53 protein-coding genes, 1 pseudogene and 1 riboswitch (2 of these 55 cut by a window edge) are annotated in these 57473 nt (G+C 63.2%); of the genes and pseudogenes, 26 read left to right on the top strand and 28 right to left on the bottom strand.

Annotation, left to right across the window (positions count from 1 at the left end):
- The 8 genes and pseudogenes from F4827_RS11895 to F4827_RS11925 all read right to left on the bottom strand — a co-directional run.
- On the bottom strand, window positions 1-1925 hold the 5' portion of the coding sequence (locus F4827_RS11895; protein WP_183724138.1) for a phosphocholine-specific phospholipase C. Its footprint begins 235 nt before the window's first position; only the first 1925 of its 2160 coding nucleotides appear in the window; the start codon lies at window positions 1923-1925; its stop codon lies beyond the left edge, outside the window.
- 57 nt (window positions 1926-1982) lie between these two features.
- Window positions 1983-2381 carry a hypothetical protein gene (locus F4827_RS11900; protein ID WP_183724139.1) on the bottom strand — a complete coding sequence of 133 codons (399 nt, stop codon included), beginning with the start codon at window positions 2379-2381 and terminating at the stop codon, window positions 1983-1985.
- A 382-nt stretch (window positions 2382-2763) separates the two neighbouring features.
- Window positions 2764-2904, bottom strand: a pseudogene (locus F4827_RS11905) (transposase); the annotation flags it as partial.
- A gap of 42 nt (window positions 2905-2946) precedes the next feature.
- On the bottom strand, window positions 2947-3201 hold the full coding sequence (locus tag F4827_RS35820) for a hypothetical protein (RefSeq protein ID WP_311735591.1): 255 nt from the start codon (window positions 3199-3201) through the stop codon (window positions 2947-2949).
- Between the two features lie 102 nt (window positions 3202-3303).
- Complete coding sequence (locus tag F4827_RS11910; RefSeq protein ID WP_311673213.1) at window positions 3304-4101, bottom strand: hypothetical protein; 798 nt, start codon at window positions 4099-4101, stop codon at window positions 3304-3306.
- Window positions 4098-4301: a hypothetical protein gene (locus tag F4827_RS11915; RefSeq protein ID WP_183724140.1), complete on the bottom strand. Its 204-nt coding sequence runs from the start codon at window positions 4299-4301 to the stop codon at window positions 4098-4100. Before F4827_RS11915 ends, F4827_RS11910 begins: the two co-directional genes overlap by 4 nt.
- A 506-nt stretch (window positions 4302-4807) precedes the next feature.
- The gene (locus F4827_RS11920; protein ID WP_183724141.1) at window positions 4808-5080 is read right to left on the bottom strand and encodes a hypothetical protein; all 273 of its coding nucleotides are present in this window, start codon (window positions 5078-5080) and stop codon (window positions 4808-4810) included.
- Between the two features lie 140 nt (window positions 5081-5220).
- Entirely contained in the window at window positions 5221-5499 is a 279-nt protein-coding gene (locus F4827_RS11925) for a hypothetical protein (protein WP_183724142.1), read from the bottom strand.
- A 147-nt stretch (window positions 5500-5646) separates the two neighbouring features.
- Here F4827_RS11925 and F4827_RS11930 point away from each other — a divergent pair, with 147 nt between their 5' ends.
- Complete coding sequence (locus F4827_RS11930; protein WP_260175140.1) at window positions 5647-6000, top strand: hypothetical protein; 354 nt, start codon at window positions 5647-5649, stop codon at window positions 5998-6000.
- A gap of 95 nt (window positions 6001-6095) precedes the next feature.
- A complete protein-coding gene (locus F4827_RS11935; RefSeq protein ID WP_183724143.1) occupies window positions 6096-6560 on the top strand; it encodes an RbsD/FucU domain-containing protein in 465 nt (154 codons plus the stop codon).
- A 22-nt stretch (window positions 6561-6582) separates the two neighbouring features.
- Here the strand turns inward: F4827_RS11935 and F4827_RS11940 are convergent, their stop codons facing one another.
- Complete coding sequence (locus tag F4827_RS11940) at window positions 6583-6912, bottom strand: DUF1330 domain-containing protein (protein WP_183724144.1); 330 nt, start codon at window positions 6910-6912, stop codon at window positions 6583-6585.
- Window positions 6913-7343: 431 nt separating this feature from the next.
- Here F4827_RS11940 and F4827_RS11945 point away from each other — a divergent pair, with 431 nt between their 5' ends.
- Window positions 7344-7586 carry a hypothetical protein gene (locus F4827_RS11945; protein WP_183724366.1) on the top strand — a complete coding sequence of 81 codons (243 nt, stop codon included), beginning with the start codon at window positions 7344-7346 and terminating at the stop codon, window positions 7584-7586.
- Window positions 7587-7631: 45 nt separating this feature from the next.
- Here F4827_RS11945 and F4827_RS11950 read toward each other — a convergent pair whose 3' ends face one another.
- Window positions 7632-9785 (bottom strand): tetratricopeptide repeat protein, encoded by a 2154-nt coding sequence (locus F4827_RS11950; RefSeq protein WP_311673218.1) that lies wholly within the window; start codon window positions 9783-9785, stop codon window positions 7632-7634.
- Between the two features lie 285 nt (window positions 9786-10070).
- On the opposite strand from F4827_RS11950, the gene F4827_RS11955 reads away from it, so the two are divergent.
- The gene (locus F4827_RS11955) at window positions 10071-11066 is read left to right on the top strand and encodes an aldo/keto reductase (RefSeq protein ID WP_183724145.1); all 996 of its coding nucleotides are present in this window, start codon (window positions 10071-10073) and stop codon (window positions 11064-11066) included.
- A 70-nt stretch (window positions 11067-11136) separates the two neighbouring features.
- Here the strand turns inward: F4827_RS11955 and F4827_RS11960 are convergent, their stop codons facing one another.
- A complete protein-coding gene (locus tag F4827_RS11960; protein ID WP_183724348.1) occupies window positions 11137-12189 on the bottom strand; it encodes an alcohol dehydrogenase in 1053 nt (350 codons plus the stop codon).
- A 344-nt stretch (window positions 12190-12533) separates the two neighbouring features.
- Here F4827_RS11960 and F4827_RS11965 point away from each other — a divergent pair, with 344 nt between their 5' ends.
- Window positions 12534-12950 carry a MarR family winged helix-turn-helix transcriptional regulator gene (locus tag F4827_RS11965; RefSeq protein ID WP_183724146.1) on the top strand — a complete coding sequence of 139 codons (417 nt, stop codon included), beginning with the start codon at window positions 12534-12536 and terminating at the stop codon, window positions 12948-12950.
- Between the two features lie 45 nt (window positions 12951-12995).
- Window positions 12996-13160, top strand: coding sequence for a hypothetical protein (locus tag F4827_RS11970; protein ID WP_183724147.1), 165 nt, complete (start codon window positions 12996-12998; stop codon window positions 13158-13160).
- Between the two features lie 97 nt (window positions 13161-13257).
- On the opposite strand, the gene zwf is transcribed toward F4827_RS11970, so the two are convergent.
- Window positions 13258-14733 (bottom strand): glucose-6-phosphate dehydrogenase, encoded by a 1476-nt coding sequence (gene zwf / locus F4827_RS11975; RefSeq protein ID WP_183724148.1) that lies wholly within the window; start codon window positions 14731-14733, stop codon window positions 13258-13260.
- A 267-nt stretch (window positions 14734-15000) separates the two neighbouring features.
- Window positions 15001-16326 carry an Nramp family divalent metal transporter gene (locus F4827_RS11980; protein ID WP_183724149.1) on the bottom strand — a complete coding sequence of 442 codons (1326 nt, stop codon included), beginning with the start codon at window positions 16324-16326 and terminating at the stop codon, window positions 15001-15003.
- 359 nt (window positions 16327-16685) lie between these two features.
- Between F4827_RS11980 and F4827_RS11985 the strand changes: the two genes are divergently transcribed.
- The 3 genes from F4827_RS11985 to F4827_RS11995 all read left to right on the top strand — a co-directional run bounded on the left by F4827_RS11985 (window position 16686) and on the right by F4827_RS11995 (window position 20064).
- A complete protein-coding gene (locus F4827_RS11985; RefSeq protein WP_183724150.1) occupies window positions 16686-17708 on the top strand; it encodes a beta-propeller fold lactonase family protein in 1023 nt (340 codons plus the stop codon).
- 15 nt (window positions 17709-17723) lie between these two features.
- A complete protein-coding gene (locus tag F4827_RS11990) occupies window positions 17724-18731 on the top strand; it encodes a sterol desaturase family protein (RefSeq protein ID WP_183724151.1) in 1008 nt (335 codons plus the stop codon).
- 205 nt (window positions 18732-18936) lie between these two features.
- On the top strand, window positions 18937-20064 hold the full coding sequence (locus tag F4827_RS11995; protein WP_183724152.1) for a 3-deoxy-7-phosphoheptulonate synthase: 1128 nt from the start codon (window positions 18937-18939) through the stop codon (window positions 20062-20064).
- Between the two features lie 109 nt (window positions 20065-20173).
- On the opposite strand, the gene F4827_RS12000 is transcribed toward F4827_RS11995, so the two are convergent.
- The 6 genes from F4827_RS12000 to F4827_RS12025 form a co-directional block, all read right to left on the bottom strand.
- Window positions 20174-21442 carry an MFS transporter gene (locus tag F4827_RS12000; RefSeq protein ID WP_183724153.1) on the bottom strand — a complete coding sequence of 423 codons (1269 nt, stop codon included), beginning with the start codon at window positions 21440-21442 and terminating at the stop codon, window positions 20174-20176.
- Between the two features lie 32 nt (window positions 21443-21474).
- Window positions 21475-22296, bottom strand: coding sequence for a siderophore-interacting protein (locus tag F4827_RS12005; protein ID WP_183724154.1), 822 nt, complete (start codon window positions 22294-22296; stop codon window positions 21475-21477).
- Between the two features lie 51 nt (window positions 22297-22347).
- A complete protein-coding gene (locus F4827_RS12010; RefSeq protein WP_183724155.1) occupies window positions 22348-23175 on the bottom strand; it encodes a PadR family transcriptional regulator in 828 nt (275 codons plus the stop codon).
- A 528-nt stretch (window positions 23176-23703) separates the two neighbouring features.
- On the bottom strand, window positions 23704-24618 hold the full coding sequence (locus tag F4827_RS12015) for a glutaminase (RefSeq protein WP_183724156.1): 915 nt from the start codon (window positions 24616-24618) through the stop codon (window positions 23704-23706).
- 143 nt (window positions 24619-24761) lie between these two features.
- Window positions 24762-25430, bottom strand: coding sequence for a transcriptional regulator (locus F4827_RS12020; RefSeq protein ID WP_183724157.1), 669 nt, complete (start codon window positions 25428-25430; stop codon window positions 24762-24764).
- Between the two features lie 49 nt (window positions 25431-25479).
- Window positions 25480-26475 (bottom strand): ornithine cyclodeaminase family protein, encoded by a 996-nt coding sequence (locus tag F4827_RS12025; RefSeq protein ID WP_183724158.1) that lies wholly within the window; start codon window positions 26473-26475, stop codon window positions 25480-25482.
- Between the two features lie 227 nt (window positions 26476-26702).
- Here F4827_RS12025 and F4827_RS12030 point away from each other — a divergent pair, with 227 nt between their 5' ends.
- Both F4827_RS12030 and F4827_RS12035 read left to right on the top strand, forming a co-directional pair.
- Window positions 26703-27443, top strand: coding sequence for an ABC transporter substrate-binding protein (locus F4827_RS12030; protein ID WP_183724349.1), 741 nt, complete (start codon window positions 26703-26705; stop codon window positions 27441-27443).
- Window positions 27444-27506: 63 nt separating this feature from the next.
- Entirely contained in the window at window positions 27507-28751 is a 1245-nt protein-coding gene (locus F4827_RS12035) for an FAD-binding oxidoreductase (RefSeq protein WP_183724159.1), read from the top strand.
- A gap of 10 nt (window positions 28752-28761) precedes the next feature.
- Here the strand turns inward: F4827_RS12035 and F4827_RS12040 are convergent, their stop codons facing one another.
- Window positions 28762-30339 (bottom strand): DHA2 family efflux MFS transporter permease subunit, encoded by a 1578-nt coding sequence (locus tag F4827_RS12040; protein ID WP_260175141.1) that lies wholly within the window; start codon window positions 30337-30339, stop codon window positions 28762-28764.
- A gap of 345 nt (window positions 30340-30684) precedes the next feature.
- Here F4827_RS12040 and F4827_RS12045 point away from each other — a divergent pair, with 345 nt between their 5' ends.
- The 3 genes from F4827_RS12045 (at window position 30685) to F4827_RS12055 (ending at window position 33896) form a co-directional block, all read left to right on the top strand.
- The gene (locus F4827_RS12045) at window positions 30685-31329 is read left to right on the top strand and encodes an alpha/beta hydrolase (RefSeq protein WP_183724160.1); all 645 of its coding nucleotides are present in this window, start codon (window positions 30685-30687) and stop codon (window positions 31327-31329) included.
- A gap of 442 nt (window positions 31330-31771) precedes the next feature.
- Window positions 31772-32872 (top strand): rod shape-determining protein, encoded by a 1101-nt coding sequence (locus F4827_RS12050; RefSeq protein ID WP_183724161.1) that lies wholly within the window; start codon window positions 31772-31774, stop codon window positions 32870-32872.
- Window positions 32873-33110: 238 nt separating this feature from the next.
- Window positions 33111-33896, top strand: a complete 786-nt coding sequence (locus F4827_RS12055; RefSeq protein ID WP_183724351.1) for an alpha/beta fold hydrolase — start codon at window positions 33111-33113, stop codon at window positions 33894-33896.
- A 249-nt stretch (window positions 33897-34145) separates the two neighbouring features.
- Here F4827_RS12055 and F4827_RS12060 read toward each other — a convergent pair whose 3' ends face one another.
- The gene (locus tag F4827_RS12060) at window positions 34146-34547 is read right to left on the bottom strand and encodes a hypothetical protein (RefSeq protein ID WP_183724162.1); all 402 of its coding nucleotides are present in this window, start codon (window positions 34545-34547) and stop codon (window positions 34146-34148) included.
- A 396-nt stretch (window positions 34548-34943) separates the two neighbouring features.
- Here F4827_RS12060 and gltA point away from each other — a divergent pair, with 396 nt between their 5' ends.
- Window positions 34944-36245 (top strand): citrate synthase, encoded by a 1302-nt coding sequence (gene gltA, locus F4827_RS12065; RefSeq protein WP_183724163.1) that lies wholly within the window; start codon window positions 34944-34946, stop codon window positions 36243-36245.
- Window positions 36246-36517: 272 nt separating this feature from the next.
- Window positions 36518-38791, top strand: a complete 2274-nt coding sequence (locus F4827_RS12070; RefSeq protein WP_183724164.1) for an amylo-alpha-1,6-glucosidase — start codon at window positions 36518-36520, stop codon at window positions 38789-38791.
- Between the two features lie 33 nt (window positions 38792-38824).
- Here the strand turns inward: F4827_RS12070 and F4827_RS12075 are convergent, their stop codons facing one another.
- Window positions 38825-39877 (bottom strand): asparaginase, encoded by a 1053-nt coding sequence (locus F4827_RS12075; protein WP_183724165.1) that lies wholly within the window; start codon window positions 39875-39877, stop codon window positions 38825-38827.
- Window positions 39878-40540: 663 nt separating this feature from the next.
- On the opposite strand from F4827_RS12075, the gene F4827_RS12080 reads away from it, so the two are divergent.
- Window positions 40541-41698: a porin gene (locus F4827_RS12080; protein ID WP_183724166.1), complete on the top strand. Its 1158-nt coding sequence runs from the start codon at window positions 40541-40543 to the stop codon at window positions 41696-41698.
- Window positions 41699-41810: 112 nt separating this feature from the next.
- On the opposite strand, the gene F4827_RS12085 is transcribed toward F4827_RS12080, so the two are convergent.
- Window positions 41811-43370 carry an MFS transporter gene (locus tag F4827_RS12085; protein WP_183724167.1) on the bottom strand — a complete coding sequence of 520 codons (1560 nt, stop codon included), beginning with the start codon at window positions 43368-43370 and terminating at the stop codon, window positions 41811-41813.
- A gap of 110 nt (window positions 43371-43480) precedes the next feature.
- Here F4827_RS12085 and F4827_RS12090 point away from each other — a divergent pair, with 110 nt between their 5' ends.
- Window positions 43481-44359 carry a LysR family transcriptional regulator gene (locus tag F4827_RS12090; RefSeq protein ID WP_183724168.1) on the top strand — a complete coding sequence of 293 codons (879 nt, stop codon included), beginning with the start codon at window positions 43481-43483 and terminating at the stop codon, window positions 44357-44359.
- Between the two features lie 45 nt (window positions 44360-44404).
- Here F4827_RS12090 and F4827_RS12095 read toward each other — a convergent pair whose 3' ends face one another.
- From F4827_RS12095 to F4827_RS12105, 3 genes are all read right to left on the bottom strand, one after another.
- Complete coding sequence (locus tag F4827_RS12095) at window positions 44405-44752, bottom strand: FxLYD domain-containing protein (RefSeq protein WP_183724169.1); 348 nt, start codon at window positions 44750-44752, stop codon at window positions 44405-44407.
- Between the two features lie 82 nt (window positions 44753-44834).
- Window positions 44835-45578: a cation transporter gene (locus tag F4827_RS12100; protein ID WP_183724170.1), complete on the bottom strand. Its 744-nt coding sequence runs from the start codon at window positions 45576-45578 to the stop codon at window positions 44835-44837.
- Window positions 45579-45755: 177 nt separating this feature from the next.
- Window positions 45756-47669, bottom strand: a complete 1914-nt coding sequence (locus F4827_RS12105; protein ID WP_260175143.1) for a potassium transporter Kup — start codon at window positions 47667-47669, stop codon at window positions 45756-45758.
- A gap of 364 nt (window positions 47670-48033) precedes the next feature.
- A riboswitch (SAM-I-IV-variant riboswitch) is annotated at window positions 48034-48137 on the top strand.
- Between the two features lie 43 nt (window positions 48138-48180).
- On the opposite strand from F4827_RS12105, the gene F4827_RS12110 reads away from it, so the two are divergent.
- The 4 genes from F4827_RS12110 to F4827_RS12125 all read left to right on the top strand — a co-directional run bounded on the left by F4827_RS12110 (window position 48181) and on the right by F4827_RS12125 (window position 51943).
- On the top strand, window positions 48181-48501 hold the full coding sequence (locus tag F4827_RS12110; protein ID WP_183724171.1) for a hypothetical protein: 321 nt from the start codon (window positions 48181-48183) through the stop codon (window positions 48499-48501).
- A 363-nt stretch (window positions 48502-48864) separates the two neighbouring features.
- A complete protein-coding gene (locus tag F4827_RS12115; protein WP_260175144.1) occupies window positions 48865-50196 on the top strand; it encodes a hypothetical protein in 1332 nt (443 codons plus the stop codon).
- A gap of 1 nt (window position 50197) precedes the next feature.
- On the top strand, window positions 50198-50479 hold the full coding sequence (locus F4827_RS12120) for a PAAR domain-containing protein (protein WP_183724173.1): 282 nt from the start codon (window positions 50198-50200) through the stop codon (window positions 50477-50479).
- A gap of 15 nt (window positions 50480-50494) precedes the next feature.
- Window positions 50495-51943: a hypothetical protein gene (locus F4827_RS12125; protein WP_183724174.1), complete on the top strand. Its 1449-nt coding sequence runs from the start codon at window positions 50495-50497 to the stop codon at window positions 51941-51943.
- A gap of 94 nt (window positions 51944-52037) precedes the next feature.
- Here F4827_RS12125 and F4827_RS12130 read toward each other — a convergent pair whose 3' ends face one another.
- Window positions 52038-52643, bottom strand: coding sequence for a rhomboid family intramembrane serine protease (locus F4827_RS12130; protein WP_183724175.1), 606 nt, complete (start codon window positions 52641-52643; stop codon window positions 52038-52040).
- A gap of 159 nt (window positions 52644-52802) precedes the next feature.
- Window positions 52803-53738, bottom strand: coding sequence for a catechol 1,2-dioxygenase (gene catA / locus F4827_RS12135; protein ID WP_183724176.1), 936 nt, complete (start codon window positions 53736-53738; stop codon window positions 52803-52805).
- A 319-nt stretch (window positions 53739-54057) separates the two neighbouring features.
- On the opposite strand from catA, the gene antA reads away from it, so the two are divergent.
- The 4 genes from antA to F4827_RS12155 form a co-directional block, all read left to right on the top strand.
- Window positions 54058-55470 (top strand): anthranilate 1,2-dioxygenase large subunit, encoded by a 1413-nt coding sequence (gene antA, locus F4827_RS12140; protein WP_183724177.1) that lies wholly within the window; start codon window positions 54058-54060, stop codon window positions 55468-55470.
- Between the two features lie 3 nt (window positions 55471-55473).
- Window positions 55474-55971, top strand: a complete 498-nt coding sequence (gene antB, locus F4827_RS12145) for an anthranilate 1,2-dioxygenase small subunit (RefSeq protein WP_183724178.1) — start codon at window positions 55474-55476, stop codon at window positions 55969-55971.
- Between the two features lie 17 nt (window positions 55972-55988).
- Entirely contained in the window at window positions 55989-57110 is a 1122-nt protein-coding gene (gene antC / locus F4827_RS12150; protein ID WP_183724179.1) for an anthranilate 1,2-dioxygenase electron transfer component AntC, read from the top strand.
- Between the two features lie 77 nt (window positions 57111-57187).
- Window positions 57188-57473, top strand: the 5' end (the start) of a protein-coding gene (locus F4827_RS12155; protein ID WP_260175145.1) for an AraC family transcriptional regulator. Its footprint extends 746 nt past the window's final position; only the first 286 of its 1032 coding nucleotides appear in the window; it begins with the start codon at window positions 57188-57190; its stop codon lies off the right edge, out of view.

Consider the following 57473-nt stretch of genomic DNA (forward strand, 5'->3'; position numbering starts at 1 on the left):
GCGATGCCGCCGCCGTTGTTGGTGAACTTGAGGAACAGATTGCCGTTCGCCACGTCGTATTGCGCCAATACTTCGGGCTGCGGTGTGCCGTTGTGCTTGCCGAAGAAACCCTGTACCGACGAAGCCGCCGATGACGACGAACTGGCCGCCGTGCCGGAGAAGCGGCGCACGAAGCCATTCGGACCATGCACCTCGAACGCGTAGACGCCGTTCGTCACGCGCAGATCCCACGTGTCGTCGAGCGACTTGCCGGCTTCGACCGTATAGCGCCACGGACCGTCGCTGCGATTCGTGCCATAGACGTAGAAGTGCGCGCCCTGGCGGCCCTTGTTTGCGAAGGTGATCGAGAGCGTCTGCTTCGACGGATCGACGTGCGCGTTCACGTGCAACTCGTAGGGCAGTGCGCGGGCATAGCGCACGCCCGGTTCCTGCGCGTCGATCGGACCCGGCGTGGCGGGCACGGTCGGCGCCTTGTTGGCCGAGCACTGGTTGTCGGCCTGTGCCATATAGTTGCTCGTGTCGGGCAGCGCGGGCATCGACGAATCGGGCGTGCGGAAATCGAACGCCGTGGTGAGGTCGCCGCACACCGCGCGACGCCATGCCGTGATATTCGGCTCAAGCACGCCAAAGCGCTCTTCGATGAAGCGGATCACCGAGGTGTGATCGAACACCTGCGAGCACACGAAGCCGCCCTTGCTCCACGGCGAGACGATCGTCATCGGCACGCGCGGACCGAGGCCGTAGGGCAGGCCGTCGGCGGTGCACTTGCCGCCGCGTCCCGGATTGACGACGTTGTGAATTTCGCCCTCCACGCTGACCGTCGATTTGCCCTGCGTCGACGTGGTGGGCGGTTGCGGCGGCACGATGTGGTCGAAGAAGCCGTCGTTCTCGTCATACATGATGAAGAGCACGGTCTTGCTCCACACTTCGGGGTTCGAAGTCAGGGCGTCGAGGATCTGCGAGGTGTATTCCGCGCCGTAAGCCGGCGTGTATTTCGGATGCTCGGAAAACGCAGCGGGCGGCAGCAGCCAGGACACTTGCGGCAGCTTGTTCGCGATCACGTCGCTCTTGAGATCGGCAATCGTGCGCGCGGTCTGTGCGCGCTGATAAAGCTCGGAACCCGGTTGCGCGTTGATGAAGTTGGCGAAGTTCTGCAGGATGTTAGTCCCGTAGTTGCCGTTCATCGGATCGCTGCCGTTGATGCCTTGCTGATAGATCTGCCAGCTGATGCCGGCGGCCTGCAGGCGCTCGGGGTAGGTGGTCCACGAAAGCAGTTGATAAGCGGGCGGCGCGTCGCCGTCCACATAGTCGTTGTTGTCGAGCAGCGGGCCGCCCATCGTGCCGGTCGGATCGACCATGCCCGTCATCAGATACGAGCGGTTCGGGTGCGTCGGCCCCGGCAGCGAGCAGAAATAGTTATCGCAGACGGTGAACGCATCGGCCAGCGCGTAGTGGAACGGAATGTCCGCGCGCAGGTAATAGCCCATCGTCATGTCGGTCTTGTACTGCGGCCACTGGTTGTACAGACCGTTGTTGATGGCGTAGTGCGTCGGATACCACGAGTGATCGAGATCGCCCACGCATTGCGCGCTGGTCGTCTGCGTATCCAGATGGAACGGCAGAACCGGTTTGGTGGCGTCTTCTTTTGACGGCTGATACCAGACCGGCTGGCCGCCGGGCAGCGGGATCGGCAGACGGTCGTTATAGCCGCGCACGCCGCGCAAGTGGCCAAAATAATGATCGAAGGAGCGGTTCTCCTGCATGAACACGACGATGTGCTCCACATCGCGGATCGAGCCCGTGCGCGAGAACGCCGGGATGGCGAGCGCGTTGCGGATGGACTCGGGCAGGACGGTCATCGCTGCTGCGGCGGCGCCGGAGGAAGCGACGGTCTGCAGGAAACGGCGACGGCTGTTTGACGTCATTCTTATTCACCTTTCTGCTTGTTGGATGAGTGTGCGCATAAGCACACGAACGGTGTATTACTGACGCGTCGTTGCGGTACTGCGGGAATCGGTGCCGCTGGCGCTGGTGCCGGTGCCCGATCGAGGCGGTTCGTCGCCGGGCGCGTAGCTCATGACGGGGGCGACCTGCTGGCTGTCGGCGGCGAGGCTCGCCTCTACGCTCTGCACGGGGTCGTTTGCGTAGGTGTAGCTGGCGGGGTTTGCGGCGTCGGCAGGCGCGGCGCCGCTTGAACCGTTGGGACCGGCCACGGGCGCGGCGGGTTGAAGTGCGGCGTTGATCTGTTGCTGGCCCGGTGCGCTGGTCGTGTCAGGCGCAGCCGAAGAACCCACTCCCGGCCCGCACGCAGCGAGCGAGATGGTTGCCAGCACAACGGAAATCACGATTGCTGGTGACGGCTTGAACAGGCGACTTTGCATGTGCGCTTGCACTCCGATGATCGGGTCGGCGCACAGTTTCTACGGTATCGGAGAAAGAATTGTGAAACGCGCGTAAACGTTTGCGGACGATATTTTTTCTTATGCAAACGTTATTAAAGCGAGCGAAACAGGATAAATGGTTGATGTCGAACCCGTGTCAATTACAAATTGTTTCCACTATGAAAGACATCTGGAATTCACATACACCAACGTCGCCGCATCAAGCTTACGGTCAGGTAAGTTCCAGTTCCCGTTGCATAAACAGCCGGGTGGTCCCCTGCGTGCGCCTCTCGCATTTCGATGAAACGCCTGATTTTTGTATCGACGAATCGACGCGACGGGTAGCCGTCGTAATGACTATGGCCTCGAAACAACCCGCCTGAATCCAGCGCAACGGGTTGAACATCTCACGCAGTTCGTGTCGGCGCTGTGGAGCATCTTTGTGCATCAAAGTCAGATACGGAGCCGCAAAGCTCCATTCTTCGTCGGACACGTCCGTCGGGTAAGGTTGGCGTTTTGCCATCCGCCCAGGATACCAGGTCTGGCCGTAAGTGCCTGACTGGCTCTAGAATCGCCGTTTCTTTAGCGTATAAGCGAACAGCGCATATTGCGTGTTCGTATCAGGATCAAAATATCCGCCTTGGGCGGCCCCATCGTTCAGGTCTTTCCATGATCTTCTGAAGTCCTGACTAATGAAGGTGAGGTAACGTGGCGCACCATCGCCCGTCGCATCTGTCGCATAGGCCAGCAGCACACCTTGCTGACCTACGCTGAGCCCATCAAGCATCAAGTGCTCATCAAACGTGTGCAACTGCTGCACAACGGGTCGCTGGCCGTTCCGCCATGTTGAGAGTGCGCCTGTCCGATACCCCTTGTCGCTCGGATCATCCCAATTGCGCGGCGCACCTAATCGGGATAACACCTACAGCGAATAGCCTCCGGTCATTTCCGGTGGCGATTGCAGATCAACTACCGTTTGGTTCGGCAGCACGACATCCTGCTCAAAATTGGATTGGTTCCAGTCCATCCGGTAAATAAGGCTGGACGCTTTGACATCGCCCAATTGTTCGACATGGTAGGCAACGCGCAGCATGCCGTAGGGGCCGAGATTCACCGCGTCAAATGTCTTGCGGGGCTTGCCAACATCGGCGAGTGGCGGCACTTTAACTTCATGCCATGACTGACCACCGTCAGCCGTGCGCCAGACGTGAGGCCCCCATCCAATCGCATAGCCACGCTGCGGGTCAAGAAACAACAATTGCCCGATTTTATGGTCCGCTTGCCAGTTCAGTTGCGTCCAGTTCTGGCCGCCGTCGCTCGACCGCCATAGTTTTGTAATTTGCGGTGCCAGCCCGTCCGAGCGGCGAGGAGCTTTGTAATCCATCCAACCGGTGGCGATATACAGTGTGCCCCAGTCTTTCGAATACCACCAAGCGGCTTCCTGACCTTGTTGATGGAATGTCCGCTTCAACCCGCCCTCGATTGTCCCCTGTAGAAAATTCACGGTTGATCGGTTTAGGCGCTCGCCTGAGTCGTCCATCCATGGTTCGGTTGGCTCCGCCACCTGTGGGTCCTTCAATTGGCTCGCCAGCTTAAAAGTGATTTCTGGACCAGCAAGCTTGAGGCTAATCACCCGGTTGTCGCGAATGCGAAATTCACCGCCACCGTATGGCTCGTCGCCCTTCGCAAAAGTGGTCGTAACTGTTTCCCAGCCAGTCATGCATTGTAAATGCATAGGTTATCGCGGCCACCAAAGCGAGGCCACCCAATAGCGTTTTCCAGCGTTTCGCCTTTTGCATGTAACTTTGCCAACAGGCGACCAAGTGCCTTGCCGACCGGGTCGTCCATATCAGAATTGTTAATCATATTGGGCAAAACCACCTTGCTTGCGGGGTTCAATTCAACGAGCAACACACTCATATCAATCGACTGCGCGTCGCCCTGGATAATGGCGACTCAGTAGGCCAGACCAGTGAGCGTAACCGTCAAGACATCGTTGCAGCAAAACAAAGGGGCACCACCTTCGTCATAATTTACAAGAACGCTCACGGGGGTTGTGAAGAGAATCACGAGGAAGACCTCGCGAAACGGCGCCTACACGCAGAAGCTCTTGATCTACTGCATAGATATAAAGTGGACGGCACGTCGCTAACGAAGCCAGACGCCCGAGACGAATATACACGCCTGGAACGCGGGTGGACTCGGGCATGCCGAGCCATAAACTTCAATCGCGTCGGTGACGTGCTTCAAGACGAGGCCGAATATGCCGCTGAATGGTGCATTGCTATTGCAACGAGTTGGATAGCAAGTCTGCGCTGGAGCGCGCGGCCTACGCTCGCCGGCGGATGGAGTCGTCGGCGAACGTCGGCAAAATCATCCTGACGACCGGTCTTTGACCGGCAGAGGCGCGCGTGGCGCGCAAAGCGCTAGGCCGCCGGGCAGCCCAGCGCCTCCTCCACGATGCGCCGCCCCACGCTGTAGCCGCGCATCAGCGCATCGACCTCGGTCACGAACCAGCGGTCGCCGAGGTCGGTGAGGCGCATTTGCGGGAAGCACGGCTCCTGGCGGTCCGATTTGTAAATCGACACCATGGCGACGTAGCCGCTGTCTGCCATCCGCATTTTGCGCTGCACCGGTTCCGGGATCGAATCGGTGCTGACTCGAATGGCATATCCCATGTAATCGTAATTGCGTTCCATGCCTGTGTGTTCTCCGTGCCTATCCATCTATTTTCTGGTTAACGAGCAGCGCCAGAAAAAGTTGATAGCAAAAGATGTGCCCCGATTTCTTTGCGCGATCAGACTCCTTTCTTTGCATTTCTAGGGAGCGTCAGTTCGAATTAGCGAGCTTTTCCCCAGACGATTGATTCCGGATGCCGTTCCGGATGGTCGGCCAGCGAGTTGATGCTGACGAGCGTTCGTTTCAACTGCGCCAGGGCTTGGTGACCATCCGATTGCAAGGGGGAGTCCACGTGCAGCGTCGCGCGTGCCGCCGTAAGGGAATGCGATTCGCCGGTCGTGAACGTGATGCAGAGCTCCGGCCCGCGCATCAGGGCGAGATACGCGGGCGCGCCCTTGACGGCAAATACGACAAGCGCGGCTAGCCACCCTGCGCGCAACCGGCTGTTCGACCGTTTGCTGGATGAGGATGGCTGGAAGGCGTTGCAACTGAAGAAGAAAGGGAAATGAATGTGCGGCGCGCATGCAAGCGTGTTTCGGCCTGAAATAGCGATCCCGCCGCCGCATTCAGGTACGATGGGAAGACGATGAATACCACCCTGGGGTCTCTCATGGACACGCCTTCTCGCGAGCCGCATGATATTGCTGTCGAAGCACTCTCGACGCTATCGGAGTATCTCGAACGCTCGCTGGATAAGGGCGCCAGTCTGATCGTGGTGCGCTCCCAGCCCGATCGCAGCGACATCTATCTGGGCGATGCCGGCGAAGCGCAGGAAGAATGGACGCGCTGCGGTTTCGTCCGCAATTCGCTGGTGGCCGAGATCCTTGGCGCGACCCAGGCGGGACTCAATTCCTTGTCGATCGACGGGCAGACCTACCGCTTCGTACGCACGTTTACACAAGTCGCCGAGCACGGCGCAATCGTCTTCTCCGCTGCATAGGAAGGTCTGGACAAGCGCGCAAAAAACAGTAATCCGAACCATTTTCGACGACGATCCCGGACGCGCTCACGCGTCTGTGACAAGGAGAAGACCTGGTGCTGAAGAATCTCGATCCGCTGCTCAATCCCGATGTTTTGCACGCGCTCGCCGCCATGGGACACGGCGACGAAGTGGTGATCTGCGACGCCAATTTTCCCGCCGACGCCGTCGCGCGCCACTCGGTGCTGGGCCGCCTGCTGCGTCTGGACGGGGTGGATTCGCCGCGTGCGGTGCGAGCCGTGCTTTCGGTGCTGCCGCTCGATCGTTTCGTCGATCATCCGGCGCTGCGCATGGAAGTGGTCGGCGATGCGCAGACGCTGCCCGCCGTGCAGCGCGAGGCGCAACGCGAGGTCGACGATGCCGAAGGCCGCGCGGTGCCGTTCGCTTCGCTCGAACGCTTTGCGTTTTACGAGCGCGCGCGCCACGCCTACTGCGTGATCGCAACAGGCGAGGCGCGCGGCTACGGCTGCTTCGTCTTCAAGAAGGGCGTCCTGCTGGCGGCGGACGTGCCGCACGCATAGCGCCAGTTCATCTCCAGTACTCTCACGCCGCGCCTTCGAGCACCTCGGTCGCGCGGTGCGGCTGCTCCACCTGATCGACGAGAAACACGTCTCCACGCGCGTGCCGCGTGCGCAGCGGCAAGATCGCCTGATAGGCCGGGGAGCGATACCACGCGCGCGCCGTCTCGCGATCGGCGAATTCAAGCACGATCAGATCGCCGCTGAAGCGACCTTCGAGCCGCTCCACGGGGCCGCCGTGCAGGAGGAAACGCCCGCCGTATGGCGCGAGCGTTGCATCGATTTTTTCCAGATACTCGACGATATCGGCGCAGAGATCGACTTCGTGCAGATGGCCGATGGCATAGGTCGTCATGATGATCCTCGCTTGGGTGATGCCCGGGTGGTGGGTCAAGAGCGAGGATAGGGCGGCGTGCAAACCGGATCGATTACCTCAGACATAATGAGCCAGATTGAAATGCTGTCGTAACAAAATCGTCACATAAATCGCCGCTTTAATTATTTTTCAATGGGCTGCAAAAAACGCTTGCCAACGCTAGGGGAAAACCCTAAAATTAAATCGTCTCCTCCATGTCTCCTCCTGATATGGATTTAGCCCGCCCACTTAGGCGGGCTTTTTCTTTTCGGGCACCGGAATTCGCGCATGCGCTGCATGCCCGCCCAGGGTCCAGCCTGATCTGCGGCTTGCGTTGACTACCCGGCATCGCGAGTAAAATAAGAAGATCGCCGCGCCGCGCGCGAACACCCCGCGACACGCCGACCAGACAACGCCTCTTGACCGCTCCGATGAAACCGTCTTCCGCGCAGGAACCCAAGCAGAAAGCCGGGGAGAAAGGCCGGCGCAAACCGCCGCCGCCCTGGCTGCTGAACACGCTGACCGCGCTCGTGGGCATTCTCACGCTCGCGCTGGGCGTGGGCTGGCTGATCCGCAGCTGGATCGTCGATATGGAGATTCCTTACTTCGCGATCCCGCTCGTCATGTGCGTGCCGGTGATCGTCGCGGTGGCGTTCCGCAACTTCTGGGACTGACGCGCGGCGTCAGCCCGAATCACCACCGTTCAACCGGCCTCCCGTTCAGGAGGCCGCGCCAAACCTTTCTTCGCACGCCTGCCGCACGCGCTCGATCGCGGTGCTCCAGGTATCCTTGCCCGTCTGGCGGAAAATCCGCACATTGCCCGGATACCACGGTGAGTCTTCGCGTGTTTCGAGCCAGCGCCAGTCCACATCGCGACGCGGCAGCATCACCCAGCATGGTTTGCCGAGGGACGCGGCCAGATGGGCGGTCGAGGTATCCACGCAGATCAGCAGATCGAGCTGCGAGAGGATGGCTGCCGTATCGACAAAATCGGCGACGTCGCTGCCCAGATGCAGCAAGGGTTGATCCGATCCCGCTTTCTGCGCCGCGCGTGCTTCGTCCTCCCCAGCGCCTTTCTGCAGGCTCACGAATTTCAGGCCCGGCACGCTCCAGAGCGGTGCGAGCGCCGCAAGCGAAGGAATCGAGCGATTGAAATCGTTGTGATGTTTGGGGTTGCCGCGCCACACCAGGCCAACGCGCGGACCCGCGCCCAGCGCGGCCAGACGTGTGCCCCAATACTCGATGCGAGCGGGATCGACGTTGAAGCGGGTTGGCTCGGGCGTGGTCTCCAGCGTGGTGCCCATGCGCAGTGGCAGGCTCAACGGACTGGCCCAGTAGTCGAACTCCTGCGCGCGCGCGGTGGCTTCGGCGTGCGTAAGCAGCGTATCGATGCCTTCGACGCCCGCGAGGATGCAGTGCAGCGCCTCGACGCCGCCAAACGCAACGTGCGCCGCGCCCTGCGCCTTGAGCAGGCGCGCATAGCGCGAAAACTGGATCATGTCGCCCAGGCCGTCCTCCTGCCACAGCAGCAGCGACTTGCCGGCGATCGGTTCGCCTTGCCAGTGCGGGCAGCTCAGCATGCGACGCGAGGCGTAATGCACGAAGCCATTATTTTCGTAGCGGCGTTCGTAGAGCTGCCAGCCTTCCTCGTAGCGGCCCATGGTGATGAGCAGGGTGGCCAGGCGGAACAGCGCGTCGCCGTAATCGGGGTCGAGTTCGAGCGCCCGGCGGTACGCCGCCACGGACGCGTCCAGCGCGCCCTGTTCCTTGAGCACGCTGCCCATGTTGAAGTGCGCGAGCGCCAGATCGCCGTTCTGCGCGAGCGCTTGCGCAAAAGTTTCGTGCGCTTCGTCGATGCGGTCCAGCGCGCACAGCACGGAACCGAGGTTGTTGAAAATCTCGGCGCGGCCGGGCGACAGGCGCAGCGCGACGCGATAGCTGGTTTCGGCTTCCGGATAGCGTTCGAGCCGCTGCAACGCCACGCCCAGGTTGTAGTGCGCCTCGGCGTGATCGGGGCGCAGCATGATGGCCTTGCGATAGAACTGCTCGGCCTCGGCGTAGCGCTGCAGATCGGTCAGCACGCAGCCCAGGTTGTTGAGCGCTTCGACGTAATCGGGGCGGATCTGGATCGCCAGACGGCAGGACAGCTCCGCCTCGATGTAACGGCGCTGCGCCTTGAGCAGCGCGCCGTAGTTGTTGAGCGCCTCGGGATAATGGGGCTCGGCGAGCAGCGCCTGACGGTAAGCCTCTTCGGCTTCTTCGGTGCGGCCCCGCTCGCGCAGCACATTGCCCAGGTTGTTGTGCGCGCGCGCGAAGTTCGGATTGAGCGCGAGCGCGGCGCGGTAGGCCGCTTCGGCCTCGTCGTGACGGCCCAGTTCGTGCAGCAGGATGCCCAGGTTGTAATGCGCGTCGAGGTGCGCCGGCTGGCGCGCGAGCGCCGTGCGATAGGCGTCTTCGGCTTCCAGGTGGCGGCCGAGCCGGTGCAGCACGACGCCCAGATTGCCGTGCGCGTCGGCGTGGACCGGGTTGACGTCCAGCAGGCGGCGCCAGACCGCCTCGGCGGCGGCCAACTGGCCGAGCGCCGTCAGCATCGCGGCGAGGCCGTGATAGGCCTCCTCGAAAGCCGGGCGCGCCGCGATGCAGCGCTGCCAGAGCGCATGCGCGACATCGGTCTTGCCCGAACCCATCGCGGCGAGCGCGGCGACATTGAGCGCATCGACGCGCGCGGCATCGTCTTCGTCCTCGTCCGCCGGACTGCCGACGAGCGGCGCAAGCATCTCGAACGCATCGGCGAAGCGGCCCTGCGCGCAAAGCGCGCTGGCTTCCTGCTGGCGGTCGGGATGAAGAGGCGTGTCGGTTGTCGTCGAATTCACGGTGAGGCCGGGGAGAATGGTGGACGGTGAAATCTTAAGGCAGGGCGGGCGACGCCAACGGGCCGATTAGAGCAGGCCGTGTGCGCTTATTCCGGCAATGAAGCCTTCAAAGCAGTTACGTTGGGCGGGCTGATCCGGCGCTTTCTGCGCTTTCCGTACTGTAAGGCGCTGTGGCCGCGTCCGGCTGCTTCGGGCGGTCCGCGCTATGCTTGGCGCAGGCAATGTCCTGAAATCTCCCGATACCACCCGATACCACCCGATACCTCGATCAAGAAGGAGCATTGGATGCAATACCGTCGTTTTGGCCAGACCGGCCTCAATGTCTCGCGTTTATGTCTTGGCACCATGACCTTCGGCCTGCAGACCGAAGAAAACGTGTCCCGCCTGATTCTCGACAGGGCCGCCGACGCCGGAATCAATTTCATCGACACGGCCGACGTGTACCCGCTAGGCGGCGGTGAAACCAACGCGGGCCGCACCGAGGAAATCGTCGGGCGCTGGCTCAAGGGCCGCCGCGATCGCTTCATTCTGGCAACGAAGGCGGTGGGCAAGGTGGGGCCATCGCCGTGGGATCAGGGCGCGTCGCGCAAGCATCTGCTGGACGCCATCGACCACTCGCTGCGGCGTCTGAATACCGATTACGTCGATCTCTACCAGTTGCATTCCGACGACGCCCATACGCCGATCGATGAAACCCTCGAAGCGCTCGACACCATCGTGCGCGCGGGCAAGGCGCGTTATATCGGCGTGTCGAATTTCCTCGCCTATCGGCTCGCGCGTGCTCTTGGCCGCGCCGATGTGCTGCGCGTGGCGCGCTTCGTCTCCGTGCAGCCGCGCTACAACCTGCTGTTTCGCCAGATCGAGCGCGAGTTGCTGCCGCTCGCGGGTGAAGAGGGCCTTGCCGTGATTCCCTACAACCCGCTCGCGGGTGGCTTGTTGACGGGCAAATACCGTCACGACAGCAAGCCGGGCGAGGGCCGCTTTTCGCAGAGCGTGGGCGTGGCAGGCGCGATGTATCAGGACCGCTACTGGCATCAGCGCGAATTCGACAGTATCGAGCAGCTGCGCGGCATTGCGCAGGAAGCGGGCCAGTCGCTCACGACCGCCTCGGTGGCATGGGTGCTGGCGAATCCGTTGGTGACTTCGGCGCTGATTGGCGCGAGCCGGCCCGAGCAACTGGATGCATCGATCGCCGCTGCCGAACTCGAACTTGCACCAGAGCTGAAGTCTAAACTCGACGAGGCCAGCATGGCTTATCGCATGGGCGATGCGGCGCGCTGATAGCCTGTTGCATAGGCATCCGAAATAAGTTTTCCTGCAATAAGGCCGCGTCTAGCGCGGCCTTATTGCATCACGGCACCAGCACTTGCCGTCCCACCACCTTGCCTTGCGCCAGCGCTTCGAGCGCTTCGTTCACTTCGCCGAGCGGCCTTGGCGTGACCGACGACGGCTGCATCTTGCCCTCGCGCATCAGCGCCACGAGTTCGCGCAGCTCGGGCAGCGAGCCCACATAGCTGCCTTCGATCTTCAGCGGGCGCATCGGGATGATCGGCAGCGAGATCGTGATGTCGCCGCCCATCAGGCCGACCACCACCACATGGCCGCCGCGCGTGGATGCATCGAGCGCGAGCTTCACGGTGGGCGTCGCGCCCACCAGGTCGAGCACGGCGCGCGCGCCGCCGCCCGTGGCGTCGGCGATCTGTTTGACGGCATCGCTTGCGCGCGCATCGATAACGGCGAGCGCGCCGGCCTTGAGCGCCGCCTCGCGCTTGGCGGAATCGACGTCCACCACGACCGCGCCTTTCGCGCCGAGCGCCTTGAGCACCTCGATCGCCATCATGCCCAGTCCGCCCGCGCCGATGATCACCACCGGATCCTGATGAATCCGTTCGCCGAACTTCTTCACCGCGGAATAAGTGGTCACGCCCGCGCAGGCGAGCGGTGCGGCCTTAACCGGGTCGAGCCCGCCGAGATCGACCAGATAGCGCGGATGCGGCACGATCACGTAATCCGCAAAACCGCCGTCGCGCATCACGCCCAACGACTGCGGCTTCATGCAGATGTTTTCTTCGCCGCGTTCGCAGGCTGCGCATTTACCGCAGCCGATCCACGGATGCACGACGGCCACCGTGCCCATCTGCACGTCGCCGGCTTGCGGGCCAGCCGCGACGACTTCACCGCAGATTTCATGGCTTAGCGTGAGCGGCAGCTTGATGCCGCGATCGGCGAGCGAGAGCTTTTTGCCGCCGCCCAGATCGTAATAGCCTTCCCAGATATGCAGGTCCGAATGACAGAGCCCGGCGGCCCGTACCCGCACCAGCACTTCGGTGCCCTGCGGCTGCGGCGTGTCGCGCTGGACCAGTTCGAGAGGCTGACCGTGACCGGTCACGCAATAGCAACGCATCTGCATCTTTGTCTCCGTGAGTGTTGTGTAGAGCAGGGGCTGGCGATGTCGGTTCTTTCGCATCATAGCGCGGTTAGGCGGGTAAATCGTCCGAGCGTTCGTTTTTCATGAGGGCATAACCGCAGCGCATGACTGCGCATCGGCGTCATGCCTGGTTCACCTCATGGTCATCCAGCAGTCACAAAAAATGCGGGTCGCGTACTATGGCCGTTTGCTTGTGACGGTACATTTAATTGAACTCGCACCCCATAGTTCTATCGAACGTATTCGAAAAGTGCCTGAAATCAGGACTCGATAATGTCGAATTCGTTGCATAGCTAACGATAACCGGTTATCCTCTCGCCATGTTCGATCAGTGTCTCTACTTCAACACCTCGGCGCTTGCGCGTCGTCTGGAACGCGAGTGGTCCGAAGCGTTCGAACCCTTCGATCTCACGCCGCCGCAGGGTTTCATGCTGCGCGCGGTGCTGGAGCGGCCTGGCTCGCTGCAGCGTGAGCTGGCCGATCTGCTGTCGATCGCGCGGCCCACGGCCACGCGCGTGCTCGACGGTCTTGAATCGCGCGGTTACCTGGAACGCCAGCGCACCGAAGGCGATCAGCGTGAAGTAGCGATCATGCCCACGGCGCAGGCCGTGGCGATTCGCGATGCGCTCAATCACGCCAGTGCGCAAGTGACGGGCCGCATCAAGCGATCGCTCGGCGGCGAAGCCTTCGTGGATACCGTGAGCCGCTTGCGCACGGCGCGCGCGACGCTCGGCTAGCGGGGCGGCCTGGGCGCAGGCGTCTTTAGTACTGGAGTTTTTATCATGCGGCGCATGGCTGCTTTTTTTATTTCGACGTGGCTCGCAGCCGCAATTCTCTTTCTGGGCCGCCATTCGGTGTCGATGATGGCGCTCAGCGGCGTGGTGGTGTTCGCGGGACTCGATTTGTTCCGGCCCGATCATCGCGAAAACGCGCCTGAGCGGGAATAAATAGCGGAATAAAAAACGCCGCTGGGCGCGAAGCCCGGCGGCGTTTCGATGTTCAGCAGAACGGACGATCGTTCGATCATCCGTTTTAGCGCTTGAATCAGGCCTCTTCAGCCCACGACATATTCTCGCGCGCAAGCAGCGCCGACGATGCCGCCGGGCCGAACGTGCCCGCCGTATAGGTGCGCGGGCGGTCGTTCAGTTCCTTCCAACCGTCCAGGATCGGCTCGACCCACGTCCAGGCGGCTTCGAGTTCGTCGCGGCGCATGAAGTGCGTGAGGCGACCGCGAATCACGTCGATCAAGAGACGCTCGTACGCTTCGGCGCGACGCTCCGGAATCGCTTGCTGCAGGTCCAGATTCAGGCTCACCGGCAGCATGTTCATGCCGCTGCCCGGTTCCTTGGCGAGCATCTGCAACTGGATCGATTCTTCCGGCTGCAACTGGATCACGAGACGGTTGCCATAATTGCGCGGGCCGCTCGGGAAGATCGAGAAGGGCAGATCGGCGAATTCGATCACGATCTCCGACTGACGCTTTTGCAGGCGCTTGCCCGTGCGCAGGAAGAACGGCACGTTGGCCCAGCGCCAGTTGTTGATGTGCGCGCGCAGGGCCACGAAGGTTTCGGCCTTGCTGTCGGCCGGCACGTTGTCTTCTTCCAGATAGCCCTTGACCGGCTGACCGTCCACCGCGCCCGCCGCGTACTGGCCGCGCACCGTGTCGCGCGCGATATCGGCGAGCGACATCGGACGCAGCGAGCGCAGCACCTTGAGCTTTTCGTCACGCACGGCGTCCGGGTCGAGCGACACGGGCGGCTCCATCGCCACGATGCACAGCAGTTGCAGCAGGTGGTTCTGCACCATGTCGCGCAGCGCGCCGGTGTGATCGTAGAAGCCCGCGCGGCTGCCCACGCCCACGGTTTCCGCCACCGTGATCTGCACGCTGCGAATGTACGGCGCCTGCCACAGCGGCCCGAAAATCGGATTGCCGAAGCGCAGCACCATCAGGTTCTGCACCGTCTCTTTGCCCAGATAATGGTCGATACGGTAGATCTGCGATTCCGCGAAATGGCGGCCCACCGACTCGTTGATTTCCTTGGCCGAGGCCAGATCGTGGCCGAGCGGCTTTTCAAGCACGACACGCGAATTCGCATCGACGAGACCCACCGCCGAGAGGTTGTCGCAGATCGTCGTGAAGAGTTCAGGCGAAGTCGACAGATAGAACGCGCGAATCGCGTGCTCGCGCGAGGCGGCCTTCAGGCGCAGGTAGTCTTCCTGGGCGTTGACGTCGATGATGACGTACTGGAACAGGCTCAGATAGCGGTCCCACGCTTGCGCGTCGAAGGCCTTGGCGTCGATGAAGGGACGCGACTGCTCTTCCATGAACTTGCGATAGTCGTCGATCGTCCAGTTCTTGCGTCCGACCGCGATGATGCGCGTTTCGGCTGGCAGATTGCCGTGCAGGTGCGCCATGTAGAGCGCGGGGAGCAGTTTGCGCGCGGCCAGGTCGCCGCCGCCGCCGAAGATGATCATGTCGACGGGCTGGTCGGGCGCGGCTTGGGCAGGCTGATTCGTCATGGCAGGTCGCTCGGGTTGTGGCGCTGATGTGGCGATTTGTGGCGCAGAGTTGCGAAGTTAGCGCTCGCCGCAAGCGGCGGGCGCGGTGAAAGAAGCTAATGTTGCATGGTTTCCCGCAAGTTTGCACGCATGACGGACGAAGTCACCGCTGCGAGGCGGGCTATTGAACGATTCGAGCAGGCAAGGCGCGCAAATTGAGCGAAACGCTCGCATCGCGGATGTTGCGCTGCACGCTTCGCGCTGGCACGCATCGTGCAAGCGAGCCCATCAGGCGAGGCCAGGCACGTTCACGCCGAAGGTTTGCGCAAGCAGCAAGGCGTTCAGCGCAAGCACAGCCGCAGCACCCACGACGGCCAGCGCGGCTAGCGTCGCGCGATTGCGATATTGCCCCATGACGTCGCGCCGGCAGGTGAACCAGACGAGCGCGGCCATCGGGAAGGGCAGCGCGAGACTCAACACCACCTGGCTTGCAACCAGCGCTTCGGTGGCGTTCACGCCCACGCCCACCACCACGAAGCTCGGCGCCATCGTGATGAGGCGGCGCAGCCACAGTGGAATCTGAAAGCCCACGAAGCCCTGCATGATCATCTGGCCCGCGAGCGTGCCCACCACCGAACTCGATATGCCGGAAGCAATCAGCGAGACCAGAAAAATCGCCGCGGCCGCCACGCCGAACAGGGGCGCGAGCGCATGCCAGGCGGTTTCGATTTCGGCGACATCGGCATGGCCCAGATGAAACGCCGCCGACGCCATCATCACCATCGCCATGTTGATCAGCCCGGCAAGCGAGAGCGCGACGATCACCTCGACGTTGGAAAAGCGCAGCAGGCGCGTGCGTTCGGTGTCGTTGTGGGGCTGCACGCGCGCCTGGGTGAGGCCCGAATGCAGAAACAGCGCATGCGGCATGACCGTCGCGCCCACGATACCCACGGCAATGGTCACGGCCTGCGCATCGGGCAAGCGCGGCGTGGCCAGACTGTGTGCGACTTCCCTCCAAGCAACCGGCGTGATGAAGAGTTCGAGCAGATAGCACAGCCCGATCACGCCGACGAGAGCGCCGATCAGCAGCTCAAGCGGCCTGAACCCGGCTCGCTCGAAAAACAGCAGGCCGTAAGTGACCACCGCCGTGATTGCCATGCCCGCGAGCAGTGGTACGTGAAGCAGCAGCGCGAGCCCGATCGCGCCGCCCAGGAATTCGGCGAGATCGGTGGCCATCGCGGCGATTTCGCTCACGATCCACATGAGCCAGACGAGCGGGGCGGGCAGATGCTCGCGGCACAGTTCGGCGAGATTGCGCCCCGTGACGATGCCCAGTTTCGCGGAGAGCGCCTGAAACAGCATCGCAACGAGATTGGCGAGCACCACGATCCAAAGCAGCGCATAGCCGTAACGCGCGCCCGCCTGGATATTGGTGGCGAAATTGCCGGGGTCCATATAAGCGACCGAGACGATCACGGCCGGCCCCGCGAGCGGCAGCATCAAGGCCGCGCCACGTCGACGCCCTTCGAGTGCTTCGCGCACCTTGCGCGCCGTGCTGGCGGACAGACCGTCAGGCACGTCATGCAGACTGTCTTCGCGAGTGCGATGATGCATGGACGCCTCGTTGAAGAACGCGGTTTTTTGCAAGGGCCGGAACGCGATGCGGTTTCTACACCGGCAAGACGCGGCACTAAAAACGCAATAAAGACGCCGCATTACAGCGCATGCGAAAACCGTGTCGGAAAACGCCTCATCGCGTCATCGGAAAACGGCCCTCACGCGTTAACCAGGCGTTCCGCGCGCGCGATTGGCGGGCGGCTTTACAGTCCGCTTCACATCACTTTTGCTGCCCGGTTTCAGCGAGGTTTCGCCTGGCTTTCGCGCGCGTTGCGGCGCACCAGTCCCTATCTCAGCACAAACCGGCCCTGCGCGCGCTTACTCCGGTTTCGCACCGGTTCTCTTGCCCCTACGAAATGCCAGAATTCCCGACTTTCAGCCTTACCCGAAACCCGAGACGCGGCCTTGCAGCGGCGCTGCTCCTCGGTGGTTTTGTGTGCAGCGCGCTTGCGCATGCCGATGACAAAGTGATCGTGCTCGACTCCGGCGAGGCGCAGCTCTCGCTGATCGACGAAGCGAGCCGCACCGTCGTGGGCACTGAGCCCACCGGCAAGGAGCCGCATCACCTGATGATCACGCCCGACGGCCAGTCGCTGATCGTCGCCGATTCGGTCTCGAACGACCTGATGTTCCTCGATCCGCACACGGGCAAGGTGCAGCGCCGTATCGAAGGCATCGAAGATCCGTATCAGCTTGGCTTCTCGCCCGATCACAAGTGGTTCGTGACGGCAGGCCTGCGGCTGGATCGCGTGGACGTCTATAGCTACAACGGCCATGACGTGACGATCGCCAAACGCATTCCGCTGGCGAAAACGCCCAGCCACATCACCTTCTCGTCGGACAGCAAGATCGCCTACGTGACGCTGCAGGACACCGGCGAAGTCGCCGCGATCGATCTGGCCTCGCAGACCGTGCTGTGGAAGCTGCATATCGGCAACACGCCCGCAGGCCTGTGGATGACGCCCGGCGACAAGTACCTGCTGGTCGGCATGACGGGCGAAGACGATGTGGCCGTGGTGGACCCGCATACCCGCACGCTGGTGAAGAAAATCCAGACGGGCCGTGGCGCGCATAACTTCCGCAATCTCGACGATGGCAAGCACGTGGTGGTGTCGAATCGCGTGGAAAGCACCATCAGCATTCTCGATTACACGACGCTCACCAAGGTTGGCGACATCACGGGCCTGCGCCCCGGTCCCGACGATATGGAACTTTCCGCCGACAAACGCTATCTGTGGGTTACGTTCCGCTTTGCGAAGCACGTGGGCATCATCGACCTCACGACCCGCCAGCTGATCGACACGATTGCCGTGGGCCGCTCGCCGCACGGCATCTATTTCGCAAACCGTGCGCCCGTGGTGGCGCCGAATCCGGACTGACGACCGGGAGTTTCGATGCTTGATACGCTGCTTTCGCAGGCCGACAACCTTGTTTCATGGCTGCAGACCCTCGTCTACGTGGACGTGGTGCAGCCGATCTTCTACAAGATCGGCCTGATGGGCTATGACGAGGACACCTACGACGCACTCTACTGGGTGATTGTCGGCGTGCTCGAAATCCTGCTGACTTATGTGCTGCTGCGTCCGCTCGAAGCGCTGCGGCCGGCCGAGGCGTGGAGCGACCGCAAGGCGCTGCGCGCGGACGTCTGGTACACGTGGATCGCCAAGCTCGGCATTCTGAATATTGCGTTTTTCTTCTTGCTCACGCCGCTGTTCAATCACTGGCAGAGCCTGATGGCGATCCACAATATTCCGAACATCGACGTGGATAGTCTGTGGCCGGGCGTGACGGATCGTCCGTACGTGTCGTTCGTGATCTATCTGGTCGTGCTGGATTTCGCGGGTTACTGGTATCACCGCTGGCAGCATCGCTTTGGCGTGTGGTGGGAGTTGCACGCGGTTCATCACAGTCAGCAGCAGATGTCGCTGTGGTGCGACGACCGCAATCACTTCATCGACGATATCGTGCAGGCGGCCTTCTTTGCGGCCATTTCGCTGTTCATCGGCGTGCCGCCCTCGCAGTTCGTCGTGTTGATCGCGGTGAGCAACTTCCTCCAGGCGGTGCAGCACGTCAACGCGCGGCTCGTCTATGGCCGCGTGCTGGAGCGCATTCTGGTGAGCCCGGCGTTCCATCGCCGCCATCACGCGATTGGCTACGGTCACGAAGGCACGCGTTATGGCTGCAACTTCGGCGTGCTGTTTCCGTGGTGGGACATGATGTTCCGCACGGCGTCGTGGAACGCGGCGCATGAGCCGACCGGCATCCGCGATCAACTGCCCGCGCCGGAAGGCCGGGGCGTGAACTACGGCGAGGGCCTGATCGCCCAGCAATGGCTCGCACTGGTGCGTATCGCGCGACGGCTGGCGGGCAAGGGCTATCCGCTCGGCGGATCGGCCAACTGATCCTGCTTTGCTCAGGTGACGGAGGCGGCGCGATGCCGCCTCTTTTCTTTTGCGCGGGCCTGGTTCACCAACGCCGCGAACGCGCGTGCATTCAAGACGCTGCCGTGGGTGCGATAATCGCTGTCTATTCCAACGCCTTTCCCCCAACAAACACCGTGCGCATATCGCAAGGCTTAGGCAGCCGGACGCGCCTGAGGAGATCATCTTGAGCCGTATCGACAATCCGCAGCACGACCAGGAAGTCGGCGTCGCCGACGCGACCCAGGACACCACCCGTATCGACGATGTGCGCATCGGCGCGGTGCGTCCGCTCATCTCGCCCGCGCTGCTGCTCGACGAATTGCCGGTGCCGCAGGCCACCCAGACGCTGGTGGAAACGTCGCGCACGCAGATCGCCGACGTGCTCGCGCAACGCGACGACCGCCTCGTCATCGTGGTCGGACCATGCTCGATTCACGACCACGATCAGGCAATCGAATACGCGAAGCTGCTCAAGGCGAAGGCCGATGCGCTCAAGGACGATCTGCTGATCGTCATGCGCGTGTACTTCGAAAAGCCGCGCACGACGGTGGGCTGGAAGGGCTATATCAACGACCCGCGTCTGGACGGCAGCTTCCGCATCAACGAAGGCCTGCGCGCGGCGCGGCAACTGCTGCTGGAAATCGACGCGCTGGGCCTGCCCACCGGCACCGAATTCCTCGACCTGCTGAGCCCGCAATACATCGCCGATCTGGTGGCGTGGGGCGCCATCGGCGCGCGCACGACCGAAAGCCAGAGCCATCGGCAACTGGCTTCGGGGCTGTCGTGCCCGATCGGCTTCAAGAACGGCACGGACGGCGGCGTGCAGGTGGCGGCGGACGCCATCGTCGCGGCCAGCGCGAGCCACGCCTTCATGGGCATGACCAAGATGGGCATGGCCGCGATCTTCGAGACGCGCGGCAACCAGGATTGCCACGTGATCCTGCGCGGCGGCAAGAGCGGGCCGAACTACGACGCGGCATCGGTGGCGGCGTGCTGCGCGGCGCTGGCGAAGGCGGGGCTGCGCGAGGAAGTGATGATCGACTGCTCGCACGCGAACTCGAACAAGGCGCACCAGCGCCAGATCGACGTGGCGCGCGATATCGGCGAGCAACTGGCGGGCGGCGAGAAACGCATCGTCGGCGTGATGATCGAGAGTCATCTGGACGAGGGGCGGCAGGACCTGAAGCCGGGCGTGCCGCTCAAGCGCGGAGTATCGATTACCGATGCGTGCATCAGCTGGGCGCAGACGGAGCCGGTGCTCGACGGTCTGGCCGAGGCGGTGCGCGCGCGGCGCAAGACGCTAGCGGGCTGAAATGACGCTCACGTGTCTAAAATAACTTTTTGCGCATAAAACAACGCGCGGCGGACTGGACGGTCCGCCGCGCGTTTTTGCTTTTGAGGCCGTGGTTTAAGGCTGTGGTTTAAGGCTGCACAGGGCGCGCTTGCGCAGCACCCGGAGCCTGGCCGCCTGGCGACGTGGTCTCGTCGCCCGCGCCGCGCACCTGCGAAACCCACGCCACGGCGGCCACCGTGAACACCGAGGCCAGCCAGCCGTTATGGCCGAAGCCCTCCAGCGTGCCGTTCGCGCCGCTGGTGAGCAGCAAACCGCCCACCCACGCGCCGATGCTCATGCCCAGCGCCTGTACCGCGTTGTTGGCGCTCAGGAACGCACCGCGGCGGGCGGGTTCGGGGATCGTGGTGATGAGCGCCTGCATCGGCACCATACGGCCCGAGAGTGCGATCATGAACACCGCGAAGAATGCCACCAGCGCCACGAAAGGCAGCGTGGGCAGATGCGTGACGAACAGCACTGGCACGATCGACAGCAAGGCCATCACGCGGAAGATGCGGCGCTTGCCGTAACGATCCGCGAGGCGGCCGACCGCGCGCGAGGTCACGAAAGTCGAGGCGCCGCCCGCCATGTAGAGCCACGAGAGCTTCTCGGGCGCGACGCCATGATTGGCGACCAGCATCGGCGAGATGAACGGGATCACCAGCATGTGCGCCGTCATCATCGTGAAGGTGAGCGTGAAGGCCTTCAGATGGCGCGGCAGCGAGAGCAGTTGCCACAGACGCGGCAGGATCTCGCTGATGGGCGTTTCACGGTCCACATGCTCTGTGAGCGAGGGCACGACGCGCGAAGCGGCGATCCAGATCACCGCCGAGAGCACCACCAGCAGCATGAACGGCGCGCTCCAGCCGAAGTGAGCGCCCAGCACGATGCCTGCCGGTACGCCCGCGATGGCGGCAATCGAGAACGCCGTCATGATCACGCCGGTGGCCGCGCCGCGCCGCGCGACGGGAATCACGTCGCTGACGATGGCCATCACGATCGAGCCGAGAATGCCGCCCGTGAGGCCAGCGAAGGCGCGCGCGGCCAGCAGCAGATGGAAGTTGGTCGCCAGCGCGCAGGCCAGATTCGACAGCGCGAACAGCGCGTAAGTCACCTGCAGGAGGCGACGCCGGTCGAAGCGGTCGATATAGGTGGCCGCAAACAGGCCCGACAGACCCGAGCACAGCGAATACGCCGACACCGCCGTGGCGAAAGCCGCCGGCGTGATCGCGAACGCATGCATGATCTGCGGCCCGAGCGGCATCATCACCATGAAATCCATGATGACGGTGAACTGCGTGAGCGCGAGCAGCCAGAGCAGCGTGCGTTCGCGCAGCGGATTGAGGATCAATGTCATTGATGGCGGCCCGCAGGGCGGTCCTGGGTGGTTTAATCGTCGATGGTTTCGTGTGCCGCCTGCGCGCCGCGACGCCAGTACGCCGAAGCGCGGATGCGCTTCTTGTCGACGCCGCGATCGTTGCACAGATAGGCGCGCACTGCGCGGATCGCCGTGGCTTCGCCCGCCGCCCACACATAGCCCTCGCCGGGCGGCAGCCAGACTTCGCCGAGCGCGTCGACGAGCGGTTGTTCCGATTCCAGTTCGTCGCGATAGACCCATGTCGCGTAAAGATCGGCTTCGGTCGGCAGCTCGATGCGTGCCGAGCGGTTCGCCACTTCCACGACCACGGCCACGCGCGTGTTCGGCGGCAGTTCGGTCAGACGGCGCTGGATGGCGGGCAGCGCGGTTTCGTCGCCGACCAGCAGATGCCAGTCGAAACCGGTGGGAATCACCATCGAGCCGCGCGGGCCGCCCACGCCGATGTATTGGCCGGGCTTCGCCTGCGCCGCCCACGCGGTCGCGGGGCCGGCTTCGTGCAGCGCGAACTCGATATCGAGTTCGTTGGCGACCGTATCGAAGCGGCGCGGCGTGTAATCGCGCGCGGCGGGGCGCTCGACGCCGTCGGGGAAGGCGATGCCGTCCGGACCGAGTGACGGCAGCGTCGGTTTGTCCTCGCCCGGGGCCGGGAAAAACACCTTCACGTGATCGTCGAACGACGCCGAGACGAAATCGCTCAGATCGCCGGTTAGCGTGACGCGCACCAGCGCGGACGAGAGCGTTTCGACGCGTGTGACTTGCAGCAGTCGAAACTTCAGCGGGTGACGCACGCGGACGACTTCGAGACTGGACGGATTCTGAACCTGATTCTGCATCTATGACTCCGATAAATAGGCGGCTGACGATCGACGGCGAAGGGCGGGGTTTTAATCGCCGCGATTCGCGCTGTCGTCCGTCTTGACGGGTTCGCCGCCGTTTTCAATTTCCTGGGTGGCGCGCACGAGAATCGCCGCGATACGGCGTTGCTCCTCGGGCGACGCATCCGTGCGGCGCAGCAGCTCGCGCTTGAGAGCGCGGCGCGCCTCGATCAGCTCGCGGGTCCAGCCGTTGCCGTCGGCGGGATCTTCGCCCGCGAACGCTCGGCGCATCAGATCCATCTTGCGGCCGAAATGCGTGAGCTTGGCGAGGATCAGGTCGGCACGCTCGCGGTTGTCGTCCAGATGGGCGCGGCCTTCGTCGGACAGCTCGTAACGCTTGCGATTGCCTTCGAGCGTCACGCTCACATAGCCCAGTTCTTCGAGATACGTGAGGGCCGGATAGACCATGCCGGGACTCGGGCTGTAGAAGCCATTCGAGCGCGAATCGAGCGCCTTGATCAGCTCGTAGCCGTGACTCGGGCGCTCGGCCAGAAGCGCGAGCAGCATCAATTGCAGGTCTTCCGAGGTGAATTTGCGCCCACGGCCGAAACCGTCTCCGTCGCCGAAACCGCCGGGACCGCCGAAGCCTCGGCCAAAGCCGTCACCGAAGCGATCGCCGAAGTCGCCGTGGCCTTCGCCGCCGCGGCGGCCCATGGCGTGGCGCAGGGCGTGAAGCGCATGCAGCGGGTGACGCATGGTGAAGCGCGCGTTGGCGAAATCGTTGCGGCTGCCGCGTTCGTCACGCTCACTGCGGGACGTGCCTTCGAAGCAGTCGCGCGCGTCGCGACCGCCGTGGCCGTGACGGCCATGATGTCCAGAATGATGATGGTGGCGCATAAGGCCTCCTTGCTCTGACTGTCTTAAGATGTGTCTTAAGATATATATCTTAAGAGTGTTTGTCAAAGTTATTTTTTTGGGGAGGAACGTAGGGCGACCTCGCGAAGGCTTCCCAATAGGTTGCATTAACGCCACCGGAAAACGGCGTGCCGGCAAGGAAAATTCCGGCCAATGGGCGCGACAAAGCTGTCGCGGTCTCTGACCGGCAGTTGCAGGGAAATCTGGAGAGGACCGAAAAGCGCGGAAGAAGAAACCGCAGAAGAAGGCAGGCGTGCGACGGCTATCCGTGGCCTTCAGCGCTGGAAACGCGGTTTCGTGCCATGAACGCAGCCATGAGAACCTGAACGACCGGTGAGATGTCGTTCGCTCTCAATCGATGTTGAAATGCACGCGCAGCGCGCCGACGACGAACTATTCGGCATGGCGCGTATGCGGTACGTGCAAAAACGCCGCGTCGGTCAATGTGCGGAAAACGCGGGACTATCCGCAGGCGTGTCGCCGCGAATCAGCGCGGTGGGCCGGGTGTCCTCAGAAAATCGACCGCCCCGTGCGCGTTGTCAGCCACTCCAGCGCCAGCGAGCCCACCTGCGAGTTGCCGTTCGCATCGAGCCCCGGCGACCACACGCACACCGCGAACTCGCCCGGCAGCACCGCGACGATCCCGCCGCCCACGCCGCTCTTCGCCGGCAAGCCCACGCGATAAACGAAGTCGCCCGCCGCATCGTAAGTGCCGCAAGTCAGCATGAGCGCCGAGAGCCGCTTGGTCGAACTGGCATCGAGCACCTGCTCGCCGCTCGCGGGCGAGACGCCGCCGTTGGCGAGAAACAGCGCGGCGCGCGCCAGTTCCACGCAGCTCATCGAAATCGCGCACTGACGGCAATAAGCGTCGATTACCGCATCGGCGGCCATTTCCAGGTTGCCGAAACTGGCGATGAAATGCGCCATCGCGCGATTGCGCTCGGCGTGCGCCAGTTCCGACTGCGCGACCTTGAGGTCGTAGCCGATGCTGACTTCGCCCGAGAGCCGCCGCACGAAATCCACCAGCGCCGTTTCCGCCTGGACGAAGCGGCGGCACAGCACGTCGGTGACCACCAGCGCGCCCGCGTTGATGAACGGATTGCGCGGCTTGCCGCCTTCGAATTCGAGTTGCACGAGCGAGTTGAACGCGGTGCCCGACGGCTCGCGGCCCACGCGATCCCACAGCGCATCGCCCATCAGCTGGAATGCCAGCGTGCAGGCAAACAGCTTCGAAATACTCTGGATCGAAAAGCGCGTATCGGCGTCGCCGGTGCGATGGACCTGACCGTCCACGGTGACGATCGCCATGCCGAAATGATCGGGGCTGACCGTGGCGAGTTCGGGAATGTAATCGGCGACGCGGCCGCGGCCGATGTGCGGTTGCAGATCGTGATGGATCGCGTCGAGGATGGGCGTGTAGTTCATGGACGTCGCGAGGAAGGGCGGCGCGGCCGGTCCCGCGCCGCAGTCCGGCGATTGTAGCGATTCACCCGTTGCAGCGCGACTCCATCGCGGCAGGATCGATCAATCTTCGCTCAACGGTAGATCAACGTTCGATCACCGGGAATTCAGCCCGCATCGCCTTTCATCTCGCGCAGATGCTTGTAGACCGTTGCGCGTCCCATGCCCAGCACCTTCGCCACGTAATTCGCCGAACTCTTGCCCTTGAACGCGCCTTCGGCGTGCAGCGCTTCGACCAGCTCGCGCCGGTGTTCGCGCGTGAGCGCGTTGAGGGCCACCTGTCGCTCGCGCAGCCAGCCGTGTAGAAACGTGTTGATGCGCTCCTGCCAGTCGTCCTTGAACAGTTCCTCCGGTTGCGCGATCACACCCGCACCGCGTAGAAACAGGTCGAGCGTCGACTGCATGTCGTCGAAGGCGGCGATGTTGAAGTTGATGCACATGACGCCCGCCGCGCGCCCTTCGTCGTCGAACAGCGCCGTGCTGACGCAACGCATGCGCCGCCCGTCCCAGTTCACCTTCTCATATGGCCCGAGCAGTTTGTTGCGCGTGGTTTCCTCGACATCGTCGAGCGCGGAATCGTCGCCGATCTCGCGCTTCGAGAGATTGTTCGAGAGATACGCCACGGTCTGGTCGGCGAGATCGTGGATCACCACTTCGGCGAACGGGAAAAACAGCGTTGTGATGCTGTCCGCCACGTGCGCGTAGCGTTCTAGCAGGCGCGCGCGTGACGCGGAATGCGGCGGTGCTTTCTTGCGGGCGGATTTCGTTTTCTGCATCGGACGGGGACCGTGGCTGTCGTTTCGAAGAGGACGTCGATGATACTGCTTATCGGGCGTGATCTCGCTGTTCGCGCAGATGCGTGTAGAGCGCGTAGGCCACCGCCATGTCTTCGAGGCCCAGCCCGATCGAGCGGAAGAACACATGACGCGTGTAGCCGGGGCGCGGGCAGGCATCGTTGGCGAGTTCGCCCAGGTCGCCCACGATGGCGTCCGGCGACCAGCTGTGCTCGCGCGCGGCGATCGTCATTTCGCCTGCGCTGTGCGGCGTCGTGCGACGGTAATCGCAATAGACGTCGAGCGTGGGCAGCGCCGCCGGATCGATTTCGTGCGCCTGGGCGACGTTGGTGCTGATCGAGGTGATGAGCGCCGGTTTCGTGAGCGCGTCGAGCGCGATCACCGGCTTGCCCGACGAGGTGCAGAGCATGACGACGTCGGCGTCGGCGATGCAGGCTTTGGCGCTGGCGGCGACGCTCACGCGAGCGTCCACGGCGCGGACCTGATCGACGCGCGGCGCATCGCCCGCGAGCGAAGGCGACCACACGGCGATGCTGTCCCACGCGCGCAGCGGTGCGACGTGGCGGATATGCGCGAGCGCCACGTCGCCCGCGCCGATCACGGCAAGGCGACGCGACTCGCGCGGTGCAAGCTGGTCGATGGCCAGCGCCGTGGTGCCGGCGGTGCGCTCGGTCGTGAGCAGCGCGGCGTCGCACCACATCAGCGGCTGGCCGGTCTGTGTCGACATCAGCGCCGTCCAGGCCGTGATGATGGGCTTTGCGCCGTCCACGCCCGCAATGTAGGGCGAGAGCTTCGCGCCGAATACACCGGCTTCGGCCAGCACGCCCAGATAGGTGATGTAGTCGCCCGCCTGTTGCGGAAACAGGGCCAGCGTCTGCGGCGGCTGGACCGCGTTGCCGCGTCCGAGCGCGCCGAACATGTTCGCGAGCGCGCCGCGCACGTCGAGCTTCGGCAGCGCGGCGCGAACCTGCGCGGCATCGGCGATAAACGGCGCGACGCTCGCGCCCGGAAGGATCGTTGCATTCATGGTGCGGCTCCTGTGTGGACTTTTTTGTCCATTCTAGACTTTATTTTTATTTTTCGTCTATATTCGGCATGTGGCTGCGGCCTGTCGTATCGACAGTGCGCTGCTTGCCCGACCTCGCTACGACCTCATTTCGGACCAGGGTGACGATGATGAACACAAAGACGATTCGCGATATGCGCCGCGCGCGCCTTGCGGGACTGGCTGCGCTGCTCGGCGCGAGTCTGGGCATGATGACGGGTGCCGCGCACGCGCAGGACCCGCAGACCTTGCGCTTCGGCGTGGAGGCGTCGTATCCGCCGTTCGAGAGCAAGGCGCCGTCCGGCCAGTTGCAGGGCTTCGATATCGATATCGGCAACGCCGTGTGCCAACGCATGCAGGTCAAATGCGTGTGGGTCGAGAACAGCTTCGATGGACTGATCGCGGCGCTCGAAGCGCGCAAGTTCGACGTCATCAACTCGGCGATGAACATCACCGACAAACGCCGTCAGCAGATCGATTTCACGCCGGCCGTCTACGTCATGCCGATCCAGATGGTGGCGAAGCGCGGTGCGGGCCTGCAACCCACGCCCGCGAGCCTCAAGGGCAAGCAGATCGGCGTGCTGCAGGGCTCGACGCAGGAAGACTATGTGCGCAAGCACTGGGCGTCGCAGGGCGTGTCGATCGTCACCTATGAGAATCAGGACCAGATTTTTGCGGATCTCGCGGCGGGGCGTCTGGACGCAGCGGTGCAGGAAGTGCAGACTGCCACCGACGGCTTTCTGTCGAAGCCGCAGGGCAAGGGCTTCGATTTCGCGGGAGCGCCGCTCAGGGACCCCACTACGTTGGGCGAGGGCACCGGCTTCGGCCTGCGCAAGAACGACGCGGCGCTGCGGGCCAAGGTGGTCGCGGCGCTCGATTCGCTGCGCCAGGACGGCACGCTCGCGAAGCTCTCGATGAAATATTTTGGCCGCGACATCGTCGCGAAGTGACGGGGTATCGATGAAAGTTTCGCGAATATCTTCCCGATTCGGTGCGGACCCCAGAGGAATGGCATGAGCAAGGACGCGATCGTGCTCGGCGCGGGCATCGTCGGCGTGAGCGTGGCGCTGCATCTGCAGGCGCGCGGTGTACGCGTCACGCTGCTGGACCGGCGTGCGCCCGGAGAGGAGACCAGCTTTGGCAACGCCGGGCTGATCGAGGCGTCGTCGGTGGTGCCATATGGGTTTCCGCGCGACTGGCGCACGCTGCTGCGCCTCGCGCGCAACGACTCGACCATGCTGCGTTACGACGTGCGCTCGCTGCCTGCCTATGCGCGCTGGCTTGCCACGTTCTGGCGCGCGTCTGCGCCGCAGCGGCTGGCGGGCGCGGCGCGCGATATGCTGCCGCTCATTTCGCGCTGCGTCGCGGAGCACGAGGCGCTGATCGCGCGCACTGAATTGCAAGCGCTCGTGCGTCCGGTCGGCTGGCTGGAGGCGTATCGTTCGGCGGAGCAATTCGAACGCGAACGTGAGGCGGCAAAACAGCTTGCGGCGCAACACGGTCTGCGCACGGAGATCTTCGACGCCGCAGGATTGCGTGCCGCCGAGGCCTCGCTCAGCGAGGGCTATGCGGGCGCGATTCACTGGGTCGACCCGGCGAGCGTGGCCGATCCCGGCGCGCTCGTGAAGGGCTACGCGGAATTGTTCGTGCGCGAGGGTGGCCGGTTCGTCAAAGGCAACGCACAGACCTTGCGTGCGCAGGGCAGCGGCTGGCAGGTGCAGACGGACGTTGGACCGCTCAGTGCAGAACTTGCCGTGGTCGCCATGGGCCCGTGGTCGGATCAGTTGAGCGCATCGCTGGGCTACCGGGTGCCGCTGATGCCCAAGCGCGGCTATCACGTGCACTATGCGAGCGCGGCGGCTGCGCCGCTGTTGCGGCCGGTGGTGGATATCGAAGGCGGCTACGTGGTGGCGCCGATGCGGCGCGGCCTGCGTCTGACGACCGGCGTGGAACTGGCCACGCGCAACCGGCCGCCCAACTACGCGCAGCTCGATGCCGCCGAGCGCGCCGCGCGGCCGATGTTTGGGCTAGGCGGGCGACTCGATGAAAAACCGTGGATGGGCATGCGCCCCTGCACGCCCGACATGCGGCCGATACTCGGGCCCGCGCCACGTCACGCGGGCCTGTGGTTCGCGTTCGGCCACAACCATCATGGCCTGACGCTCGGGCCGGTGACGGGGCGGCTGGTCGCGGAAATGATCATGGGCGAGACGCCGTTTACCGATCCCGCCCCGTACTCGCCGCAGCGCTTCGCCTGAGACGGCCGGTTCAGTGCGCCCCGGCTGCGCCGCCGCCGCCGCCGCGTGTCGACTTCGTGATCCATATGAGCGGGATGATGGCGAGAAAGATGATTGCCGAGATATAGAAGATGTCGTTCAGGCCCATCATCGCGGCCTGCGTCGTCAGCTGGAAATCGAACAGCGCGCGCGCCGACGGCTCGCTGATGTGCAGCAGCGTCTGCGTATTCTCGATCGACTGGCGGAACACGGGGTTGTCGATCGAAGCCTGTTCCGTGAGGCGTTCGTGGTGCAGCACCGTGCGGTTATTCCAGGCGTTCGTGGCGATCGACGTGCCCACGGCGCCGCAAAACACGCGCACGAAGTTCGACAGCCCCGCCGCCGCCGGTATCCGGCCTGGCGGCTGCCCCGCCAGAATGATCGCGGTAAGCGGCACGAAGAACAACGCCATCGGAATGCCTTGCAACAGCGTGGGCAGCACGAGATGGAACGTGTCGATTTCAATCACGTATCTTGAGCGCATGAAGAACACCACGGCGAACAGCACGAACGCACAGGTGGCGATGATGCGCGCATCCGAGCGCGGCAGGATGCGCCCCACGACCGGCGAGAGAATCACGGCGAAGACCCCGAGCGGCGCGGTCACCAGCCCCGCATCGACGGAGCGGTAGTTCAGATACTCCTGCATCCATTGCGGCAGTAGAACGAGATTGCCGAAGAACACGCCATACGCCACTGAAATCGCAATCGTGCCGCCCAGAAAGTTGCGCTGCCCGAATAACCTCAAATCGACGATGGGATGCGCCTCGGTCAATTCCCAGACGAGGAAGAACGCGAAGCTGATCAGCGCCACCACGCCCAGCCCCACGATCACGGGCGAGTTGAACCAGTCGAGGTCCTTGCCCTTGTCGAGCAGGATCTGCAGCGACGCGACCCAGGCGACCAGCAGGCCAAGACCCACGATGTCGATGGGCGGCTTGCGCGTCGGCGACTCACGGTTGCGGTAGATGCTCCACGTCACGAAGCCCGCGAACAGCCCCACCGGAATGTTGATGTAGAAGATCCACGACCAGTTGTAGCTGTCGGTGACCCAGCCGCCCAGCGCCGGACCGGCAATCGGGCCGACCGTGGTTGTCATGGCCCAGAAGGCGAGCGCCGTCGACGATTTGTCCTTGGGCCAGGAGCCCAGCAGAATCGCCTGCGAGAGCGGAATCAGCGGCCCCGCCACCGCGCCTTGCACCACGCGCGCGATCAGCAGAAAGGGCAGGCTGGGCGCGATGCCGCACAGCCAGGAGGCGAGCACGAACGAGAGAATCGACGCCACGAACAGGCGCACCTGGCCGAAGCGCTGCGTGAGCCAGCCGGTCAGCGGAATCGACACGGCGTTGGCCGCCGCGAACACCGTGATGACCCAGGTGCCTTCGTCCACCGACACGCCGAGGTCGCCCGAAATCGTCGGGATGGCGACGTTGGCGATCGACGTGTCCAGCACGTTCATGAAGGTCGCCAGCGCCACGGCGACGGTTGCGAGAATCAGCCGGCCGCCTTCGAGCGGCGGCGGCGGGGCGGGCGGTGCTGCTGCGGCGGCTGGGGCGGCTGGCTGGTTCAAGCTTCTTCTCCGCGTGATCCGGTGGTGCAAAACCGGTGCTGCAAAGCTGGAAAAGCCCGCGCGAGGCAGGCTGGAGTTGCGGCAAGGATAACCGCAATCGGCAAAGGCCATCGAAGGGCGTGTAAGCATCCCCACGCGACGCAGGGGCTTGGCAGCAGCCCGTGCGCGAGTGCGCCGTTCCTGCCATGGCATTTCGATTGACGGTCGCGCCGACGCAATCTGCGAGCCCGGCGTATCCTTGCGGCTGGCGCGGGGGAGCGCACGCGCGCTGCCCGGCGCTGCAACAGTGACCCTCGCGCGCAGGGTCCGCATTTGTCAGAAACACGCCCACAGGGGAACTGCAGAATGAGCTGGGAACAATTCGATGGTGGCTGGCGTCTCGCGCCGGCCGAAGGCGCGCCGCGCGCGCTGGTCGTGCTGCTGCACGGCGTGGGCAGCAATGCCCGCGATCTGATGCCGCTCGCCGATGCGTGGCGCGATGCGCTGCCCGGCGTCGCGTTCGCGTCGCTCGACGGCAGCGAGCCGTTCGACGGCGGTTTTGGCGGGCGTCAGTGGTTCAGTCTGCGCGACGTGAACGAAGCCAATCGCGGCGCACGTGTAGCCGCCGCCGCGCCGGTGCTGCAAAAGCGTCTCGCCGATGAACTCGCGCACTGGAACCTGGGCGCCGACGCGCTAGCGCTGGTGGGATTCTCGCAAGGCTCGATCATGTCGCTCTACCTCACGGCGACGCAGCCAACCGGGTTCGCGGGCGTAGTCGCCTATGCCGGGCGTCTTTCGGCGCCGGTCTCCGCGCGCAACCGCACGCCCCTCACGCTGGTGCACGGCGAAGACGACAATGTGATCCCCGTGCAGGAACTCGAACGCGCGGCGAGCGCGTTCAGCGACGCGGGTTATGCGGTAGCCGCTTACGCGCTGCCGGGCGTAGGCCACACGATCACGGCGCAAGGCGCGATGCTGGGCCGCGATGCGCTGGTGCGCGTGCTGGGCTGAATTGGCCAGATATACGTTGGAAAAACATCACTTCACGCGCGACGCCCGTCGCGCCGTGTCAATCACCTCAGGCCGCACAACATGGCGGCCTGACGCATTTTTCCCACACTTCGCGTTTAAGCTGCCCGGTTATTTCTGTCGCGTTTAAAGTCTCGCCCGGTTGATGCCGTAAACAGAGTCAGTGGGCCGTCATGGCTCCATGCACCTGGGGTGCGTCGCATCATTCGGCAATAGCCAATTGTCAGCAGAATCAACAGGATCAACCGAGTCAGCGGCAATCAGCGAAATCGTTCAATCGGGGATTGGATAGCTCAGCTGATTGTTTCTTATCGTTACGGTTTGTTCAGACGATTGCATTAACGACGGTTTCGACCACGAAGCGCCGGGTTCGGATTCCGGGAGCGTGCCGCCGGCGCGCGCGTTCCTCATACACAACGACGACATGGCCCGAGCCACGCGGCAATCATCATTTCTGCACACACTGTCCCGCCATACCGATCGCAACACGGTGGCGGTCGACCTCGGCACGGCCAATACGCTGATCTACACGGCCCAGGGCGGCATCGTGCTCGACCAGCCTTCGGTGGTCTGTTTCGAGCGCAACGGTTACAAGCGCCACAAAGGCAAAGGCAAGAGCGCTGACGCGAGCGTCGCCGCCGTCGGCTCGGAGGCCAAGGCACTCGTCGGGCGCGCGCCGCAAAATCTCGAAACCGTGAAGCCGCTGTCGCACGGCGTGATCGCCGATTTCCTCGCGGCGGAGCACATGATGCGCCACTTCGTGGCGATGGCGAAGCCGCGCCGCCTGTTCAGCCGCCGTTCGGCGTTCACGGTCTGCGTGCCGGGCGACGCCACGCGCGTCGAGCGCCGTGCGATCCGCGAGGCGGCTTTCGCATCGGGCGCGGCCAGCGTGAACCTGATTGACGAATCGCTGGCGTCCGCGCTGGGCGCCGGCTTGCCCGTAGGGGCGGCGAGGGGATCGATGGTCGTCGATATCGGCGGCGGCACCACTGAGGTGGGCGTGATCGCGCTGGGCAGCGTGGCGTGCGGCGGTTCGCTGCGCGTGGGCGGCGAGCAGTTCGACCGCGCCATCATCGAGCACGTGCGCAATCTCTACGGCGTGATTCTCGGCGAGCAAACCGCCGAGCACCTCAAAATGACCATCGGCAGCGCGCTGCGCGGCGAGCCGGTCGGGCGTCTGCGCGCGACCGGGCGCAGTCTCGAAGACGGCCTGCCGCGCACCATCGAAATCACCAGCGAGGATATCGCCGATGCGCTGGCGTTCCCGCTGCGCCAGGTGATCGGCGTGGTGCGCCGGGTGTTCGAGAGTGCGCCACCCGAACTCGTGACCGATATCGCCGATAGCGGCATCGTGCTGACCGGCGGCGGTGCCTTGCTGGGGCGCCTCGACCAGTGCCTGGCGGCCGAACTGGGCGTGCCGGTGCGCGTGGCCGATGCGCCGCTGACCTGCGCCGTGCGTGGCGCGGGCGCCGCTGCTGCGGGCGCCGTGGCGGCGGATCAGCCGGCCTTTAGCGCCTACGACTGATCCCCGCCGCAACCCTCCGGCCAGGGCCGCCAGAAGCGAGGCCCGGCGGGCCGGGCGCGCTCGTGCGACAATACGCGCCTTTCGCTTTTCTTGTTACCCTGAATTACGCCGGGCGCCGCAGCGTTTGCCGTGTGCTAGCGCCGTTCCGTCGTCAGCTTTCGTCAGTCATCATCCAGCCGTGAATCAAGCCGTATTTCCCGCTCCCGGGTCGTTCGTCGAACTGCCCGGCGGGCAGCCCATGCCATATGTCGAAACCGGTAAGGGCGAGTTGCTCCTTTTCATCCACGGGTCGCTTTGTGACTATCGCTACTGGCAGCCGCAGCTCGCGGGTCTGGGCGAGCACTATCGTTGCGTCTCCGTGAGTCTCACGCACTATTGGCCCGCGCCCGACAGCGCGCGCGGAGAGCCGTTCAGCTGGAGCCGTCACGCCGACGAAGTGGCGCAGTTCATCGACGCCTTCGGCGCAGGGCCGGCCCACGTGATCGGTCATTCGCGCGGCGGCTCGGTGGCGTATCACTTCGCGCGCCGCTATCCGCAGCATCTGCAGTCGCTCACGCTCGCCGATCCGGGCGGCCCGGTCCAGCAGCCTGGCCAGAGCCTCGCGAAGCTGCCCGAGACGATCAACGCACTGCGCGCCCGCGCGGTGCAACTGATCGATTCGGGCGACGTGGATGCAGGGCTGGAGCTATTCGTCGATTCGGTCAGCCGTCCCGGCTTCTGGGCCAAAAGCACGCGTTCGTTTCGCCAGATGGCGATCGACAATGCGCACACGCTTGGTCCGCAGTTCCTCGACCCGCTCGCGCCGTATACGCGCGAGGAAGCCGCCGAGGTCACCTGCCCGGTGTTGCTGATCGACGGGGAACTGAGCCCGGTGATGTTCCAGCGCGCCGCAGCCGCGCTGGAAGAGTGGATGCCCGACGCACGCCGCGCGACGGTGGAGGGCGCTTCGCATGGCATGAACCTGGCGCGCCCTGGTGCGTTCAACGATCTGATCGACCACTTTGCGAGCGGTCACGGACGCTGAGGCTTGTGAGCATTGAAGCAAACGGGACGGCCGCGCAACGCGGCCGTTTTCACGTGCGCATCAAAGCGTGGCAGTCCAAACTAATTTGAACGCGCAAAACAGGCGTATTCGCGCAAAAAGCCGTTTGGACCAGGCAGACGGCCCGGCTGGCCGAAACGCCGCTGCGTCAAAGCGCGGCGCGGCCGACCGGGTAAAAAGCGGGCAAAAAGCAGGCAAAAAGCGGGCAAACGTGCAAGCCCGCTGAAGCGCTTAGTCGCGCCCGTGTGCGTGCGCGTCGAGCTTGTTCTCGGCGGCTTCGCCAACGAGGCCTGCGTAGTACAGGTGCACGCCGATGGCGAGCGAATCGTTGCGGATTTCGTGGAAGGCCTTCCATGCCTTCGCCGGATCCTTGAACACGAGGTAGTGCGCTTCCTGCGACACGAGGCGCGCGACCTGGTGCAGGCCGTGGCCGCGCAGCTTGTCGACAAGGTGGTCGAGGCTGCTGTGCGTGCGGGCGTCCGTGCGCGGGTAGAGCATGTGGAGCACCGCCACGCGTTCCGAGGCGAGGGCCGCCGAAAGCGCGACAACGATGTCCTGGTGATTGAGAGCCGTAACGACGGCGCCCTCTGCAAGTTCGTCTTCAGCGAACAGGGTGTCGATCGAGATGTTCATCTGTTCTTTCCTTACGTTTTGCGTACAGCGCGTGTGGCCTAAGTAAAAAAGGCCCGCCAGAAAATGTAGGCGGGCCGAAAGATGCATGCAAGACAGGGGAAGTCAATGCATGACAACCAGTATCGCAGATACCGCGCGCCGATGTTGCACTGCACAGGCAAAATATTGTTGCATAAATCGGGATTAAGGAGGCTGCAAGCATTCAATGTTGTCGATCCGAAGAGGCATTGTTGCTGGTCGCGCTATCAATCGACAATGCAACGCGGCGTAGAATGCGGCAAGTGGTCGCAGTGAAGCCGTGCCGAAGCTGCCGCAGAAGGCGCCGTGCTGCGCTGCGTCTTGCGAAGTAACGGCACTTGAGGGCCACTTGAGTGCATTTGAATGCAAGGACAAGACATGATCGACTCGAAGACCCACGCCACACTCACGATTCCCGGCCACGCTGAAGGCGTCGAACTGCCGGTTTACAAGGGCACGCAAGGCCCGGACGTGATCGACATCCGCAAGCTGTACGGCCAGACCGGCATGTTCACGTACGACCCGGGCTTCATGTCCACGGCGGCGTGCAACTCGGCGATCACGTATATCGACGGGGACAAGGGCGAACTGCTGTATCGCGGTTATCCGATCGACAACCTCGCGCAGAATGCCGACTTCCTCGAAAGCTGCTACCTGCTGCTCAAGGGCGAGCTGCCCACGCAAAAGCAGAAGGACGAGTTCGTTGCGACCGTCACGAACCACACGATGGTTCACGAGCAGATGCACTTTTTCTTCCGCGGCTTCCGCCGCGACGCACACCCGATGGCGATTCTGGTGGCGGCCGTGGGCGCATTGTCGGCGTTCTATCACGACTCGCTCGACATCAACGATCCGCAGCATCGTGAAGTCTCGGCGGTGCGCATGATCGCCAAGCTGCCGACGCTGGTGGCGATGGCGTACAAGTACACGGTTGGCCAGCCGTTCGTGTATCCGCGCAACGATCTCTCGTACAGCGCGAACTTCATGCAGATGATGTTCTCGAACCCGGCCGAGGAATACAAGGTCAACGACGTGCTGGTGCGCGCGCTCGACCGTATCCTGATCCTGCACGCCGACCACGAACAGAATGCCTCGACCTCGACGGTCCGTCTGGCTGGCTCGTCGGGCGCGAACCCGTTCGCGTGTATCGCAGCCGGTATCGCCTGCCTCTGGGGCCCGGCGCACGGCGGCGCGAACGAAGCCGCCCTGAACATGCTTGAAGAAATTGGCTCGGTGGAGAACATCCCTGAGTTCATCAAGCAGGTGAAGGACAAGAACTCGGGCGTGAAGCTGATGGGCTTCGGTCACCGCGTCTACAAGAACTACGATCCGCGCGCCAAGCTGATGCGCGAAACGTGCCACGAAGTGCTCAACGAACTGGGCCTGCACGACGATCCGTTGTTCAAGCTGGCGATGGCGCTCGAAAAGATCGCGCTGGAAGACGAATACTTCGTCTCGCGCAAGCTGTACCCGAACGTCGACTTCTACTCGGGCATCGTTCAGCGCGCGCTGGGCATCCCTACCGCGATGTTCACCTGCATTTTCGCGATGGCGCGCACGGTGGGCTGGATCGCGCAATGGAACGAAATGATCGGCGATCCGGAGCAGAAGATCGGTCGTCCGCGTCAGCTGTTCATCGGCAATACGCCGCGTGAAGCGAAGCCGATTTCGCAACGCTAAACCGGCAGCAGATCGCCAGAGAATCATCGACGCATAACGTTGTGACGAGCGCGCACGGGCCACAAGCCCGAGCGCAGCGATCGACGGGCGCCCGCACGTTTCACCGTGCCGGCGCCCGTCTTTATTTCCGGGCGGCAGCAGCCGCCTTCGCAAGCACGGCCCCAGCCCGCCATGTATTCGCGCGAACCGCGCCATAGCCACTACAATCGTTCGGACGAAGCACCTTGAAGCACTGATCAGGCAATGGTTGAGAGTTAGAGAGGAGGCAGGCAATGCAGGATCCTGAAACACTCGGCGGCGTTACGCGTTCCAGCGGCGTGGATCATCCCGACCCATCTCCCGATGGCGCATTCATCGCGCCCGAAAGCCCCGAAGTCGCCAGCGCCGACCAGCATGTGCTGAAGTCGGGCGACACCTTCATCGTCAACGACCCGCTTGGCGATATCACCGGCATCGACGACGGTCTGTTCGTCAACGATACGCGCGTGCTGTCCTCGCTGCGCCTGACCTTTGGCGGGCGCGTGCCCTCGCTGCTGTCAGGCAGCGTGAGCAGCGACAATACGGCGTTTACCGCGCACCTCACCAATCGTCCCTTGCCGCCGCTGGGCGGCACCAGCACGCCCGAAGGCGTGATTCACGTCGAACGCGAGCGCGTGCTCTCGGGCACCATGATGACCGAGGCCATCGAGCTCACGAACTACGGCACCGAGGATGCGGTGGTGCCGCTGTCGGTGTCGTTTGCCAGCGACTTCCGCGACATGTTCGAAGTGCGCGGCCTCAAGCGCGAAGTGCGCGGCGAGCTCAAGGCTGCGCGCATTGAAGGCAATGCGGTGCGGCTCGAATACATTGGCCTGGACCGAGTGGCGCGGCGCGTGCGCATCGAGTTTTCGCCGAAGCCGGACAAACTGCTGGCGGACCGCGCGGACTTTTCCGTCGAACTGCCGGCCCAGGCCTGCGTGTCGCTCTATCTCACGGTATCGATCGAAGTCGAACCGCTCGAAGGCGTCGCGCCCGACTCACCGAGCGCGGGCATCATCAAGCCGCGCCATTGCCTGGCCGATTCGAATGGGCAGGGCGTAGGCCGCGCGGCGGTGCGTGCTGCGCTGGTCGATGCGCACATCGTCATGCGCGAGCGGCGTCGCAAGACCGCGCGCGTGCGCTCGAGCAATCCGCTCTTCAATGCGTGGATCAACCGCTCGATCGCCGATCTGGGCCTGTTGACCACCGACCTGCCGACCGGCCCGTATCCCTATGCGGGCATTCCGTGGTTCTCCACGCCGTTTGGACGCGACGCGATCATCACCTCGCTGCAGACGCTCTGGCTGCAACCGGCGCTCGCACGCGGCGTGCTGCGCTTTCTGGCGGCGCATCAGGCGCGCGAGGACTCGGCGTTCCGCGATGCGGCGGTCGGCAAGATCATGCACGAGATGCGCAAGAGCGAAATGGCCGCTACCGGCGAAGTGCCGTTTGCGCTCTATTATGGCGGGGTGGATTCCACGCCGCTATTCGTGGTGCTGGCGGGCGCCTACGCGGAACGCACCGGCGACATGGCGCTCATCGACGAACTCTGGCCCGCGCTCGAACGCGCCGCGGCGTGGGTGGCAGGTGTGTGCGAGCGCAACAAACTCGGCTTGCTCGATTATCGGCGCGAATCCGAAGGCGGTCTTGCGAATCAAGGCTGGAAAGACAGCCACGATTCCGTGTTCCACGCCGACGGACACTTCCCCGATGGTCCGATCGCGCTGGTCGAAGTGCAGGCCTATGCCAGCGCGGCCTTCGAGACCATGTCGAAGTTCGCCACGCATCGCGGCCTCGTGGAAGAGGCCGCGCATTACGCGGGCCGCGCTGCGAAGATCCGTCGCTGCGTCGAGGACCGCTTCTGGATGCCGGAGTCGGAGTTCTACGGCATCGCACTCGATGGTCACGGCGAACTGTGTCGCGTGCTCGCGTCGAATGCGGGGCATCTGCTCGCGTTCGGCTTGCCGGAAAAGGAGCGCGGCCGTGCGGTAGCGGAGACTCTCGAATCGGCGCTGTTCCACACGGGCTGGGGCGTGCGCACGCTGGCGGCGGGCCAGGCGCGCTTCAATCCGATGGCGTATCACAACGGCTCGGTCTGGCCGCACGACAACGCGCTATGCGCGCGCGGTCTGGCACGCTATGGGCGCAAGGAAGCGGCGGTGCGGCTGTTACAGGCCTTGTTCGAAGCGGCGGTGACCTTCGATATGCGCCTGCCGGAGCTGTTCTGCGGCTTCCCGCGCCGTCGTGGCGAGCCGCCCACGGCGTACCCGGTTGCGTGTCTGCCGCAGGCCTGGGCGGCGGGTTCGCCGTTCATGATGCTGGAGGCGTGCCTGGGCGTGAGTATCGACGCCGAGCGTCAGGAAGTGCGCGTCGAACAGCCGATGCTGCCCGAAGGCATCGACTGGCTCGAAGTGGGGCACCTGCGCGTGGGCAATGCTTCGGTCACGCTCACATTCCGCCGCGTGGACGGTAAGGTCGTCGTGGCGTCGGCGGATCGCAGTGATGTGAAGGTCGTGGCGGTGTTGTAGAACACCGCTGTTATGCCACGTGAAGCGCGGCGATCAGGCGTTCAGCAGACCGCCGCGCACTTCCAGATAACCGGTTTCGACGCCCATCGTATTGCGGATGGGCGGCCTGTCGAACGTGTGCAGCGCGGCCAGCTGCCCGGGTGTGCCGATGCCCAGTTCCCTGAGCACCGCCACGACGATCGCGTAGAGCGCGCCCAGATTGCCGTCTTCCACTTTCACGGCGATGCCGATGGCTTCGTTGCCGTGCTCCAGGACGCTTTTGCGCACGCCGATCGCATAGCTGCCGTCCGCGCCCACCTTGCCGACCAGTTCGCCGCCGAATGCGCGCATCAGCGTCGTGCAGAAGCGTTGTTCGCCCGCGACCAACTCGGGATGCGAGGTCATGGCCCGATAGATATGCGCGAGCGCCCGAGCGCGCGCGTCCAGCGCGTCGGCATCGGTATCGGCGGCCTGCGCGAGCTTCGCGTAAAGACGCGCGAGCCGGTCGAGCGGGAAGGCCGGCGTGGGCAGATTGCAGCCGTCGATACCCCATTGCACGCCGTCATCGGGCATGTCGCAGATTTCGGCGACGGTCTGCTTCACGCGCAACTGCAAGGGATGCCCGGCGGCATGGTAGTCGTCAATCGGCGCTCCCATCATGCGCGCGGCGGCCAGCATGCCAACGTGCTTGCCGGAACAGTTGCTGCACGCAGGCGTGGGTTCGAAGCCGCGCTTGATCCAGTCGCGCCAGACCGCATCCGATAGTGGCGCGTGGCCGCCGCAGCGCATCGCCGATTCATCCGCGCCCACCTTCGCGAGCATGCTGCGCGCGCGCTCGATATGACGTGGCTCGCTGCTGTTCGAGCCGCACATGAGCGCGAGATCGGCATCGTCGAAACCGAAGCGTTCGAGCGCGCCGGTTTCGATCACGGCCAGCGCCTGCGCGGGCTTGGCCGCCGAGCGCACCAGCGTGAGCCGCTGTGGATCGTTGAAGCCATGCAGCAGGCGCCCGCTGGCGTTCACCACCGCGATATGCGCGCGATGCGTGCTTTCGACGATGCCGTTGCGATACACGATGGCGGCAGTCTGCGATAAATCGAGTGTCATGGCGTGTCTCCTTGAACCTGGCGGCTCGTTTGTCGCTTGCCGGAGCGGCTTTTCTGATACCGCGCATTCTAACTTCAATGCGCGAGCGCATTCGTCATTCGCGCTCCGCCTGAATTTCCATCATGGGTCTGCGTTGTTCACAACCATTGAAATCGATGCGAGACAGATGAGAAAACGACGGTCTCTATTAAAACATTTCATTTTCTTTACGATGCCGTCTTAATCGCCGATTTATTGTGTTTCATGCGCATTTTTGGGGCGCAATTGCACTGCATAAGCGCTCGGCAACAAGCGCCATGCACCGTCATTTACACCTGCATTTCCAGTCTCGATTGCGAGGTGTTCTTTTGACGCAACGTCGATTCAATTTCAATGCAATTTTTATATTCGAGGCCTTATCATGCGCGTGATCGTATTTTCTTCCACGCGGCACGTCGTCACGAGCGTATCTGCCGGCAGAGGCCTGTCTTGTCAGTGAATGCAAGCGCAGGCGGGCATTGCATTGTCCGCAATAATCGCTCGTCATTATCGGGGTATTGCGCAACTGAAGTGCTTTACGCACGCTTCGCATCGATCTGCGAATGGCGCGCGCGCAGCGGCATGTGTCACGTGGAAAGCGTATTCGATTCAATGAATTAACGCCCAAACCCGGAGCCATAAAACATGAAAAAATCGCTAATCGCCCTCGCACTCACCGGCGCTTTCGCAGTATCCGCTCACGCGCAGAGCAGTGTGACACTGTACGGCCTCATCGATACCGGTATTACCTACACGAACAATGCGATGGGCCACAGCCAGTGGCAACTGAATAGCAGCTCCACGCAGAACACGGTGTTCGGCCTCAAGGGCACGGAAGACCTCGGCGGCGGCCTGAAGGCGATTTTCAAGCTCGAACAGGGCTTCCTCCTTAACAACGGCGCACAGGCGTTCTCGGGCGACATGTTTGGCTCGCAGGCCTGGGTCGGTCTGCAAACGGATCAATACGGCACGGTCACGTTCGGCCGCCAGTTCGACGTGATGAACGACCTCGTCGGCCCGCTCACGGCGGAATTCAACACCTGGGGCGGCAACCTCGCGGCGCACCCGTTCGAGAACGACAACCTCGCGGCCAACTCGGTCGTCATCAACAACTCGGTCAAGTACGCGAGCCCGACGTGGTACGGCGTTACGTTCGAGACGATGTACTCGTTCAGCAACCAGACCAGCTTCGCGAACAACCGCTCGTATGGCTTCGGGGTGTCGTATGCACAAGGTCCGGTCAACCTCGCGGCAGGCTATCTGCAACTGAACGGCGCAGGCAACGGCAGCGGCGCGGTCACGACGGGCGACACCAGCGCGAACTTCGTTGCGCAACGTCAGCGCATCTGGTCGGTGGGCGGTAACTATACGTACGGCCCGGTCACCGCAGGCCTCGTGTGGAGCCACTCGCAGATCGACAACGCGGCAGGCGTGTTCTCGTTCGGCACCGGCACGTACCTGGGCAGCGACGACTCGTCGGCAGGCTCGCTCTCGGGCTCGCTGCGTCTGGATAACTACGAAGCGAACGTGAAGTACGCGATCACGCCGGCATGGTCGGTGTCGGGCGCCTACACGTACACGCACGGCGCGTATAACGGCTCGAATCCGGGCTGGAACACGGGCATGATCCAGACGGACTACGCGATCAGCAAGCGCACGGACTTCTACCTCGAAGGCGTGTACCAGAACGTTCACGGCGCGCCGCAAGGCTCGGTGCTGTCGCACGCGATGATCAACACGCTGTCGCCGTCGTCGACGGATACGCAGGTGGCGGTCACGGTTGGCATGCGGCACGCATTCTGATCGACGTTCGGGGGACGTGGTCGCCCGAATGTGGCCTGATTAAGGTCTGATTATTTGCTGAAGAACGGGCTCGCTGAACGGCGAGCCCGTTTCGTTTTTGTTGTATGCGCAACTATGCTTCATGCGCGTCGGCGAGCAGCTTGACGGCCAGGGCGGCCGCGAGAGCAAAACCTCCACCGAGCAGCAAGGCCCACGAGAATCCCTGCGCGAAGGCAAGCGGCGCGGCGCGTGAGAGCACCTGCACGACCGGTGCGTCCAGTGGGCGCATGGCGTCGGCGAGATCCCCTGCGAGCAGGCTGGCCATGAAGTGCGAATCGACGGCTTGAGCAGCGCGGGGCGACGCCGCGACGAGTTGCGCCAGGGCGCTATGCGTACGCACGGCGAGCACCGCGCCCAGCACGCCAACCGACGTGACGATAGCCGCAAAGCGCGTGGTCGTGCTGACGCCCGAGGCCATGCCGGTGCGCTGCGGCGGCACGCAGGCCATGATGGCTTTCTGTGTATCGCCGTTCATGATGCCCGCGCCGGTGCCGGTCACGAGCATCGCCAGTGCAACGTACGCGTAGTGGCCGCTCGCGGCGCAGGCGGCGCTCGCCAGATTGCCCACGCCGATCAACGCGAGACCCGCGCTCAGCACACCGCCGGTTGCGACGCGCCGCGAAAGCGCCGCGCCCAGTTGCGGACCCACGATCATCGCCACCGCGAACGGCAGCATGCCCAGTCCCGCCGCCAGGGCGGAAAAGCCGAAGGCGATCTGCAGATAGAGCGGCAGGAAGGTCATCATCACCTGCGCGCAGGCGGCGTAACCGAACATCGCGAGCAACGCGCCCACGAAGCGCGCCCTGCCAAACAGTGCGAGATCGATCATCGGGCGCGCCTGCCAGCGTTCGGCGCAGACGAAGGCGGCCATCAGTGCGGCGCTCGCAGCCACCCGGCCACACGTTGCAGCCGAATCCCAGCCGTGTGAGGGAATGCCGATCAAGGCCCACACGCCGCAGGCCAGCGACGCCGCGAAGAGCAGGCTGCCCGGCGCGTCGATGTGTTTGGCGTGCGGATCGCGCGATTCGTCGATGGCGATCCACGCGCCAACGCCCAGCGCGAGACAGATCGGCGGATTCATCAGAAAAATCCAGCGCCAGCCGGCCCATTGCGTGATGGCACCGCCGACCCACGGCGCGAGCGTGGTGGCGATACCCATGCCCATGCCCCAGACCGCCCAGGCGCGTTCGCGCGCCGGGCCTTGCGCGAAGCGGTGCGCGATCACGGACAGCGCCGCGGTGAGCAGCAGCGCTGCGCCCACGCCCTTGACGGCGCGCGCCGCGATCAAGCCCGCCGCCGACGGCGCCGCGCCGCAGGCGAACGAGGCCAGCGCGAACAGCACCAGACCGCCGAGCAGCGTGCGGCGGCGTCCGAACCGGTCGGCCAGACCACCCGCAGGCAGCAGGCAGGCCGCGAAGGCGGTCATATAGGCGCTCACGACCCATTCGATCTGCGCAAAGCTGGCGTGGAACGAATGCGCGATCGAGGGCAGCGAAACCGCGACGACATTGGTGTCGAGCACGATCACGGCGCAGGTCGCGCAGGCGAGCGTCAGCGTGATGTTCGGGTGGCGCTGGGAAAAGCTGGCGTCGGCGGCATCGACAGGCGCGCTGGAAACAGTGGGTTCGGACATGGAGGCGGAACGGAGTCGGGCAGCGCGGAGATCAAGCCCGCATCGTCGCATCATCGACGCTTCTCAGTCATTGCCATAAAATAGCAATTTGCTTCGCAAAAGTATTAATCATGAGCCGTATCGAACTGCGTCATCTGCGGGCCTTTCTGAGCGTGGCGCGACATCTGCATTTCGCTCGCGCGGCCGAGGAACTGGACATGGCGCCGCCCGCGCTCACGCGGCATATCCAGGAGGCGGAGCGTCATCTCGGGGCGCGGCTGTTTCATCGCTCGCGCAGCGCCGTATCGTTGACGGCGGCGGGCGAAGCCTATCTGCCCGAAGCGGCGGCGGCGCTCGAACATCTGCAACGCGGCGAAGAACTGGCCGCGCTGGCCGCGCGCGGCGAAGCGGGGCGGATCGTGGCGGGCTATGTGTCGTCGGCGGTCTATTCGGGCGCATTGCAGCGCTCGATCGGCGAATTCCGCGCTGCGTGGCCGCGTGTGGAAGTGAGCGTGACCGAGGTCGCGATGGACGATGTGGGCCGCCGTCTGGAGACCGGTTTGCTCGATATCGCCTATGTCCGTCCGCCGCTCGCGCTGCCGGATTCCCTGCGGCTGGCGACGCTGCAACGCGACGCCTTCGTGGCCGCCGTGCCGGCTGATTCGGCGTTTGCCGCGAGCGATACGCTGCGCGCGGCCGACCTTGCGGAAGCGAGTTTCGCCGTGCCGGAGCAGGAATTTGGCACGCTCGAACTCGCCCGGCGCGGCCGCTTCGTGCCGCGCGTCGCCGCGCGCCCAGGCGGTCTGCTGGCGGTGCTCGCGTGTGTATCGGTGAATGGCTGGGTGGCGGTGATCCCCGATGCGCTGGCGGGTTGCGTGACGCTGCCGGGCATCGTTTATCGGCCGATTGCGGGTAAGCCGATTACGTCCGAACTGGCGCTTGTGTATCGCAAGCACGAAAAGGCGCCGGCGGTGCGGGCGTTCTTGCGCTCGGTGGCGCGAGCGAAGTAAGGAGCGCCCATTGCCGGTCCTGCTGCAGGCGCTCCCGTCGACGGGTCAAGACGTTTTGACTGTCACCACCGATTGATCGTAAGGCTGCGCCGTAGGGGCGCGGAAACGCCAGCGCTGGCCCGGCGCGATGGCCGTGCCTTTCACTTGCGTCGTGCCCAGAATTTCGCCCTGCGCATTGAGCAGATTGATTGTGATGGTGGCGTTGTCGATGGGCGCGCCGGAGGTGTTGGTGGCGATCCCGCTGATATAGCCGGTCACGCCGCCCGGATCGACCACGCCGCGCAGATCGCTCAATTCCAGCGAACCCTGAGCATGAGCGTTGAGCGAGGTAATCGACATAAGCGAAGCCATCGACACAATCGCTAGCGCGATGCAGACGCGTGTTTTCCTCATGATATTTTTCTCCTGTCCGGTTGATGAAACGCTCCATTGAAGCGCACGACCGAACGCGGGCATATGAGGAAATTCCGAGAATTCAGCGCCGCCTTGCGTTCAGCGGCGCCGCCCCGGCCGCCGTCAATGGCGCAGCCAAGGCGGGCGGCGCGAGACCTGGCTGCGCCGCCCGCGGCCCGAGCCGAATCGAGCGGATGCCGCGGCTCAGCAGTATCCACGCGGGATTTTCCTTCTGCATGAAGCCGAACAGGAAGATGAGGCAACCGATCAGCGCGGTTGCGCTGGTGTCGAACAGGGGCGAGCCGGCCAGCATGCCCGTCACGCCGATGGCGGCGATGCAGGACGAAACCGAATCGGCGACCGTATGGCGCGCGCTGACGCGCAACACGCCCGCATGGTTCGTGTGGCCGTGCTGCTCGGCGTGGGCGGCGGTCCACCTCAGATAGCCGTACAGGGCCGCCTTGGCGAGGCAGCTTGCTATCGCCACCACGAGCGGGAACAGCGTGATGTGGCGTTGCGCGTCGTCGCCCGGTACGGCGGGCGCGAACACGCTCATGAGCAGGAATTCCGCGCCCACGGCCATCACCATCAGGCTCGCAAAGGACGACACGACCGGCAGTAGATGCTTCCTGCGGCCGTTGGGGTTGCCGTCCACCCAGAAGATCGCGGCGGCCACCAGCCCATCGGTGGCGACGTCCATCAGGTTGTGTGCGCCGTCCGCGAACATCGCGTGCGAACCCGAGCTCCAGCCGGCCAACATCTGGAACATCATCAGCACGAGATTGACGAGCAGGGTGACGAGCGACGCTCTTTTGAGCGCATTCATGGTGTGCACGCGAGCGACGATTGATCGTGAATGGGGAGGCCAGTAAGCCGACACGATATCGAGGCCAGATTGCAGGCGGGTGACAATCAGCGTACTGAATAAACAAAACGCCCGGGATAGCCTGGGCGTTCATGGTTCAACGCCACGACCCAGGCGTTGCAGCTGCTGGGGATCCACTCATATTTCCACGCGCGAACCCAGTTCGATCACGCGGTTGGCGGTGAGCTTGAAGTAGGCCGCCAGATTGCCGATGTTGTGCGCCATCACGCTGAAGAGCCGTTCGCGCCACACTGGCATGCCCTTGCCGCCGGTCGCTACCACGGTCGCGTGACTGAGGAACCAGGACACCTGCGCGGGATCGATGACCAGCCCCTTCGGTTCGCAATCGCGCAGCGCCTGGGGCAGATTGGCCTCGTCCTTGAAGCCGTAGGCGACGACGATGCAATGGCAATTGTGGCCCAGCGGTGTGATGGCCACACGTTGATCGCGCGGCACATACGGTACGTCGAGGTTTTTCACATGCACGAACAGCGCGCGTTCGTGCAGCACATGGTTGTGTTCGAGATTATTGACGAGCGCATGCGGGACGGCGTTGGCATCGATGTTCAGGAACACGGCGGTGCCAGGCACGCGAATCGTTTCAGCCGCAAACAGTCCGTCGAGATAGCGGCCCAGCGGCAGCGATCCCGCATGGCTGCGCGCTTCTTCCACCATCAGCGCGCGGCCGCGATGCCAGGTGGACATGATGATGAACATGATCGCGCCGAGCATCAGCGGGAACCACCCGCCGTCGACGAACTTCAGCAGATTGGCCGAGAAGAACGCAAAGTCGATGATGAAAAAGAACCCCGTGGCGAACACGCACAGCGCCCAGTTGTAGTGCCACGCATAGCGCACCACGTAGAACGTGAGGAAGGTGGTGATCATCATGGTGCCGGTCACGGCAATGCCGTAGGCCGAGCCCAGTGCCGTGGAGGAGACGAAACCCAGCACCGCCGCCACCACGGCGATCAGCAGCAGCCAGTTGATGGCAGGCACGTAGATCTGGCCGACCTCGCGCTCCGAGGTGTAGACGATGCCCATGCGCGGCATGAAGCCCAGTTGCATGGCCTGCTTGGTCATGGAGAACGCGCCGCTGATCACCGCTTGCGAAGCGATCACCGTCGCCACCGTGGCCAGTACGACCATCGGGAACAAGGCCATCGAGGGGAACAGGTGGAAGAAGGGATTGTCCACGGCTTTGGCGTCGGACAACAGCAGCGCGCCCTGGCCCAGATAGTTGAGCGCAAGCGCCGGCAGCACCAGCACGAACCACGACAGGCGGATTGGCGGCGCGCCGAAGTGGCCCATGTCGGCGTAGAGCGCTTCCGCGCCGGTCAGGGCGAGCACCACCGCGCCCAGCGAGACGAAGGCCACCCAACCGTTGCGGATCAGAAAACCCAGGCCCACGAACGGGTTGAAGGCGTCCAGGATGGCTGGCGCGCGGCCGATGTTGAGCACGCCCGATACGGCAATCACGCCGAACCACAGCACCATCACCGGCCCGAACACTGCGCCGATGCCCGCCGTACCGCGCCGCTGCACCAGAAACAGCACCACCAGCACGGTCAGTGCGGTCGGCACCACATAGGGCTTGAGCAGCGGCTCGGCCACTTCGAGCCCTTCCACCGCGCTCAGCACCGAAATGGCCGGCGTGATGACGCCGTCGCCGTAGAACAGCGCCGCGCCAAACACGCCAATGAGCAGCAGGGCATTGCGCAGGCGCGGCCGGTCCATCACCGAACTGGAGGCCAGCGCGAGCAGCGCCATGATGCCGCCTTCGCCGTGATTGTGGGCGCGCATGATGAGCGTGACGTACTTGAGCGTCACCACGATCATCAGCGACCAGATGATGAGCGACACCACGCCCAGCACGTTGGCGCGGGACAGCGCCAGCCCGTGATTCGTGTCGAATACGGTGCTCAACGTATAGAGCGGACTGGTGCCGATATCGCCGAATACGATGCAGATGGCGGCCAGCGCCAGTCGCACCATCGACCCGTCGAGGGGGCCAGTGTGGTCGCCCGGCTGCGGGCCTGAAGACGGTTCCATGAATGGCTCCTTCCTGGTGGGCGGCGCCTTGCCAGCGGTTCCCCTACAGCGTACAAAATAAAACGCGCACCTTAAAGCCGTACTGATACGGAGACACCAGGGGAAACTTCGAACAGGATAGTGAAGTACTCCTTAGGCTCAAAGAGCGCTGGCATGACAATTTCATTCCAATTGCCTTACCGGTTTAAACCGCTCGCCTGGCCGCAAACCACGCAGGCTGAATGCCAAAAGTAAGACGATGGTTTTCCGGTTCTTTCCAGTTCTTTCCTGTTGTTAGCCGGGCCTCTTCGATCGTCCGCTTGCCCGCAGCTAGAATTTCGATATAATGGAATCACGTTCGGAATACTGAACGCGACGGTAAAACTCAATGCATCCAGAGTCGGACAGTCCGACGCCAACCTGCCTGCCCGGGCAAGGTGGAAGCCAATGTGGCGATGCGGCCGATTCACGGCAACGAAGCGGGAGCAGCATGGCTGACACCGGTTCGATCAACCTTCAAACCGGAGCGACCATGCGTCAAGACACTCTCACATCCTCCCCGTCCATCAGCGAAGACTGGTCGCACGCCCTTGCCGGCGTCAAGCTCACGCATACCGTCCACCTCGTATCGAGCTTGAGCGCGAGCGTCGAATCGACTGCCGCCGCTTTGTTCGAAGGCGAAAACGCTGCCGTCGATCGATGGGCGGTTTCGCGTTGTCGCGGTGTGGTCGAACAAACCATCGTGCTGGCCGGGATTACCGAAAGGCGCGCGGTAAAACTGCGCGAACGGCTTGCCGCGCTCGACGGCGTACTGCGCACGCGGGTCGAGCATCAATTCGTGCGAAGCCGCTAAGGCGCCAAGCCGCTTTCATCAAATCCTATATCAAGGATGAGCAGATCGATTTTTCCTTAGTCGACGCGAAAGCGGGCGGGATGGCGTGGCAAGGCCATTCGCAGACCGATCCAACCTGTGTCGGTGCCAACGTGATGGGTGATGGCGCGAATGCATTATCACAGAATGGGAGCGTTACCGCTGCCATTAAGCCGTATTACCTCGAATACATCCGGCGTCAGTTCTCGCTCTCGACGAACAAATTGTGGAGGATAGGCTATGCAGCGTAATTCGTGGATACGGGCACTTGGGAATGCAGTGATCTGTCTTTCTCTGGTTGGAAGTCATTCGCATGCGGAAACGATAAGTACGAGGGATCAAGCGATGCAATTTGCCTACACGACGAACGGTGTTGCGGATGGCAGCATGAACACTTATGGCAACAACGAGATTTCGGTTTCTGGCGATGTTTTGACTGTTGTTATCGGTGACTCCGATGGGAACAGAAACATCCACGGCGTAGGTATATTCGAGTTGAAGCTTTTAAACAAGAATCTCGAATCTGCTAAGCAGCTTGCAAGTCTTCTCTGTTCTCCGAAAGATCCAGATAGTAATGTGATAGTCCCCATTCTGTATGGTGCAAAATGCAATGGCGAGATGAAGAATGGTTACATCAGTGATCTCAGTCGTGACGTTCAGAGCAAGATTTCAACTCTGGTGGATTCACTGACTAATGTGGGAGTACAAGACGGCAAGAAAGTCGTAAAACTCGATCTTTCGCTGGTCTCGATTGACCGTGAAAAGGAAGGGTTTCTTGTGTCGTTCAGGTTCAGCAACAGCGGCGATCATCCGATCACTTTCAAGACGCCCGACCGGTGGGAAATCAGAATGGGACGGTACATGGATATCCTCGGTGTTAACGGATATCGCGTGGGCAGTCCCGGCAATGAAGAGGACCAGTTTGGCCTGGCGCTGGCGGGCCAAACCCTGGTCGATCCGAAGCAATTCCCGGATGGAGACATCACACTCGCGCCGCACAGTGCCACGCTGCTAAAAATGAAAACGACGTCCATAGGAAATTTTCGTGCGGGCGCATATGACCTGAATATTGGCGCATTCATGAATATAAAGGTCATAGGGATCGAATCCAGTCTATTGCGCGTCGATTTCCATTCGGACTACAAGAATCCCACCCGCATCACTTTCGACCGAGACTATCCCTCGACCCCTGAAGAACGTGCGCGGTGGGAAGCGATGCACAAGGCCGAGATGTCGTGGCAACCAGTCAAGCCTGGCGACACGTTCGCAGAAGATGGCCTGTATCGCGCCGTGAGCATGAACTCCAGTCTCAATCGCAGTCTCCAGCTTACGCCGTTCAAGGCCGGAGACGTCGCGACAACCGATAAGGTCAGCCTTTTGCTGGACGACGGTCTCAGCTTTAACGTTCCCGTGCGGTGGGAGTGGGAAGCCACCGCGCCGACACCCGTGAAGCAGTGGTCGCCGGACATGATCGCCGACACGGTGCAGTTCTGCGAGCCGGATGCTGAATGTCCACGCAGCGGGCGCTGGGTCAAGCGCATCCGTTCACGTGACGGATACGGACAAAAGCCGGCTCGTTACGACCTCGCCAGTCTGGTGACGTTACGCCGTGGCGAGCTTATGCCACCCGCGCGCGACAATATGAACTGGGTCGATTGGGAATGGGTGGGAGCCTGACATGGTCGAACGCGCACATATCTACGAAGGCGATCACACCACCGCGCAGGGGATCGTCGCCGATGGCATTGATGGCACTGGCTATAACGGCCGCAGGATGGCTTACATCGGCGCGCCTGTGCGCTGTCCCTCTTGCGGCACCACTGGCGCGATTGGCCGCGTCGGCGAGCGCTTCGCGCAGGACTGGTACGGCAAGGTGCCTGCGCTGGAGGGCGACGTCTGTCTATGCGCCTGCAACCCGAATCCCAGACTGCTCGCCTCGCAGTCGCAATGGTCAGGTTGACGCCCAGGAGATTCGATGAGTTTTCAATGGAATCCGCGATTCCCTCCCGAGCGCCAGCGCCATGAGGCTCCCTCCGCCTGGTTCTATCTCGTGCTGTTTGTGATGATCGCGTGCGTTGCCGCTGTGGGCGTGCTGCATAACCTGCCGAAGTCCGGTCCCGTACCTTGGGACAAGATTTTGCGCTACGGGATCGCGATGCCACTGTGCTTCTGGATGGGGGTGTGCTATCTCGCGTACTGGCTCATATTCGACATCCAGGCGACCGAGGTCGCGGACTATAACCGCAGCCGCTGGCACGATATGGCCGGCTGGCAGCGTCAAAGCCGTTCAGGCGTGGCGCTGCTTGAAAGCGTGATACTCACGCCCGAGCCAGACCTTGCGGAGCGCATGCTGGCGCTGGAAGGCAAGGTGCCCGATAACCCCGGCAAGGTCATGGCGCTGGCGGACATCGCGACAGAGGAAGGCGGCTCACGCGTCGCGAATCTGCTTGATGTCCTGCTTGCGCCGATGGCGAAGATGCTTGCGCAGGTGGCAAAAAGCGGATCGTTCGAGATCGTCATCCAATGCGAGAAGTCCGACGTGCATCGCGAAGTGCTGGCGGCGTGGGCGCGGCTCGAACTGCCCGAGGCCCCGGTCGTGCGGTCGCTGGATAACAGGCGGGATGTCGGTTTTGCCGACTGGTGGTTCGAGGAAGCGGAACGCCCGCGCTATGGGTACGAACGGGACAGGACGCCACAGTATCGGCTCCTGCTCGCGTGGCATCTGCACGAGGGCGGCACGGACGTCGAGCAAATGGCGTCGGAAGCGGCGGTCGCGCTGCTGTTGGGCTCGCGCGCGCTGATGGCCGGGAAGCCCGATACGAAGCGTCAGGCCTGGCTGCTGCGCCAGATCACCGCCGAGGCCGACCAGGTAGAGACATCGCTCGCGGCGCTGCTCAAGGCGGGCCAGGTGCCGTCCGAGCGTATCCGCCACTTCTGGTACAGCGGCCTGAAAAAGCTCCCGCAGCACGCGACGCTTGGCGCAGTCCGCGACTCCGGGCTCAAGGTGGACATGCACGCGGTCGATACCGTCATCGGCCCGCAGGCCCCCGTGATGCGCTGGGTGCTTCAGGCGCTGGCGGCGAAGATGGTGCTGTTCGGCCAGGGCGCGCATCTCATCGCCTTGCCTCATGAACAGGGCGTCTCGTTCAATCTGGTTGTGAAGGAACCGGCCCCGGTCGATGTGCCGTGGAAGGACGAATACGGCTACGGGCTCGCGCTGGGCCCCGAACACGTTGCGCTACCCTGTTTCTGGGTGGGCTTCATGCTGCTGTCGCCGGATACGGGCTGGAGCACAACCGACACGATTTGCACCTGTGCGCTCGGAATTTTCATGGTGGTGTTTTTCTTTATCCGTCATCCCGTGCTTTTCCGCTCGATGGTGGAATCGGTGCTGGACTTTGCGGCGCAGATGATTGGACTCTGAGGAAAATGAAATGTGCAGATGCGCCGCGCCAACGCTGTATAAGTCGCGACATTGGCAAACCGTCTCCCTCGCCGGGCGACGGTTATTTTGCGCTTCAAGTCAAAGCGTTCCGGCTGAAAAATCGCGCAGCCAGAACGCCGCCAATCGCACCGCCCAAGTGACTCTGCCATGACACGCCGGGCGTAATCGGCAGTACGCCGTAGAACAGGCTGATGCCGTAGCTGAACGCCACGAACAGCGCAACCAGCACCGGAATGAACTTACGGCTGTAGAAGCCATACGCGACGAGATAGCCCGCATAGCCGAAGACCAGCCCGCTCGCGCCGATATGAACCGACCAGGGCGCGCCCAGGCACCACGCGCACAGCCCTGCACCGAGCATCGCGCCGATGGTGGCTTGCCAGAAGTTGGCGATGCGCGGCCACATGCAAAGCCAGCCGAGCACCAGCAGCCCCGGCGTATTCGACATGATGTGGATAAAGTTCGCGTGCAGCCACGGAGCGAACAGAATGCCCTGTAGGCCGCCGGCCGTGCGCGGCACGACACCGTGCCGGTTCAGATGCAGAAATGGCAACGCGGCCGACACCAGAAAAACGACCCATATCGAGCCGACGAACAGACCGAGCAGGACGACGCGCACCTTCAACGATTCGAAGAGCGAAGCACGCTTGGAGTTAGAGGGCGGCTTAAGGGCGGACATGCGTTCCTGGGCAGAGGGGTGGGCAGATGCGGGTGCAAACGCGCGTTCAAACAGCGATTCAGGCATGCACTATAAACCGCGCGCAGCGCGCACACCGGCACGGACGTCGACGAGGTGCAGCTTGTCGATGCGTCGGCGGGTGCGCGCTTCAGGCCTGCATCACGCCGTCGCCGCCGCGCGAGGGCGACTGACGATCTGATTGTCCTTGCCCTGTACCAGCGGCGTGAGCGTGACGTTGAACTCGATGTCCTTGTACGCGTCATCCTTGAGACCGAGCGCCGCGCCCCCCGTTTTCTCCACCACAGCCGGAATCAACTCCTCGCGCGTCGCATAGGCGAAGTCGTCCCAGATCAGCGGATCACCTTCGATATTGAACTGCGTGGTGAGCTTGCGATGCGCCGCGCTCGTGACGAAGAAGTGCACGTGCGCCGGGCGGTTGCCGTGGCGGCCCAGCCCGTTCAACAACTGCTGGGTGGCGCCCTGCGGCGGGCAGCCGTAGCCCACCGGCATGAGCGTGTGGAATGCATACGCGCCGTCTGGCCCGGATTTCACCGCGCCGCGCAGATTGAAGCTGCTTTGCGCGCCGGTTGGGTCGAAGTGCGAATAAAAGCCTTTCGAATTGGCATGCCAGCATTCGACGATGGCGTTGGCGACGGGCTTGCCATCCGTGTCGGTGACCTTGCCGCGAATCACCAGCGGGCCGGCATCGGCGTCTTCGTTGATATCGATCCTCGATACGCCCTCGCGCAACGGCGCACCGGCCACATAGAGCGGCCCTTCGATGGTGCGCGGCGTGCCGCCGTCGGTGCCGGCTGCCTTGTCGGCGGCATCGAGGCGAACGTCGAGGTACTTCTCCAGACCGATGCCGGCCGCGAGCAGCGCGGCTTCGCCGTCCTGACCCAGCTTGTTCAGATAGTTGACGCCCGCCCACACTTCATCGGGGGTGATGTCGAGATCGTCGATGGCCTCGAACAGATCGCCCAGCAGGCGATGAACGATCTGCTGCAAGCGCGCGTTGCCGCTATCTGCGCCGATATTGGCGGCCGCTTTCAGTAGGTCCTGGACTTCCTGGGTGTCGAATACCTTCACGCTCATGATTGCTGTCTCCGTTTGTTTGTCGCCCGGCATCGGATCTCGCCGATGGGCTCGCGTCGCAGCCGGGCCGTTATGAGGTCCGTGGTGCGTGAACAGGATTGAATACCTGGCGCGGCCCGCGCGCTATCCATCTATTCGACGCTCGCTATCCGCTTTTTTTGGTGCAACCCGCGAGCGCGCAGGCGCTGCGGCCGCGCGGCAAAAAAAGTGGATAGCGAAAGGCCACCAGGCGGATAGCGCGCAAATTTGGCGCGGTATTCAATGCAGTTCAACAAGGATCGGGTCGCAAGACCGTTGAATGGCACGAGGAGAACCCATCATGAGCGCGGAGAAAAGTACGTCGCAATGGCAGGAATTCGTTGGCGCATGCCTGGATTTTCGCCCGGCGGAGGGCGTGTATCGCATTGCACGCGAGATGTTCACGGAACCGGAACTGTTCGAGCTTGAGATGGAGTTCATCTTCGAGAAGAACTGGATCTACGCGTGCCACGAAAGCGAGATTCCGAAGCCGAACGACTTCATCACCCTGCGCGCCGGCCGTCAGCCGATGATTATTTCGCGCGACGGCAACGGCCAGCTCAACGCGATGATCAACGCCTGCCAGCATCGCGGCGCAACGCTTACGCGTATGAGCAAGGGCAATCAGAGCACTTTCACCTGCCCGTTCCATGCGTGGTGTTACAAGAGCGACGGCCGTCTCGTGAAGGTCAAGGCGCCCGGCGAGTATTGCGAGGACTTCGACAAGTCCACGCGAGGCCTGAAAAAAGCCCGCATCGCCAGCTATAAGGGATTCGTGTTCATCAGCCTCGATGTGGAGGGCACGGACACGCTCGAAGACTACCTGGGCGATGCGCGCATTTTCTTCGACATGGTGGTGGCGCAATCGCCCACGGGCGAGCTCGAAGTGCTGCCGGGTAAATCGGCGTACACCTACGAAGGCAACTGGAAGCTGCAGAACGAGAACGGCCTCGATGGGTATCACGTAAGTACGGTGCACTTCAACTATGTGAGCACGGTGCAGCGTCGTCAGGAGGCGAATGCAAAAGCGCACGCACAGGCGAATGCGCAGACGGGCGGTCAAGCCGCGGCTACGCTCGACTACAGCAAGCTCGGCGCAGGCGACGCTGAAACCGACGACGGCTGGTTCGCATTCCGAAACGGCCATAGCGTGCTGTTCAGCGACATGCCGAACCCCGGCGTGCGCCCCGGCTACGCCAGCGTGATGCCGCGTCTTGTGAAGGAGTACGGCCAGCACAAGGCCGAGTGGATGATGCACCGTCTGCGCAATCTGAACATCTACCCGAGCATGTTCTTCATGGACCAGATCAGCTCGCAACTGCGTATCGTGCGGCCGCTCGCCTGGAACAAGACCGAGGTGATCAGTCAGTGCATCGGCGTGAAGGGCGAATCGGATCAAGACCGTGAAAGCCGGATTCGCCAGTTCGAGGATTTTTTCAACGTCTCCGGCATGGGCACGCCCGACGATCTGGTCGAATTCCGCGAGCAGCAGCGCGGCTTCCAGGCGCGCCTCGAACGCTGGAGCGATATTTCGCGCGGCCATCATAAATGGGTGGTGGGCGAGACCGCACATTCGCGCCTGCTGGACATCGCGCCGTCGATGTGCGGCACGGAACTCACGCACGAAGGCCTTTATGTCAACCAGCATGGTGCCTGGCAATCGTATCTGCTCAAAGGCCTGGCGCTGAAATCGAACGAAAAGAAGGAGGCCTGAATCATGTCCGTCACCCCCACATTGCAACACTCCGTCGAGCAGTTTCTGTTTCGCAAGGCCGAGCTTTGCGACGATCAGAGCTGGGACGAATACCTCGATCTGTTCGACGCGAATAGCGTATTTCATGTGCCGCAGTGGGACTCGGAGCACGTGTATACGACCGATCCGAAGCGCGGCATGTCGCTGATCTATTACGCGAATCGCACGGGGCTGGAGGATCGCGTGTTCCGCCTGCGCACCGGCAAGTCGGCGGCATCGACGCCTATGCCGCGCACGCTGCACCAGATCACCAATGTGCGTATCGAAGCGCGCGAAGACGGCACGCTTGAAGTGAAGGGCAACTGGGCCACGTTTTACGCGCGGCAGGGCATCGGCGAGCACTTCTTTGGACGCGTGAGTTACGGTCTGCGCCCGGATGGCGAGAGCTGGAAGATCACCCGCAAGCACGTGCTGCTGCTGAACGACACCATCAACGCGGTGCTCGACTTCTACCATCTGTGAGCGCGAGGGAAACCATCATGAGCCACAAGGTCGCCTTCAGTTTTGCCGACGGCAAAACGGTGTTCTTCGATGTGCGCGCCAACGAGTTGCTGCTCGACGCGGCGCTGCGCAACGGCGTGAACATCCCGCTCGATTGCCGCGAAGGCGTGTGCGGAACCTGCCAGGGCCGATGCGAATCGGGCAGCTATACGCAGGACTATGTCGACGAGGAAGCGCTGTGCGCCGACGATCTCGCGGCGCGCCGGGTGCTGTCCTGCCAGACGCGTGTGCAGTCCGACGCTTCGTTTTACTTCGATTACGATTCGAGCCTGTGCAGTGCGGGCGGCACGACCTTGCTCAGTGGACAGGTCACGGCGGTGAAGCAGGTTTCGGAAACCACGGCGATCTTGCAACTGGATGCGAGCGCCTGCCCGGGACGCCTCGATTTTTTGCCGGGGCAGTATGCGCGCTTGAAAGTGCCTGACGCGAATGTATGGCGATCGTATTCGTTTGCAAACCGGCCGCACGATAACAATCAGATTCAATTCCTGATTCGCCTGCTGCCGGATGGTGCGATGAGCAACTATATGCGCGAGCGCTGCGAGCCGGGCCAGACCATCGAATTCGAAGCGCCGCTAGGCACGTTCTATCTGCGCGAGGTGGAGCGGCCGCTGGTGATGGTCGCGGGCGGCACGGGCTTGTCCGCATTCCTCGGCATGCTGGACGATCTCGCGAACAAGGGCGGCTGCGGCCAGCCGGTACGGCTTTACTACGGTGTCACGAACGCCCGCGATCTGTGCGAACTGGAACGCCTGAAGGACTACGAGGCGCGCATCGCCAATTTCGCCTGCGAGATTGTCGTGATGAATCCGGGTGATGGCTGGTCGGGTAAAACCGGGCTGATTCCCGAGCATTTCGACCGCGCGTTCCTCGAAGCGAATCCGTTCGACATGTATGTGTGCGGGCCGCCGCCGATGGTGGAAGCGATCAAGAGCTGGCTGGCGAACGAGCGTATCGACGGGCACCGGCTCTTCTACGAGAAATTCGGGGACAGTAATGGCAGCACGACCGGCAGCACGACCGGCAGCACGACCGGCAGCACGACCGGCAGCACGACCAGCGGCACAATCAGCAGCACTGGCGAGGCGGAAATCGCCTGAAAGCCGATTGAAACTGCTGCGTTGCAACGTGATTCATGATGTGCCGGGTATTTTGGCGGCGCGCGCGGTGGATTACCATGAGGGCATTCGTTAAATATCTCGTCCCTCTCGCCATGCCAACTCCCGCCGCCAAGGAAAGCCGTGGCCTCGACGCGCTACGCAACGACCTCGAAGGCGCGCGCGAATGGATGGCGACCATTTGCGGGCCGCATGGCTTGAAGGTGCGCAGTCCCCGGCAATTGCACTTTCGTCACAGCGGCACGGTGATGCGCTCGATGGCGAGCACCCTCGGCTACGTGGAATACGGCACCGACGTCACGGTCTCCATCGATGATGAAGCGCCGCTGAACTGCTACAGCGTGA

The sequence above is a fragment of the Paraburkholderia bannensis genome, assembly GCF_014200455.1.
Lineage (GTDB): Bacteria > Pseudomonadota > Gammaproteobacteria > Burkholderiales > Burkholderiaceae > Paraburkholderia > Paraburkholderia bannensis_A.

Coding starts and splice junctions, on each gene's coding strand:
- F4827_RS11900 (WP_183724139.1), bottom strand. CDS start 2,381: ATGCAAAGTCGCCTGTTCAAGCCGTCACCAGCAATCGTGATTTCCGTT.
- F4827_RS11910 (WP_311673213.1), bottom strand. CDS start 4,101: ATGACTGGCTGGGAAACAGTTACGACCACTTTTGCGAAGGGCGACGAG.
- F4827_RS11915 (WP_183724140.1), bottom strand. CDS start 4,301: ATGAGTGTGTTGCTCGTTGAATTGAACCCCGCAAGCAAGGTGGTTTTG.
- F4827_RS11920 (WP_183724141.1), bottom strand. CDS start 5,080: ATGGAACGCAATTACGATTACATGGGATATGCCATTCGAGTCAGCACC.
- F4827_RS11930 (WP_260175140.1), top strand. CDS start 5,647: ATGAATACCACCCTGGGGTCTCTCATGGACACGCCTTCTCGCGAGCCG.
- F4827_RS11940 (WP_183724144.1), bottom strand. CDS start 6,912: ATGACGACCTATGCCATCGGCCATCTGCACGAAGTCGATCTCTGCGCC.
- F4827_RS11945 (WP_183724366.1), top strand. CDS start 7,344: ATGAAACCGTCTTCCGCGCAGGAACCCAAGCAGAAAGCCGGGGAGAAA.
- F4827_RS11955 (WP_183724145.1), top strand. CDS start 10,071: ATGCAATACCGTCGTTTTGGCCAGACCGGCCTCAATGTCTCGCGTTTA.
- F4827_RS11960 (WP_183724348.1), bottom strand. CDS start 12,189: ATGCGTTGCTATTGCGTGACCGGTCACGGTCAGCCTCTCGAACTGGTC.
- F4827_RS11965 (WP_183724146.1), top strand. CDS start 12,534: ATGTTCGATCAGTGTCTCTACTTCAACACCTCGGCGCTTGCGCGTCGT.
- F4827_RS11970 (WP_183724147.1), top strand. CDS start 12,996: ATGCGGCGCATGGCTGCTTTTTTTATTTCGACGTGGCTCGCAGCCGCA.
- zwf (WP_183724148.1), bottom strand. CDS start 14,733: ATGACGAATCAGCCTGCCCAAGCCGCGCCCGACCAGCCCGTCGACATG.
- F4827_RS11980 (WP_183724149.1), bottom strand. CDS start 16,326: ATGCATCATCGCACTCGCGAAGACAGTCTGCATGACGTGCCTGACGGT.
- F4827_RS11985 (WP_183724150.1), top strand. CDS start 16,686: ATGCCAGAATTCCCGACTTTCAGCCTTACCCGAAACCCGAGACGCGGC.
- F4827_RS11990 (WP_183724151.1), top strand. CDS start 17,724: ATGCTTGATACGCTGCTTTCGCAGGCCGACAACCTTGTTTCATGGCTG.
- F4827_RS12000 (WP_183724153.1), bottom strand. CDS start 21,442: ATGACATTGATCCTCAATCCGCTGCGCGAACGCACGCTGCTCTGGCTG.
- F4827_RS12005 (WP_183724154.1), bottom strand. CDS start 22,296: ATGCAGAATCAGGTTCAGAATCCGTCCAGTCTCGAAGTCGTCCGCGTG.
- F4827_RS12010 (WP_183724155.1), bottom strand. CDS start 23,175: ATGCGCCACCATCATCATTCTGGACATCATGGCCGTCACGGCCACGGC.
- F4827_RS12015 (WP_183724156.1), bottom strand. CDS start 24,618: ATGAACTACACGCCCATCCTCGACGCGATCCATCACGATCTGCAACCG.
- F4827_RS12020 (WP_183724157.1), bottom strand. CDS start 25,430: ATGCAGAAAACGAAATCCGCCCGCAAGAAAGCACCGCCGCATTCCGCG.
- F4827_RS12025 (WP_183724158.1), bottom strand. CDS start 26,475: ATGAATGCAACGATCCTTCCGGGCGCGAGCGTCGCGCCGTTTATCGCC.
- F4827_RS12030 (WP_183724349.1), top strand. CDS start 26,703: ATGATGACGGGTGCCGCGCACGCGCAGGACCCGCAGACCTTGCGCTTC.
- F4827_RS12035 (WP_183724159.1), top strand. CDS start 27,507: ATGAGCAAGGACGCGATCGTGCTCGGCGCGGGCATCGTCGGCGTGAGC.
- F4827_RS12045 (WP_183724160.1), top strand. CDS start 30,685: ATGAGCTGGGAACAATTCGATGGTGGCTGGCGTCTCGCGCCGGCCGAA.
- F4827_RS12050 (WP_183724161.1), top strand. CDS start 31,772: ATGGCCCGAGCCACGCGGCAATCATCATTTCTGCACACACTGTCCCGC.
- F4827_RS12055 (WP_183724351.1), top strand. CDS start 33,111: ATGCCATATGTCGAAACCGGTAAGGGCGAGTTGCTCCTTTTCATCCAC.
- F4827_RS12060 (WP_183724162.1), bottom strand. CDS start 34,547: ATGAACATCTCGATCGACACCCTGTTCGCTGAAGACGAACTTGCAGAG.
- gltA (WP_183724163.1), top strand. CDS start 34,944: ATGATCGACTCGAAGACCCACGCCACACTCACGATTCCCGGCCACGCT.
- F4827_RS12070 (WP_183724164.1), top strand. CDS start 36,518: ATGCAGGATCCTGAAACACTCGGCGGCGTTACGCGTTCCAGCGGCGTG.
- F4827_RS12075 (WP_183724165.1), bottom strand. CDS start 39,877: ATGACACTCGATTTATCGCAGACTGCCGCCATCGTGTATCGCAACGGC.
- F4827_RS12080 (WP_183724166.1), top strand. CDS start 40,541: ATGAAAAAATCGCTAATCGCCCTCGCACTCACCGGCGCTTTCGCAGTA.
- F4827_RS12085 (WP_183724167.1), bottom strand. CDS start 43,370: ATGTCCGAACCCACTGTTTCCAGCGCGCCTGTCGATGCCGCCGACGCC.
- F4827_RS12090 (WP_183724168.1), top strand. CDS start 43,481: ATGAGCCGTATCGAACTGCGTCATCTGCGGGCCTTTCTGAGCGTGGCG.
- F4827_RS12095 (WP_183724169.1), bottom strand. CDS start 44,752: ATGAGGAAAACACGCGTCTGCATCGCGCTAGCGATTGTGTCGATGGCT.
- F4827_RS12100 (WP_183724170.1), bottom strand. CDS start 45,578: ATGAATGCGCTCAAAAGAGCGTCGCTCGTCACCCTGCTCGTCAATCTC.
- F4827_RS12105 (WP_260175143.1), bottom strand. CDS start 47,669: ATGGAACCGTCTTCAGGCCCGCAGCCGGGCGACCACACTGGCCCCCTC.
- F4827_RS12110 (WP_183724171.1), top strand. CDS start 48,181: ATGCGTCAAGACACTCTCACATCCTCCCCGTCCATCAGCGAAGACTGG.
- F4827_RS12115 (WP_260175144.1), top strand. CDS start 48,865: ATGCAATTTGCCTACACGACGAACGGTGTTGCGGATGGCAGCATGAAC.
- F4827_RS12120 (WP_183724173.1), top strand. CDS start 50,198: ATGGTCGAACGCGCACATATCTACGAAGGCGATCACACCACCGCGCAG.
- F4827_RS12125 (WP_183724174.1), top strand. CDS start 50,495: ATGAGTTTTCAATGGAATCCGCGATTCCCTCCCGAGCGCCAGCGCCAT.
- F4827_RS12130 (WP_183724175.1), bottom strand. CDS start 52,643: ATGTCCGCCCTTAAGCCGCCCTCTAACTCCAAGCGTGCTTCGCTCTTC.
- catA (WP_183724176.1), bottom strand. CDS start 53,738: ATGAGCGTGAAGGTATTCGACACCCAGGAAGTCCAGGACCTACTGAAA.
- antA (WP_183724177.1), top strand. CDS start 54,058: ATGAGCGCGGAGAAAAGTACGTCGCAATGGCAGGAATTCGTTGGCGCA.
- antB (WP_183724178.1), top strand. CDS start 55,474: ATGTCCGTCACCCCCACATTGCAACACTCCGTCGAGCAGTTTCTGTTT.
- antC (WP_183724179.1), top strand. CDS start 55,989: ATGAGCCACAAGGTCGCCTTCAGTTTTGCCGACGGCAAAACGGTGTTC.